Origin of the sequence: Gordonia sp. PDNC005 (assembly GCF_016919385.1) — a bacterium.
Classification (GTDB): domain Bacteria; phylum Actinomycetota; class Actinomycetes; order Mycobacteriales; family Mycobacteriaceae; genus Gordonia.
The window spans coordinates 1084602-1142272 of record NZ_CP070351.1; the positions used below are offsets into that span (position 1 = coordinate 1084602).

At 65.3% G+C, this 57671-nt stretch carries 50 protein-coding genes and 3 rRNA genes (2 of these 53 cut by a window edge); 32 read left to right on the top strand and 21 right to left on the bottom strand.

Features of this window, described 5'->3' with window-relative positions:
• From atpA to JVX90_RS05140, 5 genes are all read left to right on the top strand, one after another.
• Nucleotides 1-1457, top strand: partial view of a F0F1 ATP synthase subunit alpha gene (gene atpA / locus JVX90_RS05120; protein ID WP_205331345.1) — the 3' portion only. 178 nt of this gene lie to the left of the window's left edge; only the last 1457 of its 1635 coding nucleotides appear in the window; its start codon lies off the left edge, out of view; the stop codon is at nt 1455-1457.
• Between the two features lies 1 nt (nt 1458).
• A complete protein-coding gene (locus tag JVX90_RS05125; protein ID WP_205331346.1) occupies nt 1459-2412 on the top strand; it encodes a F0F1 ATP synthase subunit gamma in 954 nt (317 codons plus the stop codon).
• Nucleotides 2413-2446: 34 nt separating this feature from the next.
• Nucleotides 2447-3895, top strand: coding sequence for a F0F1 ATP synthase subunit beta (gene atpD, locus JVX90_RS05130; RefSeq protein WP_205331347.1), 1449 nt, complete (start codon nt 2447-2449; stop codon nt 3893-3895).
• A 9-nt stretch (nt 3896-3904) separates the two neighbouring features.
• The gene (locus JVX90_RS05135) at nt 3905-4282 is read left to right on the top strand and encodes a F0F1 ATP synthase subunit epsilon (RefSeq protein WP_205331348.1); all 378 of its coding nucleotides are present in this window, start codon (nt 3905-3907) and stop codon (nt 4280-4282) included.
• Nucleotides 4283-4389: 107 nt separating this feature from the next.
• A complete protein-coding gene (locus JVX90_RS05140; RefSeq protein WP_205331349.1) occupies nt 4390-4836 on the top strand; it encodes a DUF2550 domain-containing protein in 447 nt (148 codons plus the stop codon).
• Between the two features lie 4 nt (nt 4837-4840).
• On the opposite strand, the gene JVX90_RS05145 is transcribed toward JVX90_RS05140, so the two are convergent.
• The gene (locus tag JVX90_RS05145) at nt 4841-5431 is read right to left on the bottom strand and encodes a cob(I)yrinic acid a,c-diamide adenosyltransferase (protein WP_205331350.1); all 591 of its coding nucleotides are present in this window, start codon (nt 5429-5431) and stop codon (nt 4841-4843) included.
• Nucleotides 5432-5468: 37 nt separating this feature from the next.
• Between JVX90_RS05145 and murA the strand changes: the two genes are divergently transcribed.
• The 7 genes from murA (at nt 5469) to JVX90_RS05180 (ending at nt 13905) form a co-directional block, all read left to right on the top strand.
• Nucleotides 5469-6725 (top strand): UDP-N-acetylglucosamine 1-carboxyvinyltransferase, encoded by a 1257-nt coding sequence (murA, locus tag JVX90_RS05150; protein ID WP_205331351.1) that lies wholly within the window; start codon nt 5469-5471, stop codon nt 6723-6725.
• Between the two features lie 171 nt (nt 6726-6896).
• Nucleotides 6897-8168: an NDMA-dependent methanol dehydrogenase gene (mdo, locus tag JVX90_RS05155; protein WP_205331352.1), complete on the top strand. Its 1272-nt coding sequence runs from the start codon at nt 6897-6899 to the stop codon at nt 8166-8168.
• A gap of 4 nt (nt 8169-8172) precedes the next feature.
• Nucleotides 8173-9195 (top strand): MoxR family ATPase, encoded by a 1023-nt coding sequence (locus tag JVX90_RS05160; RefSeq protein ID WP_205331353.1) that lies wholly within the window; start codon nt 8173-8175, stop codon nt 9193-9195.
• Entirely contained in the window at nt 9192-10721 is a 1530-nt protein-coding gene (locus tag JVX90_RS05165) for a VWA domain-containing protein (RefSeq protein WP_205331354.1), read from the top strand. The genes JVX90_RS05160 and JVX90_RS05165 overlap by 4 nt, the downstream gene beginning before the upstream one ends.
• A 42-nt stretch (nt 10722-10763) precedes the next feature.
• Nucleotides 10764-11945 (top strand): iron-containing alcohol dehydrogenase, encoded by a 1182-nt coding sequence (locus tag JVX90_RS05170; protein WP_205331355.1) that lies wholly within the window; start codon nt 10764-10766, stop codon nt 11943-11945.
• Complete coding sequence (locus JVX90_RS05175) at nt 11942-13258, top strand: GAF domain-containing sensor histidine kinase (protein ID WP_205331356.1); 1317 nt, start codon at nt 11942-11944, stop codon at nt 13256-13258. Before JVX90_RS05170 ends, JVX90_RS05175 begins: the two co-directional genes overlap by 4 nt.
• Nucleotides 13255-13905 (top strand): response regulator transcription factor, encoded by a 651-nt coding sequence (locus tag JVX90_RS05180; RefSeq protein ID WP_205331357.1) that lies wholly within the window; start codon nt 13255-13257, stop codon nt 13903-13905. The genes JVX90_RS05175 and JVX90_RS05180 overlap by 4 nt, the downstream gene beginning before the upstream one ends.
• On the opposite strand, the gene mftM is transcribed toward JVX90_RS05180, so the two are convergent.
• Nucleotides 13906-14643, bottom strand: coding sequence for a mycofactocin oligosaccharide methyltransferase MftM (gene mftM, locus JVX90_RS05185; RefSeq protein ID WP_205331358.1), 738 nt, complete (start codon nt 14641-14643; stop codon nt 13906-13908).
• Nucleotides 14644-15229: 586 nt separating this feature from the next.
• Between mftM and JVX90_RS05190 the strand changes: the two genes are divergently transcribed.
• The 4 genes from JVX90_RS05190 to JVX90_RS05205 all read left to right on the top strand — a co-directional run bounded on the left by JVX90_RS05190 (nt 15230) and on the right by JVX90_RS05205 (nt 21812).
• Nucleotides 15230-16749 (top strand): 16S ribosomal RNA (locus JVX90_RS05190).
• A 456-nt stretch (nt 16750-17205) separates the two neighbouring features.
• Nucleotides 17206-20333, top strand: a 23S ribosomal RNA gene (locus JVX90_RS05195).
• Between the two features lie 114 nt (nt 20334-20447).
• Nucleotides 20448-20564 (top strand): 5S ribosomal RNA (gene rrf, locus JVX90_RS05200).
• Together the 16S, 23S and 5S rRNA genes form the textbook arrangement of a ribosomal RNA operon.
• A 93-nt stretch (nt 20565-20657) precedes the next feature.
• Entirely contained in the window at nt 20658-21812 is a 1155-nt protein-coding gene (locus JVX90_RS05205) for a low temperature requirement protein A (RefSeq protein WP_205331359.1), read from the top strand.
• On the opposite strand, the gene JVX90_RS05210 is transcribed toward JVX90_RS05205, so the two are convergent.
• From JVX90_RS05210 to JVX90_RS05245, 8 genes are read right to left on the bottom strand one after another with little or no spacing between them, the layout of a single operon-like run.
• Entirely contained in the window at nt 21797-22804 is a 1008-nt protein-coding gene (locus tag JVX90_RS05210; RefSeq protein ID WP_205332285.1) for an agmatine deiminase family protein, read from the bottom strand. The two genes, JVX90_RS05205 and JVX90_RS05210, sit on opposite strands and share 16 nt — an antisense overlap.
• A 23-nt stretch (nt 22805-22827) precedes the next feature.
• The gene (locus JVX90_RS05215; RefSeq protein ID WP_205331360.1) at nt 22828-23826 is read right to left on the bottom strand and encodes a nitrilase-related carbon-nitrogen hydrolase; all 999 of its coding nucleotides are present in this window, start codon (nt 23824-23826) and stop codon (nt 22828-22830) included.
• Nucleotides 23826-25364, bottom strand: coding sequence for an APC family permease (locus JVX90_RS05220; protein ID WP_205331361.1), 1539 nt, complete (start codon nt 25362-25364; stop codon nt 23826-23828). The genes JVX90_RS05215 and JVX90_RS05220 overlap by 1 nt, the downstream gene beginning before the upstream one ends.
• Nucleotides 25365-25395: 31 nt before the next feature.
• A complete protein-coding gene (locus JVX90_RS05225; protein ID WP_205331362.1) occupies nt 25396-26871 on the bottom strand; it encodes an NAD-dependent succinate-semialdehyde dehydrogenase in 1476 nt (491 codons plus the stop codon).
• A complete protein-coding gene (gene gabT / locus JVX90_RS05230) occupies nt 26868-28217 on the bottom strand; it encodes a 4-aminobutyrate--2-oxoglutarate transaminase (RefSeq protein WP_205331363.1) in 1350 nt (449 codons plus the stop codon). The genes JVX90_RS05225 and gabT overlap by 4 nt, the downstream gene beginning before the upstream one ends.
• A 48-nt stretch (nt 28218-28265) precedes the next feature.
• Nucleotides 28266-29120 carry a universal stress protein gene (locus JVX90_RS05235; RefSeq protein ID WP_205331364.1) on the bottom strand — a complete coding sequence of 285 codons (855 nt, stop codon included), beginning with the start codon at nt 29118-29120 and terminating at the stop codon, nt 28266-28268.
• A gap of 10 nt (nt 29121-29130) precedes the next feature.
• A complete protein-coding gene (locus JVX90_RS05240) occupies nt 29131-31137 on the bottom strand; it encodes a primary-amine oxidase (protein WP_205331365.1) in 2007 nt (668 codons plus the stop codon).
• Between the two features lie 50 nt (nt 31138-31187).
• Nucleotides 31188-32615 carry an aminobutyraldehyde dehydrogenase gene (locus tag JVX90_RS05245; RefSeq protein ID WP_205331366.1) on the bottom strand — a complete coding sequence of 476 codons (1428 nt, stop codon included), beginning with the start codon at nt 32613-32615 and terminating at the stop codon, nt 31188-31190.
• Between the two features lie 137 nt (nt 32616-32752).
• Here JVX90_RS05245 and JVX90_RS05250 point away from each other — a divergent pair, with 137 nt between their 5' ends.
• A complete protein-coding gene (locus tag JVX90_RS05250; RefSeq protein ID WP_205331367.1) occupies nt 32753-34285 on the top strand; it encodes a PucR family transcriptional regulator in 1533 nt (510 codons plus the stop codon).
• A 16-nt stretch (nt 34286-34301) separates the two neighbouring features.
• On the opposite strand, the gene JVX90_RS05255 is transcribed toward JVX90_RS05250, so the two are convergent.
• The 3 genes from JVX90_RS05255 to JVX90_RS05265 are packed head-to-tail and all read right to left on the bottom strand — an operon-like array spanning nt 34302 to nt 37763.
• Complete coding sequence (locus JVX90_RS05255; protein WP_205331368.1) at nt 34302-35798, bottom strand: AMP-binding protein; 1497 nt, start codon at nt 35796-35798, stop codon at nt 34302-34304.
• Nucleotides 35795-36922, bottom strand: a complete 1128-nt coding sequence (locus JVX90_RS05260) for a DUF5938 domain-containing protein (protein ID WP_205331369.1) — start codon at nt 36920-36922, stop codon at nt 35795-35797. The genes JVX90_RS05255 and JVX90_RS05260 overlap by 4 nt, the downstream gene beginning before the upstream one ends.
• 46 nt (nt 36923-36968) lie before the next feature.
• Nucleotides 36969-37763, bottom strand: coding sequence for an SDR family oxidoreductase (locus JVX90_RS05265; RefSeq protein WP_205331370.1), 795 nt, complete (start codon nt 37761-37763; stop codon nt 36969-36971).
• A 189-nt stretch (nt 37764-37952) separates the two neighbouring features.
• Between JVX90_RS05265 and JVX90_RS05270 the strand changes: the two genes are divergently transcribed.
• Nucleotides 37953-38609 (top strand): TetR/AcrR family transcriptional regulator, encoded by a 657-nt coding sequence (locus JVX90_RS05270; RefSeq protein ID WP_240194067.1) that lies wholly within the window; start codon nt 37953-37955, stop codon nt 38607-38609.
• A gap of 21 nt (nt 38610-38630) precedes the next feature.
• Nucleotides 38631-39314 carry an endonuclease NucS gene (nucS, locus tag JVX90_RS05275; protein WP_205331371.1) on the top strand — a complete coding sequence of 228 codons (684 nt, stop codon included), beginning with the start codon at nt 38631-38633 and terminating at the stop codon, nt 39312-39314.
• A gap of 9 nt (nt 39315-39323) precedes the next feature.
• Here nucS and JVX90_RS05280 read toward each other — a convergent pair whose 3' ends face one another.
• Nucleotides 39324-40286: a hypothetical protein gene (locus JVX90_RS05280; protein ID WP_205331372.1), complete on the bottom strand. Its 963-nt coding sequence runs from the start codon at nt 40284-40286 to the stop codon at nt 39324-39326.
• Nucleotides 40287-40368: 82 nt separating this feature from the next.
• Nucleotides 40369-40860, bottom strand: coding sequence for a methylmalonyl-CoA epimerase (gene mce, locus JVX90_RS05285; RefSeq protein ID WP_205331373.1), 492 nt, complete (start codon nt 40858-40860; stop codon nt 40369-40371).
• Nucleotides 40861-40939: 79 nt separating this feature from the next.
• On the opposite strand from mce, the gene JVX90_RS05290 reads away from it, so the two are divergent.
• Genes JVX90_RS05290 through JVX90_RS05300 form a run of 3 tightly spaced genes read left to right on the top strand, consistent with a single transcriptional unit; the run spans nt 40940 to nt 43450 of the window.
• Nucleotides 40940-42142, top strand: coding sequence for an acetyl-CoA C-acetyltransferase (locus JVX90_RS05290; protein WP_205331374.1), 1203 nt, complete (start codon nt 40940-40942; stop codon nt 42140-42142).
• Between the two features lie 7 nt (nt 42143-42149).
• Complete coding sequence (locus JVX90_RS05295) at nt 42150-42569, top strand: DUF3817 domain-containing protein (RefSeq protein ID WP_205331375.1); 420 nt, start codon at nt 42150-42152, stop codon at nt 42567-42569.
• On the top strand, nt 42566-43450 hold the full coding sequence (locus JVX90_RS05300) for a tetratricopeptide repeat protein (RefSeq protein ID WP_205331376.1): 885 nt from the start codon (nt 42566-42568) through the stop codon (nt 43448-43450). Before JVX90_RS05295 ends, JVX90_RS05300 begins: the two co-directional genes overlap by 4 nt.
• 88 nt (nt 43451-43538) lie before the next feature.
• Here the strand turns inward: JVX90_RS05300 and glgB are convergent, their stop codons facing one another.
• From glgB to JVX90_RS05320, 4 genes are read right to left on the bottom strand one after another with little or no spacing between them, the layout of a single operon-like run.
• Complete coding sequence (glgB, locus tag JVX90_RS05305; protein ID WP_205331377.1) at nt 43539-45626, bottom strand: 1,4-alpha-glucan branching protein GlgB; 2088 nt, start codon at nt 45624-45626, stop codon at nt 43539-43541.
• 3 nt (nt 45627-45629) lie between these two features.
• On the bottom strand, nt 45630-47639 hold the full coding sequence (locus JVX90_RS05310; protein WP_205331378.1) for an ATP-dependent DNA helicase: 2010 nt from the start codon (nt 47637-47639) through the stop codon (nt 45630-45632).
• Complete coding sequence (locus tag JVX90_RS05315; protein ID WP_205331379.1) at nt 47636-48241, bottom strand: isochorismatase family protein; 606 nt, start codon at nt 48239-48241, stop codon at nt 47636-47638. Before JVX90_RS05315 ends, JVX90_RS05310 begins: the two co-directional genes overlap by 4 nt.
• The gene (locus tag JVX90_RS05320; RefSeq protein ID WP_205331380.1) at nt 48241-49584 is read right to left on the bottom strand and encodes a nicotinate phosphoribosyltransferase; all 1344 of its coding nucleotides are present in this window, start codon (nt 49582-49584) and stop codon (nt 48241-48243) included. The genes JVX90_RS05315 and JVX90_RS05320 overlap by 1 nt, the downstream gene beginning before the upstream one ends.
• On the opposite strand from JVX90_RS05320, the gene clpS reads away from it, so the two are divergent.
• The 6 genes from clpS (at nt 49583) to JVX90_RS05350 (ending at nt 53941) form a co-directional block, all read left to right on the top strand.
• Complete coding sequence (gene clpS, locus JVX90_RS05325; RefSeq protein ID WP_205331381.1) at nt 49583-49885, top strand: ATP-dependent Clp protease adapter ClpS; 303 nt, start codon at nt 49583-49585, stop codon at nt 49883-49885. The genes JVX90_RS05320 and clpS overlap by 2 nt on opposite strands.
• A gap of 39 nt (nt 49886-49924) precedes the next feature.
• On the top strand, nt 49925-50536 hold the full coding sequence (locus JVX90_RS05330) for a DUF2017 domain-containing protein (protein ID WP_205331382.1): 612 nt from the start codon (nt 49925-49927) through the stop codon (nt 50534-50536).
• Nucleotides 50533-51654, top strand: coding sequence for a P1 family peptidase (locus JVX90_RS05335; protein WP_205332287.1), 1122 nt, complete (start codon nt 50533-50535; stop codon nt 51652-51654). Before JVX90_RS05330 ends, JVX90_RS05335 begins: the two co-directional genes overlap by 4 nt.
• A complete protein-coding gene (locus JVX90_RS05340) occupies nt 51651-52271 on the top strand; it encodes a rhomboid family intramembrane serine protease (RefSeq protein WP_205331383.1) in 621 nt (206 codons plus the stop codon). Before JVX90_RS05335 ends, JVX90_RS05340 begins: the two co-directional genes overlap by 4 nt.
• Nucleotides 52268-53062, top strand: a complete 795-nt coding sequence (gene murI / locus JVX90_RS05345; RefSeq protein WP_205332288.1) for a glutamate racemase — start codon at nt 52268-52270, stop codon at nt 53060-53062. Before JVX90_RS05340 ends, murI begins: the two co-directional genes overlap by 4 nt.
• Before the next feature lie 105 nt (nt 53063-53167).
• Nucleotides 53168-53941, top strand: coding sequence for a cyclic nucleotide-degrading phosphodiesterase (locus tag JVX90_RS05350; RefSeq protein ID WP_205331384.1), 774 nt, complete (start codon nt 53168-53170; stop codon nt 53939-53941).
• Between the two features lie 5 nt (nt 53942-53946).
• On the opposite strand, the gene JVX90_RS05355 is transcribed toward JVX90_RS05350, so the two are convergent.
• Nucleotides 53947-55461 carry an HNH endonuclease signature motif containing protein gene (locus JVX90_RS05355; protein ID WP_240194068.1) on the bottom strand — a complete coding sequence of 505 codons (1515 nt, stop codon included), beginning with the start codon at nt 55459-55461 and terminating at the stop codon, nt 53947-53949.
• Nucleotides 55462-55755: 294 nt separating this feature from the next.
• A complete protein-coding gene (locus JVX90_RS05360; RefSeq protein ID WP_205331385.1) occupies nt 55756-56052 on the bottom strand; it encodes a hypothetical protein in 297 nt (98 codons plus the stop codon).
• 39 nt (nt 56053-56091) lie between these two features.
• On the opposite strand from JVX90_RS05360, the gene JVX90_RS05365 reads away from it, so the two are divergent.
• The 4 genes in view from JVX90_RS05365 to rdgB are tightly spaced (at most 50 nt apart) and all read left to right on the top strand, a layout consistent with a single transcriptional unit that may run on beyond the window.
• On the top strand, nt 56092-56319 hold the full coding sequence (locus tag JVX90_RS05365; protein WP_205331386.1) for a hypothetical protein: 228 nt from the start codon (nt 56092-56094) through the stop codon (nt 56317-56319).
• A gap of 50 nt (nt 56320-56369) precedes the next feature.
• The gene (locus JVX90_RS05370) at nt 56370-56603 is read left to right on the top strand and encodes a hypothetical protein (protein ID WP_205331387.1); all 234 of its coding nucleotides are present in this window, start codon (nt 56370-56372) and stop codon (nt 56601-56603) included.
• A gap of 28 nt (nt 56604-56631) precedes the next feature.
• Complete coding sequence (gene rph / locus JVX90_RS05375) at nt 56632-57387, top strand: ribonuclease PH (RefSeq protein WP_205331388.1); 756 nt, start codon at nt 56632-56634, stop codon at nt 57385-57387.
• On the top strand, nt 57384-57671 hold the 5' end (the start) of the coding sequence (gene rdgB / locus JVX90_RS05380) for an RdgB/HAM1 family non-canonical purine NTP pyrophosphatase (protein ID WP_205331389.1). It continues 339 nt past the right edge of the window; the window shows 288 of its 627 coding nt (coding positions 1-288); its start codon is at nt 57384-57386; its stop codon lies beyond the right edge, outside the window. Before rph ends, rdgB begins: the two co-directional genes overlap by 4 nt.

Sequence of the window (57671 nt, forward strand, 5' to 3'; positions counted from 1 at the left end):
GCGGCATCCGCGGTGTGGCTCTGAACCTCGATCTCGACGAGGTCGGCGCCGTCATCCTCGGCGACTCGCAGAACATCGAAGAAGGCCAGGAAGTCAAGCGCACCGGCAACGTGCTGTCGGTTCCCGTCGGCGACAAGTTCCTCGGCCGCGTCATCGACCCGCTGGGCAGCCCGATCGACGGCCTCGGCGCCATCGAGTCCGAGGGCGACCGCGTCCTCGAGCTCCAGGCAGCCTCCGTCCTCGAGCGTCAGCCGGTCGAGGAGTCCCTGGCCACCGGTATCAAGGCCATCGACGCGATGACCGCGATCGGCCGCGGTCAGCGTCAGCTGATCATCGGCGACCGTAAGACCGGCAAGACCGCGGTCTGCATCGACGCGATCCTGAACCAGAAGGACAACTGGGCGACCGGCGACCCGGAGAAGCAGGTTCGCTGCATCTACGTCGCGATCGGCCAGAAGGGCTCGACCATCGCGGGCGTCAAGACCGCCCTCGAAGAGGCCGGCGCGATGGAGTACACCACCATCGTCGCAGCTCCCGCCTCCGACTCCGCCGGCTTCAAGTGGCTCGCACCGTACACCGGTTCGGCACTCGGCCAGCACTGGATGTACCAGGGCAAGCATGTCCTCATCGTGTTCGACGACCTGTCGAAGCAGGCTGAGGCCTACCGCGCCATCTCGCTGCTGCTGCGTCGCCCGCCGGGCCGCGAGGCGTACCCGGGTGACGTCTTCTACTTGCACTCGCGTCTGCTGGAGCGCTCGGCCAAGCTGTCCGACGCACTCGGCGGCGGTTCGATGACCGCGCTGCCGATCATCGAGACCAAGGCCAACGACGTCTCGGCGTTCATCCCGACCAACGTCATCTCGATCACCGACGGACAGGTCTTCCTGGAGTCGGACCTGTTCAACAAGGGTGTTCGACCCGCCATCAACGTCGGCATCTCGGTGTCTCGTGTCGGTGGCGCCGCCCAGACCAAGGGTCTCAAGGACGTCTCGGGTTCGCTGCGTCTGGAGCTCGCACAGTTCCGTGAGCTGGAAGCCTTCTCGGCCTTCGCCTCGGACCTGGACGCCGCTTCGAAGGCACAGCTCGAGCGTGGCGCCCGCTGGGTGGAGCTGCTGAAGCAGGACCAGTACAGCCCGGTGTCCGTGGAAGACCAGATCGTGTCGCTCTACCTCTGTGGTGAGGGCTTCATGGACTCGGTGCCCGTCGCCGACATCCGCCGCTTCGAGTCGGAGCTCCTGGCCGACTTGCACCACACGGCCGCAGGGGTCTACTCGAACATCGAGGGCGGCAAGAAGCTCTCGGGCGACGACAAGGCTGCTCTCGCGACCGCGACGGACAACTTCAAGGCAGGCTTCATCGCCACCGACGGCAGCCGTGTCGTCGAGGTCGAGGCCGATGCTCTGGCTGCCGAGGACGTCGAGTCCGAGACGATCCGAGTGACGAAGAAGCAGAAGTAAGATGGCCACTATTCGGGAGCTGCGCTCGCGGATCAGGTCGATTCAGTCGACCAAGAAGATCACGAAGGCGCAGGAGCTGATCGCGACCTCGCGTATCACCAAGGCACAGGCTCGCGTGGCTGCCGCGCGTCCCTACTCCGAGGAGATCACGCGGGTCGTCACGACGCTGGCCAGCGCGAGTTCGTCGCTGGACAGCCCGCTGTTGACTGCTCGCGAGACGCCCAAGCGGGCAGCTGTGCTGGTCGTGACCAGTGACAGCGGCCAGTGCGGCGGCTACAACTCGAACGTGCTCAAGGAGACCGAAGAGCTTCTGTCGCTGCTCCGCAGTGAGGGCAAGACGCCGGTCGTGTATGTGATGGGCCGCAAGGGCATCGGGTACTACACGTTCCGCGATCGTCCGATCGCAGCGAGCTGGTCGGGCTTCTCACAGCAGCCCGCATTCGCCGACAGCGCGGCAGCGGTTCACCACCTGGTGGACGCGTTCCTCGCCGGGTCGGACGAGTCGGTCGCGCTGCCACAGGGCGGCGAGATCGAGGGCTTCGACGAGCTGCACGTGGTCTACACGCGCTTCGTGTCGATGCTGACGCAGAAGCCGATCGTCCGCCGCATGGCGCCGATCGACATCGAGTTCGAGACCGAGCAGCTGCAGATGGGCGACGACCTGCTCGTCGACAACGGCAACGCACACGTCTCGGCCGAGGTCGAGTTCGAGCCGGAGGCCAAGGAACTGCTCGACGCGCTGCTTCCCAAGTACGTCGCGTCGCGCATCTTCGCGGCCCTGCTCGATGCCGCTGCATCGGAGAACGCCGCACGTCGTACTGCTATGAAGGCGGCCACCGACAACGCGAACGAGCTCGAGAAGAGCCTGTCCAGGCAGGCCAACGCGGCACGTCAGGCACAGATCACCCAGGAAATCAGCGAAATCGTCGGCGGCGTCGAGGCGCTGGCGAACTGATCGCGACAAGACAACCGAGGAAAGTGAAACAACAATGACTGCAGCAGTCACCGACTCGAACGCGGGTGCCGCTACGGCCACCGCGGGTCGTGTCGCCCGGGTGATCGGCCCCGTCGTCGACGTCGAGTTCCCGCGCGGCGCCATCCCCAAACTGTTCAACGCCCTGCACGCCGAGGTCACCCTCGCCGCTGTCGCCAAGACGCTGACCCTCGAGGTCGCACAGCATCTCGGTGACAACATGGTGCGCACCGTCTCGATGCAGCCGACCGACGGCCTGGTTCGCGGCGCTTCCGTCGTCGACACCGGCAAGCCGATCTCGGTTCCCGTCGGCGACGTCGTCAAGGGTCACGTCTTCAACGCACTGGGCGACTGCCTGGACGCGCCGGGCACCGGTCGCGACGGCGAGCAGTGGGGCATCCACCGCAAGCCCCCGGCCTTCGACCAGCTCGAGGGAAAGACGGAGATCCTCGAGACCGGCATCAAGGTCATCGACCTCCTGACCCCGTACGTCAAGGGCGGCAAGATCGGCCTGTTCGGTGGCGCCGGTGTCGGCAAGACCGTTCTGATCCAGGAGATGATCACCCGTATCGCTCGCGAGTTCTCCGGCACCTCGGTGTTCGCGGGCGTCGGCGAGCGTACCCGTGAGGGCACCGACCTCCACCTGGAAATGGAAGAGATGGGCGTCCTTCAGGACACCGCCCTCGTCTTCGGCCAGATGGATGAGCCCCCAGGGACGCGTATGCGCGTCGCTCTCTCGGCTCTGACCATGGCCGAGTACTTCCGCGACGTGCAGCAGCAGGACGTTCTGCTGTTCATCGACAACATCTTCCGTTTCACCCAGGCCGGTTCCGAGGTCTCGACCCTTCTCGGTCGTATGCCTTCGGCCGTCGGTTACCAGCCGACGCTGGCCGACGAGATGGGTGAGCTGCAGGAGCGCATCACGTCGACCAAGGGTCGCTCGATCACCTCGCTGCAGGCGATCTACGTTCCCGCCGACGATTACACCGACCCGGCTCCGGCGACCACGTTCGCGCACCTCGATGCGACGACCGAGCTCTCGCGCCCGATCTCACAGCTGGGCATCTACCCGGCCGTGGATCCGCTGACCTCGACCTCGCGCATCCTCGAGGCTTCGATCGTCGGTGACGAGCACTTCCGCGTCGCCAACGAGGTCAAGCGCATCCTGCAGAAGTACAAGGAACTGCAGGACATCATCGCGATCCTCGGTATGGACGAGCTCTCGGAAGAGGACAAGGTCACGGTCGCCCGCGCGCGTCGTATCCAGAAGTTCCTCGGCCAGAACTTCCTGGTCGCCGAGAAGTTCACCGGCCAGGTCGGCTCGGTCGTCCCGCTCGCCGAGACCATCGATGCGTTCGACCGCCTGTGCAAGGGCGAGTTCGATCACCTGCCGGAGCAGGCGTTCAACAGCTGTGGCGGACTCGACGACGTCCTCGCTGCCGCTGAGAAGATCGCCGGAAAGTAGTCGACCGCGATGTCTGACAAGACTTTCCGTCTCGACGTGGTCGCACCGGACGCCGCTCTCTACTCCGGAGAGGCGACGTTCGTCAGCGCACAGACCACCGTCGGTCAGATCGGCATCCTGGCCAACCACGAGCCGATGCTCGGCGAGCTCGCCGCAGGCGGCGCCGTGGTCCTCACGGAGGCGGACGGTGCTCGCAAGGCACTGGCCGTTCAGGGTGGGTTCCTGTCGGTCTCGGCCACCACGGTGACCGTGCTCGCAGAGTCCGCGCAGTTCTCCACTGACATCGATGTGGCCGCAGAGCGTGCCGTATTGGAGTCGGCGACCGAGGGCAGCGAAGCCTTCCTCACCGCGAAGTCTCGTATTCGCGCCGTGGAAGCCGTGAGCTGACACCGGTCAGAAAAGATGATGTGATCCACTGACGAAGAGCCGTCCTGCACTGCAGGGCGGCTCTTCGCGTACCTTCGATGACGACGAGGCGAGAGAAGGAGGCGTACATGCCACCGTGGTTGTGGATTCTCTGTCTGGTCGTGCTCGGCGGAGTCGCCGGCATGAGTCTGGTCGTGTACCGGCTCCGCCTGATGCGGTCGGCGGGAACGCCGATGCTGCTGCGCGAACTGCCGGCAGCCGCCGATTCAGGATGGCGTCACGGCGCCATCCACTACACAGACGATGCGCTCGTGTACTACCGGCTGTCTTCGTTGAGGCCCGGACCGACGCTGAGTCTGTCTCGTCGACGCATCGACGTCGTTGGGCGTCGCAGCCCGTCCGGCACCGAACTCGAGATCATGGACGACGACGTGGTGGTCGTCGAACTCGCAGTGGGACGCCGCGGCCAGGGCGGTCGCTACGAGATCGCGATGGCGCCAGAATTGGTGATGGCGTTCCAATCCTGGATCGAAGCGCGATCTCCCAAGCGAGCTCGCCGTCGCCCCGCCGCCTGATCGACTACCGCAGGCGATCTCCTCCGGGAACCCACTTGACGTCGCCGACTCCGGCGCGGACGTTGGCGACCCGTCCGAGAATGAACAGAAGGTCCGACAGCCGGTTGAGGTACTTGGCGGGGAGAACCGACGTGTCGTCCGGGTGGCCGTCAATGGCGGACCACGCCGAGCGCTCCGCTCGCCGCACAGTCACCCGAGCCTGATGAAGGTGCGCCGACAGGGGCGTGCCGCCGGGAAGGATGAACGAGTCGAGCGGCTCGAGCTCCTCGCCGAAGGCATCGCACCACGTCTCCAGCGCGTCGACATACGACGCCTCAATGCGCAGGGGCGGATACTTCGGCTCTGCGACGACCGGAGTCGAGAGATCGGCACCGGCGTCGAAGAGATCGTTCTGGACCGTTCTGAGGACGGATTTGATGTCATCGGGTACGTCGCCTGCGACGGTGAGCGCCAGGCCGATGGCTGCGTTGGCCTCGTCGCAGTCGGCGTAGGCGATCACTCGCAGGTCGGTCTTGGCGACCCGGGAGAAGTCCGACAGGCCGGTGGTTCCGTCGTCGCCGGTGCGTGTGTAGATGCGTGTGAGATGAACTGCCATGACAGGGAACTTACGCGGCTGCCGATAGACTGTGCCGGTGAGTGATCGCTATCTAGTGACCGGTGGGGCACGTCTCGTAGGTGAAGTAGTCGTCGGCGGCGCTAAGAACAGCGTGTTGAAGCTGATGGCGGCTGCCCTTCTGGCGGAGGGGCGCACGGTGCTGACAAACGCTCCCGAGATCGCCGACGTGCCGTTGATGGCCGACGTGCTCCGCGGGCTCGGCGCCACCGTGGAGATCACCGGCGACACCGTAGTCATCGATTCACCGGCGGAGCCCGAGTACCACGCCGACTTCGACGCGGTGAAGCAGTTCCGTGCGTCGGTGTGTGTCCTCGGTCCGCTGATGGCGCGTTGCAAGAGGGCTGTCGTCGCTCTGCCCGGTGGTGATGCCATCGGCTCGCGGCCACTCGACATGCATCAGGCAGGCCTTCGAGCGCTCGGCGCACGGAGCTCCATCGAGCACGGTTGTGTTGTCGCCGAAGCCGACAGTCTCCACGGAGCCGAGGTCGCGCTCGGCTTCCCGTCGGTCGGTGCGACGGAGAACATCCTCATGGCGGCGGTCCTCGCCGACGGCGTGACGACCATCGAGAACGCGGCCCGCGAGCCGGAGATCGTCGACCTGTGCGAGATGCTCCAGCAGATGGGCGCCGTGATCGATGGTGCGGGCACCCCGACTCTCACGGTCACCGGAGTGCAGGCTCTGCACCCGACGACGCACCATGTGGTGGGCGACCGCATCGTCGCGGGCACGTGGGGGACGGCGGCGGCCATGACGCGCGGCGACATCACCGTTCGTGGGATCGATCCCGAACACCTTCGACTCGTACTCAAGAAGTTCGAGGACGCGGGCGCGCGGGTGGATCGTTTCGACGACGGCTTCCGTGTCGTCCAGGAGAAGCGCCCGGTTGCAGTGAACACCGCGACACTGCCGTTCCCCGGTTATCCGACCGACCTCCAGCCGATGGCGATCGGACTCGCGACGATCTCCGACGGACTGTCCGTGGTGACTGAGAACGTCTTCGAAGCGCGCTTCCGCTTCGTCGAGGAACTCGTCCGTCTCGGCGCCGACGCCCGTACCGACGGCCACCACGCGGTGATTCGCGGTGTGGACGCACTGTCCAGCGCGCCGGTGTGGTCATCCGACATCCGTGCAGGAGTCGGCCTGGTGCTCGCTGGTCTCGTCGCCGACGGCGTCACCGAGGTGCACGACATCGAGCACATCGATCGCGGCTACCCCGACTTCGAGAATCAGCTGAGGACACTCGGAGGGACCATCGAGCGCGTCAGAGGCTGACTCAGCGCATCCGGTACGAAGGGGTCTCGGGCACCTGTCCGATCGGACAGGACCGGTCCTGATCGCTTGGACCGAGTCGCCGCGCTGCAGGTCAGGAGCGCTGGACGGCCCAGTGACCTGGGGCACACGCTGTGAGGGACAAACAGTCCACAGTCACAGGAGTTGAGCCGCATGGCAATCGAACTGAATCAGATCTGGGATTTCCCGATCAAGGAGTTCCACCCCTTCCCCAAGGCGAAGTTGGGGGTCGGCGCCCACGACATGCTCGGCGTCGAGGCGAAGGAACTCGGTATGACCCGTGTACTCCTGATGACCACGGGACTGCGCGGCTCGGGAATCATCGAAGAGCTGACCGGCAAGATCGAGTACCAGGGCGTCGACGTCGTCCTGTTCGACGAAGTGCAGTCGAACCCCAAGGACACCAACGCGATGGACGCGGCAGCGCGGTACCAGTCGGAGAAGTGCGACGGCATCATCTCCGTCGGAGGTGGATCCAGCCACGATGCGGCGAAAGGCGCGCGCATGGTGATCGCTCACGACGGGCGAAACATCAACGAGTTCGAGGGCTTCTCCAAGGCCACGAACAAGGAGAATCCGAAGCACATCGCCGTCTCGACGACGGCCGGCACCGGTTCGGAGACGTCCTGGGCGTACGTCATCACGGACACGTCGGATATGGAGAAGCCGCACAAGTGGGTGGCCTTCGACGACACCTGCCTCGTCGACCTGGCGATGGACGACCCGCTGCTCTACTACTCGTGCCCGCAGGAGTTCACCGCCTACTGCGGCTTCGACGTGCTTGCACATGCGAGCGAGCCGTGGGTGTCGCGCCTGGACTTCGCTCCCTCTCTCGGCAACGCCAAGTACTCGATCGAACTGATCGCGAAGCACCTCCCGACCGCTGTCTACGATCCGCACAATCTCGAGGCGCGAACCGGGATGATGCACGCCCAGTACATTGCCGCGCAGGCGTTCAACTCCGGTGGTCTCGGTCAGATCCACTCGATGTCCCACGCCGTCAGTGCATACTTCGACCTGCATCACGGCCTGAACAACGCGATCGCGCTGCCTCGCGTGTGGGAGTACAACCTGCCGGCTCGATACGAGCGCTTCGCCGAGATGGCACCCCTCCTGGGTGTCGACACCAGGAACATGACCACGGTCCAGGCGGCCGACTCGGCTGTCGACGCCGCGATCCGGCTGTCGAAAGACCTCGGCATCCCCGACAACTTCGGGTCGGTCCGACCGGAGAGCTACCAGAAGAACCGTATGAACACCGGTCTGTACGAAGGCCGCGGAACCGAGATCGACACGTCGGACGAGATGGTCCGCACGATCTCGGAGCACATGATGGGCGACTGGTGCACGCCGGCAAACCCGCGCGAGTGCACGGTCGAGTCGCAGCTGCCGATGATCCGTCACGCCATGACCGGAAGCTACTGACCCGATGATCAACGTGGACGCCGGTCCCGTCGACGGTTTCGAGACCGCCGACGACCTTACCGATGCGCTTGCCGGGCAGGGATACCTGATCCAACCCGACCTCGCGGTGGTGTTGCACTTGGCGACCCTCCTCGGTCGGCCCCTCCTCCTGGAGGGGCCCGCCGGGGTGGGCAAGACCGAACTCGCCAAGGCCCTCGCCGCAGCATCCGGTCGGGAGCTGATTCGGCTGCAGTGTTACGAGGGGCTCGACGACTCTCGATCCCTGTACGAGTGGGACTACGCCCGCCAACTCCTGCACGTGCAGATGCTCCGCGACCGCATCAGCGCCGAACTGTCGACGCACAAGACGCTGGCGGCTGCGTCCGCCGCGCTGGCCCGGACCGACGTCGGTGTCTACACCGAGGAGTTCCTGGTGCCGCGGCCGCTGTTGGCTGCGATCCTGTCACCGTCGCCGACTGTCCTGCTCGTCGACGAGATCGACAGGACGGACGAGGCGGTCGAAGCGGTGATGCTGGAGGTGCTCGCCGAACGTCAGGTGACGGTGCCCGAACTCGGAACGTTCACCTCGCGATCGGAACCGTGGGTGATCCTGACGTCCAACGACACCCGCGAGTTGTCGCCTGCCCTCAAACGGCGGTGTCTGCACTTCCAAGTGGAGTACCCGACGGCGGAACGCGAACAGCAGATCGTCGCGGTGCGAGCGCCGGAGGTACCTGCTGAGATCGTCAGCGACGTCGTCGACCTCGCGCGACGTCTCCGTGAACTGCCGCTGCGCAAGAGCCCCTCGATCGCGGAAGTGATCGACGCGGCACGGGCGTCGGCCCTGTTGGCCGGTGCCGACGGTGAGGCCGACACGAGCGCTGACGGCGCGCTGATGTCCTTGCTTGTCAAGTTCGGCACCGACCTGGACCAGGTCCGACGCAGCCTGTCGGCGACCGCGCGCACGTCGAGCCGGGCGGTGGGCACGTCGACAGAGGCGGCTTTCGGCGCGAGTCGGTCCCGCGTGGGGGTCGGAGCCCGGGGATGACCGCAGCGCTGACACCGGGTGTCCTCGACGAGTTGGCGGTCGCCTTCGGAAGGGTGCTGCGCCATGTCGGGATCCCCGCGTCGCCCGCGGAGGTGATCGAGGTCCGGCGAGTGATGGCATTCGTCGGCGCCTCGGATCTCGAGCGCCTCCGCTGTGCGTTGCGCTCGGTGAGCGTGAAGTATGCGCACGAGCGGCCGTTGTTCGAGATCGCCTTCGACGTCTACTTCGATCTCGGCGAGCCCCTGGGGTCGGACACGAACCGGGCGGTGATGAGGAGCGTCGCGAACGATCTCCCCGATGACGTTGACTGGGACGAGGACTTCGTCGGCGCCGGGCGCATGATCGGCGCCGACGAGCACACCGAGGAGATCGGTGCGCTGATGATCGACGATCCGGACGCCCGGGAGCGGACCGGCGAGAGCTCACATCGCGAGGACGACGACTTCTCCGTGTCGTCCGGCACCGAGGAGCTTCAAGTAGCCACCGAGTCGTCGACGGTGGGCAGCGGCGCGACGTACACGATCGACGTGGATCACGCCTCCGCCGCCGACGCCGGTGAGCTCGTCGGGACCGGCGCCAGAGTGGAGAGCGGATCACTGTCGCTGGCAGATGCGGCCGGTCTGCTCCGTGCGCTCGGTGCAAGCGACGGCAGAGCGGCGTACCAGGCCGAGGGCGTCGACGACGCGGTGCTCAATCAGCGACAACGCGAGTCGCTGCAGGAGGCCTTGTCGAGATTCGTCGCCGCTTTGTCCGACCGCCTGGAAGCGACGAGTGATGCACGCGTCGGAGCGGCGGCAGATCAGACGGCGCGGGTCCATCGGGACCAGGCCGACATCGACCGCGCCTGTCATCGGCTGGTACAGCGCATGCGTGGTGCGCCGCGACGTGTTCCACGCCTCACGGACCGCGGTCGGCTCGACATGCGTGCAACCATGCGGTCCGCGGTCACCACCGACGGAGTGCCAGTGGAACTCTGGCGTCGACGTGTGGTGGCGGGCCCGGTCCGCCTGTTGGTGATGGTCGACGTGTCGCTGTCTGTGCGTCCCGTCGCGGGCTTCATTCTGCGGTTGGCGCAGACCTTGCACAGATTCGGTGACAGGTGCGAGGTGATCGCCTTCGTCGATCGACCGGTCCTGGTGACGTCGGCCCTCCGGTCGGCGTCGGCCGACGACGCACTCGCCGAGGTGCTCGCCGCCGACGGACTCGACCTGGCAGCGACCAGCGACTACGGGAGAGTCTGGACGGAGACGCTCGACGTGTTCGGCGACCTGGTGTCGCGGCGCACCAGCGTCCTGGTGGTGGGAGACGCCCGAAGCAATGCCTTCGATCCCCGCGTCGACCTGTTCGCCGAACTGGCGAGACGATCACACCGGGTGGCGTGGCTGACTCCCGAGCCGTCCCGCTACTGGGGCCAGACCGGTTGTGCCCTGAACGACTACGAGGAGTGCTGCGCGGGCGTTGTCAGCGCTCGTGACGGCGCCGAGATCCTGACTCGGTGTAACGAACTCGGCGCCGCCCTCGGATGAGGACGGTAGCGTCGTGAGTCAGCAGAAGGAGGTGGGCGGCCGGTGACCAGCGTCGGCGAATTCGGGCGTCGGCGTGCCGCCACGGTGGCCAAGTTCCACACGCCCGAGATCGTGCTCGGTCGGGGAGCGTTTCCCGAGGCGGCCATAGCGGCCGCTGGGCTCGGGATCCGGCGGCCGCTGATCGTGTCCGACCGGAAGATCGAGCAGACCCCATGGTACGAGCGGCTCCTCGTTGATCTTCGCCGACAGGGACTCGAACCAGGGTCGTACCTCGGGGTGTCGCCGAACCCCAGGGCCCAGGAGATCGCCGAGGGGTTCACCGCGTACCAGGGACACGCCGCGGACGGCATAGTCGCGCTCGGCGGCGGATCGGTGATCGACGCCGCGAAAGGAGTCGCCGTCCTCGCGTCGAACGGTGGACTGATCCTCGAGTACGAGGGCATCGACAAGGCGCGACGACCGCTGCCGCCTCTCGTGGTGGCGCCGACGACCGCAGGGAGCGGTGCCGACGTCTCGCAGTTCTGCATCGTCAACAACCCCGAGCGGCGCACCAAGGTGACCATCATCGGGCGGACTCTGGTGCCGAACGTGACGGTGATCGATCCCACGATGCTCACCACTGCGCCGCCCGAGGTGACCGCGCAGGCCGGAATGGACACTCTCACTCACTGCATCGAGGCGTACGTGTCACTCGCACACGGCAGTCTCACCGACGCCTTGGCCCTCGAATCGCTGACCGGAGTGTGGGCCAATCTCGAACGGCTCGTCGACGACCGAAGCGATCCGGTGGCGGGCGAGGAGATGGCGCTGGCGTCGCTGCGTGCGGGGATGGCGTTCACCAACGCGATTCTCGGTGCCACTCACGCCATGAGTCACCCGGTCGGTGGACACTGCGACGCACCGCACGGAACGATCAACGCCGTCCTGCTCCCTCACGTCATCCGTTACAACGCGCTCGTCTGCGCCGACGACTTCGTCCGCCTCTCCGATGCCGTCGGCCTCTCCACCAGTGGCGATCCTCGAGTGGTCGCCGACCGTCTCGCCGACGCCGTGGCTCGACTCGGTGCGCGCGTCGGGATGCCCGACACCCTCGCGCCGCTTGGAGTGGAGGCCGTCGACGTTAGCCTCCTCACGAGGAACGCGCTCGCCGATTCGTGCATGATCACCAACCCCCGCCGCCCGGAAGAGGCGGAGATCGCCGACCTGTACCGGCAGGCGCTGTGAGCTCGCCCATCGACCCCGATCTGGCCTCGCTCGTCGGGCTGCGCACCGTCAAGGGCGGTCACTACGCGCAGTATCGTGGCAGCGAGGCGAGTCTCAACCGCGTCATGATGGCGCTCGAAGGCATCTCGAAGGCACTCGTTCAGACCGCGGCAGGACCGGAGACACTGCTGGTCGCCGTTGTGGAGACCGTGCGAACTCATCTCGACGCGGCGTGGGTGCTGTTCGCGCTCGCCGACGGACAGTTGTCGGGGACGGCGCCGCGGCACCTGATCGCAAACGGAGACGGCGAGATCCTCGCCTTCGAGGGAGTCACGATAGCCACCCCGCCGACCGGACTTCCCGACCCCGTGCTGAATCGGCTCAACGATGTGCTCCGAGGAGAGGTCACCGTGCTGCACGGCCCGATCGTCGACGATCACCACGTGCACGTGCCGATCGAACTCGACGGCGCTGTGGTCGGCGGGCTGTCAGCCTGGACGAGCGACGCCCGCCGCAGCGACCCCTCGGACCTCACCGTTCTGCGGATCCTCGCCGGTCAGGCGACCGTCGCGCTCGTCAATTCGTCCTTGTTCCTGCAGGCACAGCAACGTGCCGAAGAACTCGCCGAGCGAAATGACGAACTGGTGCAGACGCAACGCGAACTGTCAGCGGTGCAGCGGTACGCGCTGCTCAGCGCAGAACGCGCCCGGATCGCCCGCGAGCTTCACGACTCTGTCGGGCAGACAGTTCTCTCGGCGGGACTTCAGATGGAGTTGTGCCGCGACGAGGTGAGCCCCGCCGGCGCCGATCATCTGGAGAAGGCCGTCCGTCTGAGCCGGGATGCGATGGAGCACCTCCGTGGCGCGATATTCACCCTCACCCAACCGAGCGAACCGTCGTCGAGCATCGCGGACACCCTCGATGAACTGTGCAGTCTGCACATGCCGCCCGGGGTCGAGACGAGTGTGACGGTGCGCGGCCGAGTACGGGAGCTGCCCGGCGACGTTCAGCATTCGGTCCTGCGGATCGTGGGGGAGTCGCTGGTCAACGCGGCGCTGCACGCCGATCCGTCCCGCGTGGCCGTGACTCTCGACTACAACTCCGCCGGGGTCCGCGTGCGAGTCGACGACGACGGGGCCGGGGACCCTGCGGATCTACGCGCCGTCCTCCGGTCAGCCGAGCGCGGCGATATCGCGCAGGGGCGCAGTCGGGGGCTGGTCAACATGGCTTCCCGCGCCGCCGAACACCACGGGTCGTTCTCAATCAGGCGATCCAGACTCGGGGGCGTTCGCATCGCCGCGATGGTGCCCACACCTGCAGAGGAGCGTCAGTGACCACGCATCAAGAAGTGATCCGCACGGTTCTCGTCGACGACCACGCGCTCCTGCGGGAGGGACTCCGAGCGCTGCTCGACCGGTCTGACGACGTCACCGTCGTCGGGGAGGCCGACTCATACGATTCGGCGCTCGCCGAGGTCGCGATAAGCCGACCGGACGTGGTGGTGGTCGACCTGAAACTCACGGCGGGCGCAGACTACGACGGTCTTCGGCTGGTCGGTGAGGTCACGCGACGACATCCGAACGTCGCGACGCTGGTGCTCACCACGTTCCTCGACGACGACCTTGTGGTCCGGGCCGTCCGCGCCGGTGCGCGCGGTTACGTGGTGAAGGACGTCGACACGACTGAACTCGTCCGGGCAGTGCGTGCGGTCGCCTCCGGCGGCAGCGCGTTCGACCCCCGCAGCGCGACAAGTGTGCTTCGCACGATGGCAGGTGGGCACGACCCGTCGGCGGAACTCACCGACCGCGAACGCGAGGTGCTCCGTCACCTGGCGCAGGGAGAGTCGAACGGACAGATCGGTGCGGCGCTCTACATCTCTGAATCGACCGTCAAGTTCCACATCCGCAATGTCATCCGGAAGCTCGGAGTGAGCCGGCGGACCGATGCTGTTTATGTCGCCAGTAAACGGGGCCTGATCTGATCAGGCATCGCAACCGGGCGCGACGTCGAGAACAAGCCAGCCGCCGCAGTCGGTGAACGCCGAGGCACGCCCACCGGATCGGACCCACGGGACCGCCCACGTCAGAAGGTCTTCCTCGGTGAGGCGCGCCAGATGACCGAAGTGCGCGGACGGTTCGTCCTCGAAGGGGACCGCGATAACCACTCGTCTGCGGGCGACGCGAACAGCTTCAGCAATCGCTGACGCGACATCGCCGGGCGCGAGATGCTCCAGGAGATGAATCAGCGTCACAGTGTCGACGGACCTGTCGGGGTAGGGGAGGGCGCGTGCGTCGCCGATGCGCGGAGTCAGCGGAAGGCTGAGACGGGCAGACGCGTGTGCGAGGCGTTCAACGGCACCCGGACAGATATCGCACGCGTCGACGGCGTATCCGTCCTGGGCGCACTGCAGGGCGAACAGTCCGAAGCACGATCCGACTTCGAGCACGCTGGAACCCGAGAGCAACGACAGCGCCCGTCGATGGATCCGGGCGAAGTCGACTGCGCCGGCGCGCAACTCCGCCAGCGAGTTGACGTAGAAGGCGTGCCATCCGTCCGCGGCACTGTCCCCACAGGTTTCGATGACGCGGACCATCGCCTCCTCGAACCCGCTCTGTCCGTCGAGATCTCCGGCTGCAGCCATAGCGCTGAGCACGGGTACGAGTGCACCGTCGCTGACCGAATCGAGGGTGAACGTGTGGTGCAGATCGGCGATCGTCATGCACTCGACGCTAGGACCGCGCCAGACGCTCGAGAACTGCCTGAACGGGTCGTTCAATCACCCGAAAGGTCAGGTCCCGTCCTGGATGCCAAACGCGAGCGCCTGACCAGGCGATTTGTCATCCGGCGCGGTTGTGCGTAACTTATGTCGAGTCCGAGCGGCCAGGCCGCGGAAGACAAATTCCCTTCAACTTCTTCGCCGGGTCGTGAGATTCCGGTGGTGTTGGTGGTGGGGCCGGTCACGGCCGGCACGCTGATTTGCACTGCGGAGCGGCGTGTGGCTAGACTGGAAGAGTTGGCCCGAAACGGTCGGCGGATAATTGAGTTCACTGGAGTTCGGCCTGTGTTTGTGCGGGTTGGTGCTGGTGGGTGTGTGTTCTTTGAGAACTCGATAGTGTGTAGATAGATGTTCTTGTGCCACATTATTTTTGTTTTGTGGCATTGAGGATGTTGTGACGGACAAGAATTTGTTTTTGTTTTGTTTATGATTGAATCTTTGTCAGTTTTTTGGATTTGGTCAGGTTTTGCTTTCTGGCTTGTGCTGAAATCTCGCACTCTTTTTTGGGGGTGTGTTTGTTTCACATTTTTTGTTGGAGAGTTTGATCCTGGCTCAGGACGAACGCTGGCGGCGTGCTTAACACATGCAAGTCGAACGGAAAGGCCCCTTCGGGGGTACTCGAGTGGCGAACGGGTGAGTAACACGTGGGTGATCTGCCCCAAACTCTGGGATAAGCCTGGGAAACTGGGTCTAATACTGGATATGACCTTCCTCTTCATGGTGGTTGGTGGAAAGCTTTTGCGGTTTGGGATGGGCCCGCGGCCTATCAGCTTGTTGGTGGGGTAATGGCCTACCAAGGCGACGACGGGTAGCCGACCTGAGAGGGTGATCGGCCACACTGGGACTGAGACACGGCCCAGACTCCTACGGGAGGCAGCAGTGGGGAATATTGCACAATGGGCGCAAGCCTGATGCAGCGACGCCGCGTGAGGGATGACGGCCTTCGGGTTGTAAACCTCTTTCGCTAGGGACGAAGCGCAAGTGACGGTACCTAGAGAAGAAGCACCGGCCAACTACGTGCCAGCAGCCGCGGTAATACGTAGGGTGCGAGCGTTGTCCGGAATTACTGGGCGTAAAGAGCTCGTAGGCGGTTTGTCGCGTCGTCTGTGAAATTCTGCAACTCAATTGCAGGCGTGCAGGCGATACGGGCAGACTTGAGTACTACAGGGGAGACTGGAATTCCTGGTGTAGCGGTGAAATGCGCAGATATCAGGAGGAACACCGGTGGCGAAGGCGGGTCTCTGGGTAGTAACTGACGCTGAGGAGCGAAAGCGTGGGGAGCGAACAGGATTAGATACCCTGGTAGTCCACGCCGTAAACGGTGGGTACTAGGTGTGGGGCTCATTTCACGAGTTCCGTGCCGTAGCTAACGCATTAAGTACCCCGCCTGGGGAGTACGGCCGCAAGGCTAAAACTCAAAGGAATTGACGGGGGCCCGCACAAGCGGCGGAGCATGTGGATTAATTCGATGCAACGCGAAGAACCTTACCTGGGTTTGACATACACTAGAAAGCTATAGAGATATAGCCCCCCTTGTGGTTGGTGTACAGGTGGTGCATGGCTGTCGTCAGCTCGTGTCGTGAGATGTTGGGTTAAGTCCCGCAACGAGCGCAACCCTTGTCCTGTATTGCCAGCACGTAATGGTGGGGACTTGCAGGAGACTGCCGGGGTCAACTCGGAGGAAGGTGGGGATGACGTCAAGTCATCATGCCCCTTATGTCCAGGGCTTCACACATGCTACAATGGCGCGTACAGAGGGCTGCGAGACCGTGAGGTGGAGCGAATCCCTTAAAGCGCGTCTCAGTTCGGATTGGGGTCTGCAACTCGACCCCATGAAGTCGGAGTCGCTAGTAATCGCAGATCAGCAACGCTGCGGTGAATACGTTCCCGGGCCTTGTACACACCGCCCGTCACGTCATGAAAGTCGGTAACACCCGAAGCCGGTGGCCTAACCCCTCGGGGAGGGAGCCGTCGAAGGTGGGATCGGCGATTGGGACGAAGTCGTAACAAGGTAGCCGTACCGGAAGGTGCGGCTGGATCACCTCCTTTCTAAGGAGCAGACAACACCCAACGCATCATCCGAATGCGATGATGGTTGGTGTTTGTTCATGGGTGAAACACAAGACGCCACCGTATATATGGCTGGGTCGATCCGTAGAGTGGTCGGCGTGGTTGGTGGTTATCAGATGGGTGACTGTCTGGTTGCTAGATGCACACTATCGGGGTTCTGAGAGAACACACCGGCCGGCGGATTTTTTCTGTCGGTTGTTGTTGTTTTTTCTGCTGCTCGCTGACTTTCCGCCTCTGTGTTGGGGTGTGGGGGTGGGTGGGTGTGTGTTGTTTGAGAAGTGGATAGTGGATGCGAGCATCTTGACACGTTCAAGGTGTATTGTATTGCAATTTCAAAAAGTATGTTGAATCTATTGTGATGTCCACATTCGTGTCACAGTGGTGGCTGTCCTGTTTTGTGGGGTGGTTGTTGTTGTGGTGTGTTTGTGGGTGTTGTTGTAAGTGTTTTAGGGCGTTCGGTGGATGCCTTGGTACCAGGAGCCGATGAAGGACGTGGTAGGCCGCGATAGTCCTCGGGGAGTTGTCAAACGAGCTGTGATCCGAGGGTGTCCGAATGGGGAAACCCAGCACGAGTTATGTCGTGTTACCCACTTCTGAATGTATAGGGAGTGTGGAGGGAACGTGGGGAAGTGAAACATCTCAGTACCCACAGGAAGAGAAAACAATAGTGATTCCGTGAGTAGTGGCGAGCGAAAGCGGATGGGGCTAAACCGCGCGTATGTGATACCCGGCAGGGGTTGTGCGTGTGGGGTTGTGGGAGCATCATGTCATCGTCTGCCGGCGGTGAGGTCAGTAAGAAAATCATGGGTTAGGTGAAGTGGCCTGGAATGGTCTGCCGTAGGGGGTGAGAGTCCCGTAACCGAAAACTTGTGGTCTGGCTTTGGTGTTTCCCAAGTAGCAGCGGGCTCGTGGAATCTGCTGTGAATCTGCCGGGACCACCCGGTAAGCCTAAATACTCTCTGGTGACCGATAGCGGACTAGTACCGTGAGGGAAAGGTGAAAAGTACCCCGGGAGGGGAGTGAAATAGTACCTGAAACCGAGCGCTTACAATCCGTCAGAGCCTTCCACTTTGTGGTGGGGTGATGGCGTGCCTTTTGAAGAATGAGCCTGCGAGTTAGTGCTCAGTGGCAAGGTTAACCCGTGTGGGGTAGCCGTAGCGAAAGCGAGTCTGAATAGGGCGAATGAGTCGCTGGGTCTAGACCCGAAGCGGAGTGATCTACCCATGGCCAGGGTGAAGCAGAGGTAAGACTTTGTGGAGGCCCGAACCCACTTCAGTTGAAAATGGAGGGGATGAGTTGTGGGTAGGGGTGAAAGGCCAATCAAACTCCGTGATAGCTGGTTCTCCCCGAAATGCATTTAGGTGCAGCGTCACGTGTTTCTTATTGGAGGTAGAGCTACTGGATGGCCGATGGGCCCTACAAGGTTACTGACGTCAGCCAAACTCCGAATGCCGGTAAGTGAGAGCGTGGCAGTGAGACTGCGGGGGATAAGCTTCGTAGTCGAGAGGGAAACAGCCCAGATCGCCGGCTAAGGCCCCTAAGCGTGTACTAAGTGGAAAAGGATGTGGGGTCGCGAAGACAACCAGGAGGTTGGCTTAGAAGCAGCCACCCTTGAAAGAGTGCGTAATAGCTCACTGGTCAAGTGATCCTGCGCCGACAATGTAGCGGGGCTCAAGTACACCGCCGAAGCCGCGGCACTCACACATGTACATCGGCAACCTTGTGTTGTCTAGTGGTGTGGGTGGGTAGGGGAGCGTCCTGCATCCGTGGAAGCCACAGAGTGATCTAGTGGTGGAGGGTGTGGGAGTGAGAATGCAGGCATGAGTAGCGAAAGACAAGTGAGAAACTTGTCCGCCGAATGACCAAGGGTTCCTGGGCCAGGTTAATCCGCCCAGGGTGAGTCGGGACCTAAGGCGAGGCCGACAGGCGTAGTCGATGGACAACGGGTTGATATTCCCGTACCCGTGTATCCGCGCCCAGTGGCGAATCATCTGTACTAACCATCCAAAAGCATTGCTTCAGCCTTTCGGGGTTGTCTTAGTGTGGCTGCGTGGGACCTTGGGTGTAGTAGTCAAGCGATGGGGTGACGCAGGAAGGTAGCTGGGCCAGTCAGTGGTTGTACTGGTGTAAGCCTGTAGGGAGTGACATAGGCAAATCCGTGTCACATTGATCCTGAGAGGTGATGCGTAGCCGTTATGGTGAATTCAGTGATCCTATGCTGCCGAGAAAAGCCTCTAGTGAGTTGGTGCACGGCCCGTACCCCAAACCGACACAGGTGGTCAGGTAGAGAATACTAAGGCGATCGAGATAACTGTGGTTAAGGAACTCGGCAAATTACCCCCGTAACTTCGGGAGAAGGGGGGCCATGGCTGGTGATCATCTTTGCGGTGTGAGCTGGTTGTGGTCGCAGAGACCAGAGAGAAGCGACTGTTTACTAAAAACACAGGTCCGTGCGAAGTCGTAAGACGATGTATACGGACTGACGCCTGCCCGGTGCTGGAAGGTTAAGAGGACCGGTTAGTGGAGTAATCCGCGAAGCTGAGAATTTAAGCCCCAGTAAACGGCGGTGGTAACTATAACCATCCTAAGGTAGCGAAATTCCTTGTCGGGTAAGTTCCGACCTGCACGAATGGCGTAACGACTTCTCTGCTGTCTCAACCACAGACTCGGCGAAATTGCAGTACGAGTAAAGATGCTCGTTTCGCGCGGCAGGACGAAAAGACCCCGGGACCTTCACTATAGCTTGGTATTGGTGTTCGGTACGGTTTGTGTAGGATAGGTGGGAGACTGTGAAGCTGGCACGCTAGTGTTGGTGGAGTCGTTGTTGAAATACCACTCTGATCGTATTGGGCTTCTAACCTCGGACCCTGATCGGGTTCAGGGACAGTGCCTGGTGGGTAGTTTAACTGGGGCGGTTGCCTCCTAAAATGTAACGGAGGCGCCCAAAGGTTCCCTCAGCCTGGATGGCAATCAGGTGTTGAGTGTAAGTGCACAAGGGAGCTTGACTGTGAGACGTACATGTCGAGCAGGGACGAAAGTCGGGACTAGTGATCCGGCACCGGCAAGTGGAAGCGGTGTCGCTCAACGGATAAAAGGTACCCCGGGGATAACAGGCTGATCTTCCCCAAGAGTCCATATCGACGGGATGGTTTGGCACCTCGATGTCGGCTCGTCGCATCCTGGGGCTGGAGTAGGTCCCAAGGGTTGGGCTGTTCGCCCATTAAAGCGGCACGCGAGCTGGGTTTAGAACGTCGTGAGACAGTTCGGTCTCTATCCGCCGCGCGCGATTAGAAACTTGAGGAAACCTGTCCCTAGTACGAGAGGACCGGGACGGACGAACCTCTGGTGTGCCAGTTGTTCCGCCAGGAGCACTGCTGGTTAGCTACGTTCGGAAGGGATAACCGCTGAAAGCATCTAAGCGGGAAGCCTGTTCCAAGATGAGGTTTCTCACCACCTTTCGGGGTGGGTAAGGCCCCCTACAGACTATGGGGTTGATAGGCCAGAACTGTAAGCATAGTAATGTGTTCAGGTGACTGGTACTAATAGGCCGAGGACTTACTAACAACACTCACACACATTTTGTTTGATGTCTGTGATGGTCGCATCCACTATCTACTTCTGAAACAACACACGATCACGACCGTTTAGGTTTGTGGTTGGTGATAGTTTCATATTGTTTCGGTGGCTATAGCGGAGGGGAAACGCCCGGCCCCATTCCGAACCCGGAAGCTAAGCCCTCCAGCGCCGATGGTACTGCACTTTAGTCAGTGTGGGAGAGTAGGACACCGCCGAACTCAACTCTATTCGAGCCCCTCAACCCTTGTGGTTGAGGGGCTCGAATACTTTGTGCACCCGTATGAGCGGGTGCATCCACTATCGTTCTCAAGATGAGCGATCAGGCGACGACTACGCAGACTGACGACGGACAGCGGGGCGCGTCGACGCTTGAGCTGTTCTTCGATCTGGTCTTCGTTTTCACTATCACCCAGTTCACGCATGCGTTCGGCCATGATCCGACGTGGAAGTCGGCCGGGACGATCGCCCTGCTGTTCGCGATCATCTGGTGGATGTACTCGGGTTACGTGTGGCTGACCAACGAAGTCGCTCCATCGACGCCGGCGCGACGCACAGTGCTCGTCGCCGGCATGTTCGGCTTCTTCACGCTTGCCCTCGCGGTGCCCGATGCCGTGCATGGCCACGGTGTTGTGTTCGGGTGGGCATTTCTCGGGGTCACCCTCATCCACGCTCTCCTGTTCCGAGTGAGCGGAGGCGAGGACGCGTCGGCGGCGATCATGCGGATACTGCCGACCAATCTCACGGCAGCGATCTGCGTCGTCGTGGGCGGGTATGTCCACGGAAACGCAACGTACTTCTGGTGGGCGGGAGCCCTCCTGGTGATCGGGGCCTCGCCCTTGCTCAGCGGGGCGGGTGGATTCGTCTTGCGGACGAAGCACTTCTGCGAGCGCCACGGTCTTGTCTTGATCATCGCCATCGGTGAATCCGTCATCGGTGTCGGCTCAGGTCTCGCAGAAGAGACGATGAACCTGCAGTTCTTCGTTCAGGTACTGCTCGGCCTGACGGTGATCTACGTGATGTGGTGGTCGTTCTTCGGAACCGACAACGAACACGGTGAAGCAGCACTTGACGCACTACCGATGACCGATCGGACGCGCGCAGCGCTAGTCGCATACGGATACTGCTTCGTACCGATGCTGCTGGGCATCGTCTTCGCCGCGGCAGGTCTCGGCATGGCGATCGGGCAGGGCGAGCGACAAGCCACCTGGTCGGCGGCCGCGGCGCTGTCAGGAGGCGTCGCCCTCTACCTCGTAGGCCAGGCGGCATTCCGGGTCACGCTCGGCCTGCCCCGACCGTGGATGCGGCTGCTGGCGGCGGTCCTTGCGCTCCTCACAACTGCACTCGGCGTGTACGTCACCGAATGGGCGCAGCTGGCTGCGATCGCAGTCGTCGTGTACGCGGCGATCATCGCCGACGATGTGATCGGACTACGAGGGGGCGAGAGCAGCAGTTACCTCGCAGGCTGATTCTGCGTGATGCAGTGGATGCCGCCGCCACGCGCAAAGATGGGACGGGCGTCGATGGGGACCACGGCGCGGCCGGGATACACCGAACTCAACAGCTCAACCGCTTCGTCGTCGGACGGGTCGTCGAATGAGCACGCCACCACGAGCCCATTCGCCACGTAGTGGTTGATGTAGCTGTAGTCGACGAAACCCTCATCGTCGGTCAGCACGCGCGGGGCCGGCACATCCACGATCGTCAACGGGGACCCGTCCGACGTGACGGCGCCGCTCAACACGTCGCGGACCCGACGGGACACCTGGTGGTCCGGATGTCCCGAATCCCGTTGGTCGTGGACGATGACGGTGCCCGGCGTCGGCATTGCGGCGACGATGTCGACGTGCCCGCGAGTGCCGTACTGCTCGGAGTCTCGAGTGAGTCCACAGGGAAGCCAGATGACAGTGTCGACGCCGAGCGTCCGAGCGAGTTCGTGTTCGACGTCGGCTTTGGCCAACTGAGCGTTGCGCCCAGGGTCGAGCTGGACGGTCTCTGTGACGAGAACTGCGCCTGCACCGTCTACTTGGACGCCTCCGCCCTCGTTGACGAGCGTTGACCCGATACGCTCGACGCCGGCGTTCTCGATCACCGTCCGGGCGATGTGCTGGTCGTGGCCCCACGTGGCCCAATCCTGTGCACCCCACCCGTTGAACACCCAGTCGACGCCGCCGACGGCTCCGTCTTCAGAGACGACGAACGTCGGCCCGATGTCGCGCATCCACGCGTCGTCGAGAGGCGCCTCGACGATGTCGACGGCCGCGGACAAGTACTGCTTCGCGAACGCCGTCTGAGTCGGGTCGACGACGACGGTGACCGGTTCGTGGTCGACGATCGTGTTGGCAACCGCTGACCAGGCGGTCCTCGCCTCATGGTGTTCGACCTCGGTGTCGCCGAGCGAGTACCCGGGTGCAGGGAACGCCATCCACGTGCGTTCGTGCCGTTCGTGTTCGGCGGGCATCCGCCAGGGTCCGGGGTTCAGAGTCACTGTGCTGATCCCGTCGCCGCGGAACCGATGGGTGCCGAACGATCGACCGGAGCTGTCAAACGACCGTAGGTGTCGGGACGACGTGTGGCCAGGAACGGAAACAGAGTCAGCCAGTCGCGTCGCTGATCGAGATCGAGATCGGCGACGAGTACGGCGGACGCATCGCGCGGCGCCTGAACCAGAATGCGGCCGTACGGATCGGAGATGAACGACGAGCCGTAGAACGTGATGGCGCCCTCGTCGCCATAGCGGTTCGGAGCGATCATGAACGTGCCGTTCGAAATTCCGTTGCCGACGATGACCTGCTGCCAGAGTGGTTGGGTGTCGAAGTCGGGGTGCCCGGGCTCCGACCCGATGGCGGTCGGGTAGACGATCATCTCGGCGCCGCCCAGCGAGTACATGCGTGCGACTTCCGGGAACCACTCATCCCAGCAGGTCGGCATCGCGATGCGGGCGTCGCTGAGACCGTCGGGCGTGTGAACGGTGTAGGCCTCATCGTCTGCGGGGCCGCCGCGGAAGTACGTGTCCTCGTAGTAGCCCTCGGTCACGGGGATGTGCAGCTTGCGGGTGCGAGCCACGAGGCCGTTCGCGTCAGCGAGGATTGCGGTGTTGAACCCGAGACCGTCGTGGTAGGTGATGTCGCCCGAGGAGGAGTTCTTCTCGTACAGCGACGCGTGGACGTAGATCCCGTTGCGTTCTGCCGCCGCCGTGGCGAACGCCAGAGTCGGGCCGGTGGTGAGGTCCTCGGCGGTCTCGCCGGGGTTGTCTCCACCGCGGACGAACGCAGGGTAGCGACTCAGTGTCAACTCGGGCAGGAAGACGACACGTGCGCCCTGTGCGGCGGCGGCGTCGATTCCTTCGTTGAGTTCGGCGCGCATCTCCTCGTCCGACTCGTGCCAACGGTGCTGGACCACACCGACCCGCAGAGGAGCGCGTGTCGGCTCGTCGACGCGGGCGAGTGAGGTCGGGGGAGTGAGGGATGTGATGACCTGCATCAGAGGAGTTCCTTCGAAGGTTCGGGTGTGCCGCGTTTGAGTGTCTCGCCGACGAAGAACGCAGGCGAGGTGATGCGCATGACGACCATGAGGATCGCGCCGAGGACGAGTAGGCCGAAGCCGATGTAGAAGACGAGGCCGATACCGAATATCTGGGCGCCGCTGCCGTTCTCGGGGTCGAGGCTCTCGCGGACCGATACGACGAACACCAGAAGCAGCGAGACGCCGCCGAGCAGTGGGAAGAGGAACCGGAAGATCAGGTTGTGGACATTGTCGAACAACGAGCTGCGGAAGTACCAGACGCATGCGAACGCGGTGATGCCGTAGTACCAGCAGATCATGATGCCGAGTGCGGCGATCGTGTCGCCGAGAGTCTTCTCCGACAGCAGAGTGACGGCCGTGTAGAAGACCGCGGTCACGACTCCGGCGACGATCGCGGCGAACGCCGGGGAGAGGAATCGGGGGCTGATCTCGGCGAATTTCGCGGGAAACGCTCGGTAGCTGCCCATCGCGAGCATCGTGCGGGCGACGGGGAGGAACGTCGTCTGCAGACTCGCGACAGCGGACGCGAGGATCGCGAGGAACAGGAACATGCCGCCCCAGCGGCCCATAACCGGTTCGGCGAGTGCACCGAACACGTTGTCGCTGATGTCCTCGTTGCCCAGTCCCAGTCCAGTGTCGCCGACGCCTGCGTACATCATGGTCGCGAGCGCGACCATGAGGTAGGTGCCGAGAATCGTCAACACGCAGAGCAGTCCGGCGCGACCGGGAGTTCGTTTGGAGTCCTTCGACTCCTCGCCGAGGGTCAGACAGGTGTCCCAGCCCCAGAATGCGAAGATCGAGCCCGTGAGTCCGAGTGCAAACGACGCGATCGACAGACTTCCCAGCCCACCGAACGGGTTGAACCATGACCAGCTGAAGTCCAGGTGTCCCACATGGCCGCCCGCCTTCGCGAACGCGATCACCGAGAACACGACGAGCACGATCATCTGGAAGCCGACCAGCCAATACTGAAGGCGCTCACTCGTGGTGATGCCGCGCATCGACACGTAGGTGGCCGCCGCCAAGAGAACAAGCGTGGTCAGGATGTTGACCGGCTTGTTCGACGTCCCCAGCTGCTCCCAGCTCGGGTGATCGAAGAGCCTCGCGAGCATCAGGTAGAAGAACTGGACACCGACGGCCGCGAGGTTCGACAGGACGATGATCGTCGCGAGCACCATTCCCCAACCGCACATCCACCCCACGTACGGGCCGAATGCCTTCGTCGACCACGTGAACGACGCGCCGGCGTCAGTCGTGTCCGAGTTGAGCTCGCGATACGCGTACGCGGTGAGGAACATCGGGATGAAACCGGCGATGAAGATCGCGGGCATCTTGAGGCCGACCGCCGCGACGATCAGTCCGATGCTCGCGGTGAGCGTGTATCCGGGCGCCACGGTGGACACGCCGAGCACAGCTCCGGAGAGGACGCCGACCTTGTTCGCGGCGAGGCCCTTGTTCGATATCTGCGGTGCGGCCGACTCTGCTGGTGTAGCCATCGGTGACTCCTCGGGACTGGGATGGGAGGTGTTACGGGGTGAGCGCGATGTACTTGGTGTTCAGGTACTCGTTGATGCCTTCGCTGCCGCCCTCGCTGCCGAGGCCCGACTGTTTGACACCGCCGAACGGAGCGGCGGGATCGGAGATGACGCCGCGGTTGACACCGACCATTCCCGCTTCGAGTGCTGACGACACCCGCAGCATCCGGTCGAGGCTCTGTGTGTAGAAGTAGGCGGCGAGGCCGTACTCGGTGTTGTTGGCCGACGCGATCGCCTCGTCCTCGCTGTCGAAGCCGGTGATGACCGCGACGGGGCCGAAGATCTCCTCGCTGAGGATCCGTTGACCGGCGGGGACCTCATCGATGACTGTCGGTTCGAAGAAATACCCGGGTCCTTCGACCGCCGCACCGCCGGTGCGGACTCGGGCGCCGGACTCGACGGCCTCCCCGACGAGGTCCGCCACGGAATCGCGCTGGCGGGCGTTGATGAGAGGACCGAGAGCTGTTCCCTCGACGTAGCCTGCTCCCACAGTGGTGGCCGCTATCCGCTCGGTGAGCGCCGCAGTGAACTGCTCGCGGACGCTGTTGTGCACCAGTAGTCGGTTGGCAGCTGTGCACGCCTCGCCGCCGTTGCGCATCTTCGCCGCCATCGCGCCGTCGACGGCCGCACTGATGTCGGCGTCGTCGAACACGATGAACGGTGCGTTGCCGCCGAGTTCCATGGATGTGCGCAGGACCTGGTCGGCCGACTGTGCGATCAGCTTCTTGCCGACTCCGGTGGAACCGGTGAACGACACCTTCCGCAGGCGCGGATCACTCATCAGCGCCGCGACGACGTTGGGGGCGTCCATGGTGGGCAGTACCGACAGCACACCCGAGGGAAGGCCTGCGTCGGCGAATACCTGTGCCAGCAGCATCGTGGTGAGCGGTGTGTCCTCGGCCGGCTTCACGATGACCGTGCATCCTGCGGCCAGTGCGGGACCGATCTTTCGGGTGCCCATAGCGAGTGGGAAGTTCCACGGGGTGATCGCCAGACACGGCCCGACGGGCTCCTTGGTGATCAGGATCCGTCCGTTACCGGATGGGGCGGTAGCGGTGCGCCCGCCGACGCGAACTGCCTCTTCGGAGAACCAGCGCAGGAACTCGGCGCCGTATGCGACCTCGCCACGGCTCTCGGCCAGAGTCTTGCCCATCTCGATGGTCATCAGGAGCGCAAAATCCTCGGTGCGCTCGATGACCAGTTCCCACGCGCGCCGCAGGATCATCGACCGTTCGCGCGGAGCTGTCGCGGCCCACGCCTTCGCGGCGGCGGTGGCCGAGGTGAGTGCGGCGTCGGCGTCCGCGACGGTTGCGTCCGCGATCGTCGTGAGCACGTCGCCGGTCGCGGGATTCCGGACCTCGAACTCCGCCGATCCCGATGCGGGCCGGGCCGCTCCGTCGATCCAGATTCCGGTGGGAACCGAATCGATCAGAGCCGACGCGTTCGCGGGGAGATCGGTGCGGATCACGACGCGGCTCCTGCGGCCGCGGTGCGGACGGCGTGCTCGAGGACGGTCAGGCCGTCGTCGAGCAGTTCGTCGGAGATCGAGAGCGGCGGCAGCAGCCGGAACACATTGCCGTACGTGCCGCAGGTCAGAGTGACGACTCCCTCTGCGAGTGCGGCGGCGGCCACCGTCTTCGTGAGGTCGGGATCGGGGGTGTCAGTGCCCTTCTTGACCAGTTCGACGGCCAGCATCGCCCCACGTCCGCGGACGTCGCCGATGACGCCGGTCTCCTCGGCCAGTGCCTTCAATCGGGGGATCACCTGGTCGGCGATAGCGCGGGCGCGGGCCGAGAGGTCCTCCTTCTCCATGACGTCGATCGCCGCGAGTGCCGCCGCACACGCGACGGGGTTGCCGCCGTATGTGCCGCCCAGTCCACCCGGGTGGACCTTGTCGAGAAGGTCCGCGCGACCGGTGACGGCGGAGAGCGGCATGCCGCCGGCGATGCCCTTGGCCATAGTGATCATGTCGGGGACAACACCCTCGTCATCGCACGCGAACCACGAACCGGTGCGAGCGAATCCGGTCTGGACTTCGTCGGCGATGAACACGATGCCCTTCTCACGCGCCCACTGGGCGAGCGCAGGGAGGAAGCCGGGCGCCGGGACGATGAAACCGCCCTCGCCCTGAATCGGCTCGATGATGATCGCGGCGACCGAGTCCGCCCCGATCTGCTTGTCGATCTGGGTTATCGCCCGCTCGGCGGCCTCCGCGCCGGTCATGCCCTGCGGGTCCCGGTACGGGTACGACATCGGCATCCGGTACACCTCGGGAGCGAACGGACCGAAGTTCGTCTTGTACGGCATCGACTTCGCGGTCAGGGCCATCGTCAGATTGGTACGCCCGTGGTAGGCGTGGTCGAACGCGACGACGGCCTGCCTGCCGGTGGCCAGACGAGCAGCCTTGACCGCGTTCTCCACGGCCTCTGCGCCCGAATTGAACAACACCGACTTCTTCTCGTGGTCGCCAGGGGTGAGCTCGGCGAGCCTTTCGGCGACGGCGACGTATCCCTCGTACGGGGTGACCATGAAGCACGTGTGGGTGAAGTGCTCGGCCTGTGCGGCCACGGCGGCCGCGACGGCGGGCTCCGAGGCGCCGACGCTGGTCACGGCGATGCCCGACCCGAAATCGATCAACGAGTTGCCGTCGACGTCGACGATCACGCCGCCGTCGGCGTCAGCCGCGTAGACGGGGACCGACGAGCCGACGCCTGCGGCCACGGCACGGGCGCGTCGAGCGGCGAGCTCGGCCGAGCGGGGGCCGGGCATCGCCGTGACGAGCGAGCGGACCTGGGGAAGGCGGTAGTGCGACATGGTGTTCTTCTGACTCCAGAGATTGTGGGGGAGGTGAAACGGCCGAGATCAGTCGGCGGGGGTGACGACCATCGGAACCTGCAGGACGCGCAGCATCTTGGCCGCCGTCGATCCGAGGAACAACCGACGCGGTGCGGCGAGACGGCTGGAACCGACCATGATGAGGTCACCGTCGTTCCACTCGAGTTTGTTGACTGCCTCTTCGACGGTCGGCCCGTCGACGACGTCCCAGGTGACGGTCGCATCGGCAGGCAGGTGACTGCGAGCTTCATCAAGCCGTTCGTGGGCGTGACGGGTGGCGTCGGCCAGCGCTCCCTCGGGCGAACCGCGATAACTCGCGGCCCGATCGAGGGCGACGAGCGAGACCACTCGAAGGGGAACCTGCGCCCGCTGACTCGCGGCGACCGCGGTGTCGAACAGTGCGTCGGCTCCGACCCTGGTACCCAGAGCGCAGGTGATCTCTCGAACGCGGGTGACCTTCGATCGGCGCAACCCACGCGGCGCGAGGACAACGGGTAGCGGGGCGGAGTGGACCAACTCGGTGACGACCGAACCGAGAGTGTGGCCGCCGACGATGCCGCCGCCGCTGCCGCCGACGACGATCGCCTCCGCATCGAGCCGCTGCGCTTCGGCGATGATGCCCTCGGCGGCCGAATCGTGGAACGCGATGTGTGTGCTGATCTCGACGTCGTCTGGGAGCTCCGCCGTTGCTTCGGTGAGCCAATCGGTGGCCTGCGAGGTCAGGACGTCCTCGAAGTCACCGGAGTGGAGTGCCGCGGATCGGTCGGGCGGCAGGACCATCCCGATGTCGAGCCGGGCGGACAACGTGCGAGCGAGCCGGACGCCGAGGGCGACGGCGTCGGCGCCGCCGTCCGTGGCGAGGTACGCGACGTACAGTCTCATGGCGCCTGCCTCACTCATGCCCGCACTGGCAGCCGTCGCCGCACCCGCAGCCGCCCGAACTGCAGCACGACGACTTCGACGGTGACGGTTCGACGTCCAGCGAGGGGTTCCGATCGAAGAATCCGAACGGCTTGAGCCAAAAGCTGACCGTGTCGGCGGGCATGATCGGCCAGTCCTCCGGCCGGGTGATGTGATGGATGCCGAACGTGTACCACATGACGACGTCGGTGTTCTCGATCGGACGGTCGGCCTTGGTCCACTCGGGCAGCCCCATCCCGCCGCCACCCTGGTTGACGAACTCGCCTGCAGGCCAGCGCTCGTCCGCGTTGTTCGGTGTCACCCACAGGGTGTTGCGGATCGCTTCGCAGCGAGCCGCGATCGGGGAGTCGTCCGGGAACATCGCCGGGAACGCGCCGCTCGGCGACAGCTTGTACGCGGGATTGCGACCGATGCCGGTGGTCTTGTTGTCGTTGGAGATCTTCCACGAACGCTGCGTAGCGTAGTTCGGATTCTGCTTTCCCTCGGACTCGGTGCGCAGCGGGGTGTTCACCTGACGGAGAGACAGTCCGTACGGGTTGTCCGGGCCGACGGGCTCCATGACGGTGTCGCTGGCGTAGACGGTGTTGTCTGTGCCGTCGATGTCCATGTCGAGGCGCGCGGTGAGGAAGTGCTGGTGGTACGGCGCGAACGTCTGATTGTCGACGAGCGTTCCGTGATCACTGACTTCGCCGGGGTTCAGGTGGCTGACGACCATGATGCCGGTGGCGCGGACCTCGCACTCGATGTTGCCGTCCTGGTAGAAGCGCCAATACGTCAGGTACTCGTAGTTCGCGACCGTGACGTGGAATGACACGGTCAGGCGACGCATGCGTCGCACCTGGGTGTCGCCGTTGTGGTCGGCATGCTTCCACAGGACGGCGTTGTCCTCTTCGTGGATGCAGATCGCGTTCTTGATGTCGTACGGCTCGCCCTTGCTGTTGTGCAGCGTCGCGTCCAGGTAGCGAATCTCGCCGAGGCAGTCACAACCGAGCTCGAGCGACGTGGTCATGAAGCCGAGGCCCCATTCGCCGATGTCGAATGCGGTGCGACGGTAGTGGTCGTCGCAATGGTCGCGGTAGGGGACCATCATCTCGGCGAACGACATGCGGTGAGCGATCTTCCGCTCCGAGCCGTTGTCGTTGTAGGAGATGTTGTGGAGGGTCATGCCCTCGCGGTAGTTGAAGCCGACCCGCAGCGACCAGTTCTGCCAGGTCAGCTTGTTGCCTTCGAGAGTGAACGACGGCCCTTCGGACTGGGTGATGTCGAGCGGCTTCAGGGGTTCGCGGGTGCTGGCATTGCGAATGCGTTCCGGGACGTGCGACGGAACGTACTCGCCCATGATCTCCGGGCGTTCGACGCTGAACGTGTCCTCGATGCGGAGCAGTTCCATCGTGTTGAGGTCGATCACGCAGTGGAAGCCGTTGACCGGGCCCGCATACGGATTGGCGCCTTCGCTGGCGCGCACCCAGGTGTCCGACCATCCGATGCGGCGTCCGGCGAACTCCTCGGGGATGAGGACGCCGCCGTAGGTCCACGTGTCCATGAACACCAGGTCGAGATCGGTGATGCCGCGGGCGGCGAGGGCTGCGATCACCTCGGGGTGTGCACGGAGAGCCTCGTCGGCCTCCTCCCACTCGTCTACCGTGACGTTCGGCTGGACACCGGGGATGTGCTCCCACGACAGGACCTCCCCGTCGGTGAGCGAGATGAGCGTCGCATACGTGCTGTTGGTGGCGCGTTCGAGTACAACGGCGCGTGCTCGACGGTCACACGCGGCGCCGTCGGCGTCGAAGGCTGCGATCTCGGCTTTGGACGGCTCGATCATCTCGATCGAGGTGTAGCGCCATCCGTCGCCGACCGAATGGGTCTCGGCGAGTATGCGGGTGACGGCGGTGAACTCGTCTGCCGACAACGGATCGAGAGGATGGGGGTCGAGTGGGTGGAAGTTCGAGGTTGCGTTCAGCTGAATGTCAGTCATCGCGAAAAGGTCCTTCGGTTGGTCCGAGAGTGCGGGAGTCGGGGCTGACCTCAGTCGTGCGCGCTCATCACGTGCTTCACGCGGGTGTAGTCCTCGAGTCCGTAGATCGAGAGATCCTTGCCGTAGCCGGAGTGCTTGAAACCGCCGTGCGGCATCTCGGCGACCAGCGGGATGTGACAGTTCACCCACACACATCCGGAGTCGATGCGTGCCGTCGCACGTGTCGCGGTGCCGTGGCCGGTGGTCCAGACACTGGCGGCGAGGGCGTAGTCGACGTCGTTGGCGAGGTCGATCGCCTCGTCTTCGGTGCTGAAGGTCTGGACGGTGATGATCGGACCGAACGTCTCCTCCTGCACGATCGGGTCGTCTTGGCGTACCCCGGTGATGACGGTCGGCTCCACGTAGAAGCCCTTGTCGCCGATGCGCTTGCCGCCGGTCGCGATGGTGGTGTGCGCGCCGAGGGCCTCGATCTTGCCGAGCACCGCGGTGAAGTGGTTGACGTTGTTGAGGGCGCCGTAGAACGCGTCCTCGTCGTCGGGCGCTCCGGGGCGGAGCTGTTCGGCCTGGCCGACGATGGCATCGACGAACGCGTCGTACACCGACTCGTGCACGATCGCGCGTGTCGCGGCGGTGCAGTCCTGGCCTGCGTTGAAGAACGCGGCCTGAGCGATGCCCTCCGCGGCTTTGGCGACGTCCGCGTCTCCGAACACGACGGCAGGCGCCTTGCCGCCGAGCTCAAGGTGGGCGCGCCGGACGTCTTTGGCTGCTGCGGTCGCGACCGCGATGCCGGCTCGCACCGAACCGGTGATCGCGACGAGGCCGAGTGCCGGGTTCGAGACGAGTTCGGCTCCGGTACCGCCGTTGCCGAGGACCACGTTGAACACGCCGTCGGGAAGAATGTCCTTGGTGAGCCGAGCGAGGACCAGAGTGCTCTCGGGTGTGGTGTCGCTCGGTTTGAGGACGATGGTGTTGCCTGCGGCGAGCGCGGGCGCGATCTTCCAGACGGCCATCATGAACGGGTAGTTCCACGGGGTGACCTGGCCGACGACGCCGATGGGTTCGCGGCGCACGTACGAAGTGAAGCCCTCCATGTACTCACCCGCGGCACGGCCTTCCAGCAGACGAGCCGCACCGGCGAAGAAGCGGATCTGATCGGCGCCGACCAATACTTCTTCGGACTTCACGAGAGCTGCGATCTGTCCCGTGTTGCGGACCTGCGCCGCGACGATCTCGTCGGCGTGCTCCTCGACCGCGTCGGCGAGTTTGAGGAGAGCGGCCTGCCGAACACTCGGTGTGGTGCGTCCCCAGGTGACGGCGGCGCGCTCGGCGACTCGAACGGCGGCGGCTACCTCGTCTGCGGTCGACACCGGCGACTGCGCCACAACGGTCTCGTCGGCCGGGTTGACGACGTTCAGAGTCTCGGTTGATGTCGAGTCGACGAACGAGCCGTCAACGTAGTTCTGGAGCCGGATCGTCATGTCTGGCAGCCTCTCTGTCCGCTTTTGGTGGTCAGAATCACAGTGCACCCTCGAACTGCGGACGGCTACCTGACGAAACGGCTAGTCTGGGCGATGTTGACTGGACAACTTGGAGTGTCGAATGGGTGTGATCGCTGATGCCGGTGACTGTCCGGTGGCTCCTGCGGCACCCTGAGCTGCACCTGGCCGCCGCGGGCGGCTCTGACGATCTGTCCCGCGAGATCGACTTCGTCGTCACAACTGAGCTCGCCGATCCGGCGCAATGGCTGTCCGGCGGAGAACTCGTGCTCACCACCGGGATCGGTCTGCTCGACCGCACCGGAGCGGTCGCTGACCGGGCCGGATGCGACCGCTACGTTCAACGTCTGGTGGAGCGGGGCATAGTCGCGCTCGGCTTCGGGGTGGGGCTCACCTTCGACGACATTCCCCAGGACTTGGTCGATGCCGCGGCGGCCGCGCGGCTTCCGCTCATCGTGGTCCCGCGACCGACTCCGTTCGTGGCGATAGCGCGGGCCGTCGCCGACCGTTCTGCCGAACTGCAATACCGGGCGCAAGAACTCGCGGCCCGGGCGCAGCCGAGGATGACGCGCGCCGCGGTGTCCGGTGGCGCTGTGGCGTTGCTCAAGGAACTCGCGACTGCCTGCGACGGCGCGGCTCTACTCCTCGACGATGACGGGCGCGTGACGCAAAGCGCCCCCGCAGGCGTTTCGCCCGCCGTGATGCGCGCAGTCGGCGAACAGGTCCGCGGCCATCGGACGTCGTCCGCCGTCACCATCGGCGCCGAGACGGCCATCGTCACCCAGCCGATCCGGGTCGCCGGCCGCACCTACGGGCATCTCGCCGTCGCGTCGCGTCATGAACCGCGACCCACAGACCACGTCTTGATAGGTCACGCCAACTCACTCCTCGCGCTCGACTTCGACAAGCCGCACCGTCTCGATGCACTCGCCGTTCGAGTCAACATCGCGGTTTTCACACTCCTCCTCGGTGACGAACCGGACGGCGCTCACATCCAGACTCTGGCCGTAGACGCCGCGGACGGTCACGGGCGAGTGCGTGTACTGGTGTGCCGGGATCTGGGCGCGAACGCAGGACGAGTCGCCGGGCTGCTGGGCGCTCGCCTCACCGAGCTTCGACGTCCGGCGTTCGCCGTCGCCCGGCCCGACGGTGAAGTCGCCGTCCTGCTCCGCGGCACAGACGGCGAGGAGGCGATCGCCGGGCTGCTGGGCGCGTTGCCGCGATCTGCGCGGCGGCACGTGCGGGCGGGCGTCAGCTCGAGCGTTCCGCTCACCGCAGTCGCCGACGGGTACCGCGACGCGATCACCATCGCAGGCACCGCACTCCGGGGTGGGCCGGTCGCGGACCGGACCTCGGCGGCCGGTGTGTCTCTGGTGGCGACGACGGACGGACGAGCCGCGCTCGACGTCCTGTCACGCCTGCTGATCGATCCGCTCGTCGCCTATGACGACGCACACGGCACAGCGTTGACGGAGTCGCTGCGGTCCTACCTCGAAAATCACGGGCAGTGGGAGACCGCGGCGACCGACCTCGGTGTGCATCGCCACACGCTGCGCGCGCGGATCGCGAAGGTCGAGACCGAACTCGGCGTCGACCTGGGATCCGCGCGCGTCCGTGCCGAACTGCTGCTCGCGTTGCTGATCCGGACGTGACGCCCCGCGAACACGATCAACCCTGGATCGGGCGCTCGCGGTCCATCCGACGCAATGTCGGCTTGTCGATCTTGCCCACCGGGTTCTTCGGGAGGTCGTCCAACTCGATGATCTCGACGGGATTCTTGATCAGCGCGATGCGGCTTCGGAGCTCGTCCGCGATGGTTTGGACAGTTGACGTCGCCTCGGCCCGGAACGACACGTAGGCCACGGGCACCTCGCCCAGGATCTCGTGCGGCCGTCCGATAACCGCGACCTCGAACACCCCGGGATCGTGATAGATCTGCGCCTCGATCTCCTTCGGATAGATGTTCTCGCCGCCGCGGATGATCATGTCCTTCACCCGGTCCACGAGTTGCAGGTAGCCGTCCTCGTCGATCCGGCCGACGTCTCCGGTCCGCAACCATCCGTCGACGATCGTCTCCGCCGTGGCCTCCGGTCGATTCAGGTAACCGGCCATCACCACGTCTCCCGCGATCACGACCTCACCCGACTCACCCGGTGGCACGTCGCGGAGCTCAGCGTCCACGATCCGGATCCGTTGGCCGGGGAGCGGTGGACCGACAGTTCCGGGCTTGCGGACGCCGTCGAGCGGGTTGATCGCCGACGCCGTCGTCGTCTCCGACAACCCGTATCCCTCGACGATCGGAATCCCGAAGCGCCGCTCGAATCGTCCGATCAGGTCGGCGGGCATCGGCGCGGCGCCGCAGATCCCGAAACGCACCGAGTCCGTCGCCGGTCGCACGTCGTCGGGGAGTGCCGTCAGCATCGCGTAGATGGCCGGTACGGCCGAGAAGTATGTCGGACGATGACGTTCCACAGCGGGGAAGAACTCGTCGGGCCGGAATCTGCCCACGATCGTCGCTCGTCCGCCGGCACGCAGGGGAGTGAGGGTACCGAGCACAACGCCGTTCGCGTGGAACAGCGGCAGAACCAGCAGGCTGTGATCGTCGGCGGTGAATCGGAAATGCTCGATGAACGACGCGGTCATCGCATCGATGTTGTGGTGCGTGATCATCACGCCCTTGGGCTTTCCCGTGGTGCCTGCCGTGTAGATGAGCAGTGCGACGTCGGCCCCGTCTACGTCCTCCTCCAGTGTGGCGGGTCCGGATGCGCGCTCCAGCAGCGCCGTGCATTCGACGGCTGTCATCGAGGAGGGCGCCTGTGCGCCAGGTTCGACGACGAGGACCCGTACGCCCGCGTCGGCGGTCTGGAACTCGACCTCGGGGACGGCGAGCGCGGGGTTCACCGGTGTCACCGCAGCGCCCAGTCGCCAGGCCGCGAACAATGCGACGACAAGCTCGACCCGATTGGTCAGGAGGAGTCCGACTACGTCACCCCGTCGGACTCCGGCTGCGGCGAGGTGAGTGGCGGCAGTGGCCACTGCGTCCGAGAAACCCTCGTTCGTCAGCACGATCCGGTCGTCGGCGAGAGCGGGCGCCGCGGGCGCCTGCGCCGCCCGCGTCTGGGGAAGACGCGGGACGGCGAGACCTCCGGTGGCGGCCTTGGTCACTGCTGCACCGTGACGACCGGCGGCGAGATGAAACCGAAGGAGCGCAGCACTCCCTCGAGTTCACGGTGGCCGAAGGCTTGGCATCCCGACGCCAGTCCCACTCGGCGCGGCGGCTGCTGCAGCAGACTGTATGCGGCGTACGCCTGGAGGAGGCCCGTCTGCTGGTAGTTGCTGTTGCCGTGGATCACCACGTGCGCGCGGCCGAGTGGACCGGACGCGTGAACGGAGTCGAGGGACTTGTTGAGCCGTGGGTTCTCGCGCGGCGGCATCGAGTTCATCACCTGGGCGGCGACGGCGTCGAGGGCGGCGTCACGTTCGTCCGGTGTCATGTCCTTGGTGGCTTCGAGCGCATCCGCGACGATCACGGGCACGCCGTGCATGAGTGCGGCGTTGAACACTCCGCCCTGAGCCTTGCACGTCGAGACGCGGGGATCGCGCTTGAACCAGACGGGATGCGAGGTTCCACCCCATGGAAGTGACTGGGCGAGTTCGTGCTGACCCGGAACCACCAGCGGGACCAGGCCCTGGGCGGGATCGAAGGGGACGTACTGGTTCTCTTCGAGGTGATACGCCGCGCCGCCTGCAGCATTGACCAGGATGGTGCGCGTGGAGGCGATTGTCGGGCTGCCTCCCCAGAACACGGCGATGTCGAGGGTGTCGAGGCCGGGCGTCTCGAGTGCGATCTGCGCCGCGATCTCGCCGGTCGTGTACATCTGCGCGATGCCCGGGGCCAGTAGCAGTCCGGCTGCCGCGTAGCGCTCCCCGAACGCCTCGTCGAGGTGGATGATCCAGTCCTGCTCGCCGGTGGTGTCGGTGTAGTGCGCGCCGACGGCCAACGCCGCTTCGACCACCGGGTCGCCGAGCTTCATGAAGGGACCGACGGTGTTGAGGACGACCGAGCTCCCGCGGAACAGGTCGGTGAGGGCGTCGACGGTGTGCTCGACTGCGACCACCTCGTAGTCGGCGGTCTCGATGCCCGGCACATGTGAGTTCATCGATTCGGTGAGGGTGTCGGCGTTGCGTCCCGCAGCGGTGAACGGGACGTTGTACTGCCGAAGGAACTCGCACACGAGTCTGCCCGTGTAACCGGACGCTCCGTAGACGACTACTGGCTTGCTGGTCATGACTTCTCCTGAGTGAATGGGGTCGAACGAGTGGTCGGTGGTCGGGTCACATGCCCATACCGCCGTCGACGGGGAGCCCGATCCCGTTGACGAAGCGAGAAGCATCGGACGCGAGGAAGACGACGGCGTCGGCCATGTCGCGGACTTCGCCGAGTCGGCCGCTCGGGGTGAGGCCGACGACTGCCTCGACGGCCTCGTCGGCAGAGCCGAACAGGCCGAGCTCGGCCATGTCGTTGGCCAGTCCTGCGCCCATCGCGGTGGGGACCAGCCCCGGGTAGATGCAGTTGACGCGGACGCCGTAGCCGAGCTTTCCCGATTCCATCGCGGCCACCCTGGTCAGCCGGTCGATGGCCGACTTGGTCGCGGAGTAGATGGAGATGCCGGGGAAGGCGATGGTGGCGGCGACCGATGCGACGTTGATGATCGTGCCGCCCTGTCCTGCCTGACCGCCGGGCCGCATCGCCCGCAGTCCGTGCTTCACGCCGAGTGCGGTCCCGAGGACGTTGACGTCGAGTTGGCGGCGGATCTCGTCCGGGGTGATCTCGGTGATCAGATTGCTGATCTCGATTCCGGCGTTGTTGACGAGAACGTCAAGACCGCCGAGAGTCTCCGTCGCGGACGTCACCGCGGAGATCCAGCTGTCCTCGTCGGTCACGTCGAGGTGGACCGATCCGTGGCTTTCGCCGAGTGCGGTTGCGACGCCTGCGGCGGCGTCGTCCTGCAGGTCGGCGATGACGACGTGAGCACCGGCTGCGGCGAGCGCCTGGGCCATTCCTTCGCCGAGTCCTTGGGCGCCGCCGGTGACGAGTACGCGGCGGCCGGTGAGGTCGAGTGCGGTCATTGAGGTCTCCTTGGTCGATGTCGAGCCGAGATCAATTCGTGGTGTGAGTCACACTAGCGAAATCTGGACGTTCGTCAAGGAAAAGTTGTGACAATCGTCAAGTCTCTTGCACCGGGTGCATCGAATGAGCTTGCTCGTGCAGGTATCCTTGGTGAACTGTTCGATCCGAGCGCCCGGAGAGGAGTGCTGATGACCGCAGAGACGATCGATCGTTCCGAGTCGTCCGCGCCGGCGGAGCGCGGTGTGGCACGGAGGTCGTCCAAGGTTGCGGCCAAGCGAGACGAGTTGGCGAGAGCGGCTTTCCGGACGCTCTCCGAACTCGGGTACGCGGGCACGAGCCTGCGGGAGATCGCTGCCAACTCCGAATACAGCCATGGCGTGCTGCATTACTACTTCGCGGACAAGCTTGAACTGATCGCGCACTGTGTCGCCCTCTACAAACGCGAGTGCGTCGCCGCCTACGACGACATCCTCGACGACGTCGCGGACGCCGAGATGCTCCGTCGTCGGTTCTCGGATCGACTGGTCGCAACGATGACCGAGGATCTGCCAACCCATAAACTCTGGTACGACCTGCGAATTCAAGCGATGTTCGAACCGTCGTTGCGGGACGGAGTGCGCGAGATCGACGCAGAACTCGAATCCATGATCTGGCGGGTCGTGGACAGGTGCGCAGCGCTCGAGGGCACGACTCCGATTCTCGACTCCGCGGGTGTCTACGCGGCGCTCGACGGGCCCTTCGAGCGGGCGGTCCGAAGGCTCGCGACGGGGGAGTCCGCGGCGGCCGCAGACCTGTCCGCACAGCTCGACACGCTGCTCGCCGCGGTAGTTCCGGCGCCGTCGTAAGAGGTCACTACACTGGCCGATGTGCGCCTAGTGATTGCCGAATGCAAGGTCGAATACGTCGGACGCCTCACCGCGTTCCTGCCGATGGCGAAGCGGTTGATCCTCTTCAAATCGGACGGTTCGGTCAGCATCCACGCCGACGATCGCGCCTACAAGCCGCTGAACTGGATGACTCCGCCGTGCTGGACCACCGAAGAGCCTGCACCGGAGGAGTCCGACGCTCAGGCGGTGTGGGTGGTCACGAACAAGGCGGGCGAGCAGCTTCGGATCACGGTCGCGTCGATCGATCACGACTCGTTGCACGAGCTGGGACTGGACCCGGGTCTGGTGAAGGACGGCGTCGAGGCACACCTCCAGGAACTCCTCGCCGAACATGTGACGACTCTCGGCGACGGCTACACCCTGATCCGACGCGAATACATGACGCCGATCGGTCCTGTTGATCTGCTCTGCCGCGACGCAGACGGACAGACGGTGGCGGTTGAGATCAAACGGCGCGGCGAGATCGACGGGGTGGAGCAGCTGACTCGTTACCTCGAGTTGCTCAACCGTGACACCACGATCGCACCGGTCGCCGGAGTCTTTGCGGCGCAGGTGATCAAACCGCAGGCGAAGACTCTCGCCAACGACCGCGGGATCCGTTGTGTGACACTCGATTACGACCGTCTCCGCGGCACGGAGAGCACAGAGTTCCGTCTGTTCTGACGAACTCCGTCAGGCGGTCTCGGAGTCGACGTCTGCGTCGTCCTTCGCGGACGGGCCGTATCGCTTGGCGTCGTAGTCGTCGTCGTTGTACTCGTCGTCGATCGCATCCAGGACGTCGGTCGCCTCAGCCGCGCGTGTATCGGTGCGCGACGGATCTGCTGACACGAAGCGGTCACGGCCGTTGAGCGTTCGATTGAGCAACGTCAGATCATCCGAAGCGTCGGCGTTGACGAGGTCGAGCTCGTCTCCGGAGAGAGCGAGCGCGTCCGGCAGGTCGCCGAGATGCTGACGGAGAGCGTCCAGGTGATCGAGGATCTGTCGGTGCGCGTCGTGCGCGGCGCCGGCGATCTCACGTGAACGACCCAGGCGGTTCATCGCGATGTTGTGAGCAGCCCCGCGGAGTCGCGCGGCCTCGTCCTCTGCGTCAGCGATGATCTGGGCGGCGCGATCCCGCGCCTGCGCCTCCGCCTTCTCTGCGGCGATCCGGACGGCCTCGGCCTCGGCGTCGATGGCCGCGGCGCGCTCCTCGGCGTCGGTGATCAACGCGTCGGCGTGGTCCTGCGCCAGCTCGCGGGTGCGGGCCGCGTCGGTCGCCGCGCCGTCGCGCTCGGACTTCGCCTCCTGCCGGGCGACGCTGACGGTCTCCGCGGCCTCTTCGCGCGCGTTGGCGCGCAGTTCAGCGGCCTCGTCGGTGGCGAGCTGGAGCATCCGTGACACACGCTCACTCATGCCGGCGACGGTGGTCGGCGGCACCGACAGCGTGTCGACATCGCGTTGCAGACTGTGCACCTGGGCGCGGGCCTGTTCGAGGCGCTCGTGCAGTTGATCGGCGCTGGCGTGCGCCGAATCGCGGTCGGCGGCCATCATCTGCAGTTCGGCGTCGAGTCGACGGATGTGGTCGGTGACCTGGTCGCGGTCATAGCCGCGCATGACGATGGGGAACGGGCTCTGGCGCTGACCGGGTGCTGACATGCCAACAGTGTAGGTCCGCCGAACGCCGAAACGCCGGACCCCACGCGCTGTGTCGGATCCGGCGTCTGCTACAGAGAGGTGCTCAGTGGGCGGTGGCGGCGGGTTCGACCAGCTCGAGCAGCACGCCGCCCGCGTCCTTCGGGTGCACGAAGTTGATGCGCGAATCGGCTGTTCCGCGCTTGGGCTGCGGGTAGAGGAGGCGAACGCCCGCGGCGGTCAGACGCTCGGAGACGGCGTCGAGGTCGGTGACGCGGACAGCCATCTGCTGAAGGCCGGGTCCGTTGCGGTCGATGAACTTCGCGATCGTCGACTGCTCGTTCAGGGGTGCGAGCAGTTGGATGAGCGCCCCGGTTCCGCCGCGCGGGCCGACCATCGCCTCGCGGACGCCCTGCTCCTCGTTGATCTCCTCGTGGAGATTCTCGAAGCCGAAGTTGTCGAGGTACCACTTCGCCGATGCGTCGAGATCCGCGACGGCGATGCCGACGTGATCGATGCCGACGACGAGGTCGGAGACGGATGCCAGGGTGCTGCCCGAGGTGGCGTTGTTCACAGGATCGGATGCGGAGTTGCTCATGTCCTAACGGTAGCGTGGAGGCCGACTACCGCTGCTGCGCGCTGGGCACAAACGCGCCCGCGCGACCTTCAACAAGGAGTTGGCTCCAATGTCCGACAACACCACCGTCATCGTCTCCGGCGCTCGCACGCCGCTCGGTCGCCTGCAGGGATCCCTCAAGGACTTCTCCGGCGTCGACCTCGGCGCAGTCGCAGTGAAGGCTGCACTCGAGCGCGGAAACGTCGACCCCGCAGTCGTCGACTACGTGATCATGGGCCAGGTTCTCACCGCGGGCGCCGGCCAGATGCCTGCACGTCAGACGTCGGTCAAGGCGGGCATCGGATGGGACGTCCCGGCTCTGTCGATCAACAAGATGTGCCTGTCGGGCATCGACTCGATCGCTCTCGCTGATCAGTTGATCCGCGCAGGCGAGTTCGACGTCGTCGTCGCAGGCGGCCAGGAGTCGATGACTCAGGCCCCGCACGTTCTGCCGGGCAGCCGCGGCGGCTTCAAGTACGGCAACACCGAACTCGTCGACCACATGGCGTTCGACGGCCTGCACGACGCCTTCACCGATCAGCCGATGGGTCTCTTGACCGAGCAGGGCAATGACACCGACGGCTACACCCGTGAGCAGCAGGACGAGTTCGCTGCACGCAGCCACCGCCTCGCCGCGCAGGCCATCGCGAACGGCGTCTTCGACAACGAGATCGTTCCCGTCGAGATTCCGCAGCGCAAGGGCGACCCGGTGCAGTTCAGCACCGACGAGGGGGTCCGCGCCGACACCACCGTCGAGTCACTCGGCCGCCTGCGCCCGGCCTTCCGCAAGGACGGCACCATCACCGCCGGTTCGGCATCGCAGATCTCCGACGGTGCGTGCGCAGTGGTCGTGATGAGCAAGAGCAAGGCGGAGGAGCTCGGTCTCACCTGGCTCGCCGAGATCGGCGCCCACGGTGTTGTCGCAGGCCCGGATTCGTCGCTGCAGCTGCAGCCGGCCAACGCAATCAAGAAGGCGTGCGAGAGGGAGGGCATCAGCCCGGCCGATTTGGATCTCATCGAGATCAACGAGGCGTTCGCCGCGGTCGGTCTCGCCTCCACCGACGCACTCGGTGTCGACCCGGAGATCGTCAACGTGAACGGCGGCGCGATCGCGCTCGGTCACCCGATCGGAACCTCCGGCGCCCGCATCACGCTTCACCTCGTGCTCGAACTGGCCCGCCGCGGTGGCGGTGTCGGCGCAGCGGCACTCTGTGGTGCAGGCGGCCAGGGCGACGCCCTGATCGTGCGCGTCCCGAAGGCGTGATCCGGTGATGAAAGACTTCTTCACACTCACCACTCCCGCTAGGGTGTTCCGGTTCGTCGCCGTCATCGAGGCGATCACCTGGGCCGCGCTACTCATCGGGATGGGCTTCAAGTACATCGGCGGGATCGACTCGGCGGTTCGGATCCCGGGAATGGCGCACGGCGGTGTGTTCGTCGTCTACTTGATCGTCACGGTGGTCGCGGCGTCGTCCCTGAAGTGGTGGACCGAGCGTCCGACTCTGAGCCTGCGGATCAAGGGCATCGGCGCGGATGTCAGAGTGCCGGTGATCCTGCTGGCCCTCATCGCTTCGATCCCGCCGTTCTTCACGGTGTGGTTCGAGGTGTGGGCGCGCCGAAACGGTCACCTCGGTGAGCTGTCCGCGTCTGCGGACACACCGGATGACGAGCGCGACAGGGTCTCGGCATGACCGGTCCGATGGGCGCACGTCGTGGCATCGGGGGAGCCGTCGACCTGTCGGCGCTCGCCGCACCCAAGCCTGATCCGACACCGCCGCCCGCCGACGGTGGACCGTCGATCATCGAGGTCACTGAGCCGACATTCGAAGCGGACGTGATCGTCCGGTCCGAACGGGAACTGGTGCTGCTCCTGCTGTGGGCGCGATGGAGTGAGCCGAGCGTCCACCTGGGGCAGACGATGGAACAACTCGCCGTCGCCGCCGGCGGTGCGTGGACGTTGGCACTCGTCGACGTCGACGCCGCACCGCGCATTCCGCAGGCGTTCGGTGCGCAGAATGTGCCGATGGTGATCGCGATGTCGAATCAGCAGCCGGTGTCGGCGTTCGACGGCGCGAAGGAGCCCGCGGAGATCGCGGCGTGGATCCAGGACGTCGCGGCACAGGCGGGTGTCCCGATCGCGGGTGCCGCCGCCGAGCCGGAACCCGAGGACGACCCGCGCATGGTCGCGGCGGAGGAACTCCTCAACGCAGGAGACACCGATGCCGCGCTCGCCGCCTACGAGGCGATCGCCGCGACCGACGGACCGACGTCGGAAGCCGCATCGGCGGTCCGCAACATCACGTTCATGCTGCGGGCTCAGCAGCACGATCCGTCGATCATCTCGACCGCGGCGCCAGACGATGTGGACGGCCAACTCGCGGCCGCCGACGTCCTTCTCCTCGGGCAACGGCCCGAACAGGCCTTCGACGCGCTGATCAACCTGGTACGTCTGACAGACGGCGACGACCGCACGCGCGCTCGCACCCGGCTTCTCGAGCTGTTCGAGCTGTTCGACTCCGCGGAGCCGTTTGTCGTCGCGGCTCGCCGCAAGCTGGCCACCGCCCTGTACTGACGCGGCCCCTCCCGCTGTCCAGGCGGTGAGGGGACCGCGAGTCGAAGCGCGGTGACGTGCACGCTTCGCTTGCCCAACGAGCAGGAGGTCAGGCGGGGACGAGCCAGATCGAGGAGCGGGCAGGGAGAGTGACCGAGGCGCTGAAGGGACGGCCGTGGCTCGGTCGGGGCTCGGCGTCGACGGCCCCGAAGTTGCCGAGCCCGCGGCCCTGATAGTCGAGCGCCGCGGTGTTGAGGACCTCCACCCAGCGTCCTCCTGACGGCAGACCGAGTCGGTAGTCGAGCAGGTCGGCGTCGGAGAAGTTGAACAAGCAGGCGATGAGACCGTCGCCTGCTGGGTCTCGTCGCAAGAAGCCGATGACCTTGTTGCCCGTGTCGTTGGCGGTCAACATGTCGAGCCCGGTGGCGTCGCAGTCGCCCGCATAGAGCGCGGGAGTCGCGTGCAGCAACCTGCCGAGGTCGCGGACGAGCGCGGCGACCCCTCGGTGCACCGGGCCGTCGTCTCCGTGCAGCAGGTCCCAGTCGAGCCCGCGATGGTCGGACCACTCGTCCACCTGCGCGAACTCCTGGCCCATGAACAGGAGCTTCTTACCCGGGTGCGCCCACTGGTACGCGAGCAGCGTGCGGACATTGTCGGCACGCGTCCTGCGATCATCCCCGGGCATACGGCTGATGAGCGTGCCTTTGCCGTGCACCATCTCGTCGTGGCTGAGCGGAAGGACGTAGCGTTCCCTGCTCGCTCCGGACAACGACGCCGCGAGTGAGAGGACACCGTCGCCGCTCGGCGCGGAGAAGTGGCCGAGGGTCGTGTGCATCCAGCCGAGGTCCCACTTGAAATCGAACCCGAGCCCCCCGTCTTCGGTGCGCGTGGTGACGCCGGGCCACGCCGTGGACTCCTCGGCGATCATCACCACGCCCGGGTGCCGATCGTGGACGAGGTCGGTGAGGTCGGACAGGAAGTCGACGGCCTCCTCGTTCCGATGACTGCCGTCGGCCGCGGGCCGCCAGTGACCTTCGCCGCGCGAATAGTCGCGGTAGAGCATCGCGGCGACGGCGTCCACCCGCAGACCGTCGACGTGGAACTCGCGACACCAGTAGTCCGCGCTCGCGAGCAGGAATGCGCGGACTTCGTCGCGCCCGAGGTTGAACGCGTACGTGCCCCAGTCGGGCTGGTCGCGGCGAAGGGGATCGGCGTGCTCGTACAGCGGGGTGCCGTCGAACTCGCCGAGGGCAAAGGTGTCCTTCGGAAAATGGGCGGGCACCCAGTCGAGGATCACGCCGATCCCGCGGGAGTGCAGATGGTCAACGAGGAACCGCAGGTCGTCCGGTTCGCCGAATCGAGCGGTCGGAGCGAAGAACGAGCCGACCTGGTAGCCCCAGGACGGACCGTAGGGATGCTCGGTTACCGGCAGGAGCTGGACGTGGGTGACGTTCAGATCCGTGAGGTGATCGGCGAGCAGCCGGGCCGCGAGCCGGTAGTCGAGACCGGGACGCCACGATCCGAGGTGCACCTCGTACACACTGAGCGGAATCCGGCCGTGATCGTCCACCACCCGGTCGAGGAGCCACGCCGCATCACTCCACTCGAACTCGCTAGCCGCGGCGACGATCGATGCGGTCTCCGGCGGACGCTGGGCGCGGTGAGCGAGTGGATCGGCCTTGTCTCGGGTGAGACCATCGGCTCCGACGATTCGGTACTTGTACCGGTGGCCGATGCGGGCGCCCGGCACGAAGACCTCCCAGACGCCGTCGCACAACACCATCGGGAAGCTGCTCGCACCCCACGAGTCGAAGTCGCCGAACACCGTCACACCGCGCGCGTTCGGCGCCCACACCGCAAAATGCACACCGTCCTCGACGGGGAACGATCCGAGCAGGTCGACGAGGTTCCCCGCCCCCAGCCGGATGTCGCGGCGGTCGTCGTCGGTCAGACGTGGTGGGACGCGGTACGGGTCGTGAACGGTCTGCACGTGGTCGCCGTAGCGCACCTGCATCAACGAGTCGTCTGTGCAGGTCCCCTCCAGCAGCGGGCCGCGAATCCGACTCATCTCCTCACCGTCGATCCACGCCTGGTCCGCGCCGGGCAAGAGTGCGCGCAGCACTCCGCCGTGCCGTCCGAGGAGGGTGTCGGGGCGCGGATGAGTTCCCGCGAGCAGTCGGTCGATCGGGTCACGCATCGGTCAGCTCGACGCTAGGCGTCGTAGAGCCGCGAGAACGGGCTTGGAATCGCGGGTGCGCCAGAACGGCGGCAAGCCGGCCATCAGGTAGCCGCCGTATCGGGCGGTCGCCAGCCGTGAGTCGAGGACGGCGACGACGCCTTTGTCCGACGTCGACCGCAGCAGTCGGCCCGCGCCCTGGGCGAGCAGGAGCGCAGCGTGATTGGCGGAGACTGTCAGGAATCCGTTGCCTCCGCGTGCGTCGACGTCGCGCTGACGTGCCGACAGCAGCGGATCGTCGGGGCGGGGGAACGGAATCCGATCGATCATCACCAGTCGCAGCGACGAACCCGGTACGTCGACTCCCTGCCAGAGCGAGAGCGTTCCGAACAGACAGGTCTGTTCGTCGTCGGCGAACTTCTTGATGAGCGTCGACGTCGCATCGTCCCCCTGACACAGGATCGGGAAGTCCACCCGATCGCGGAGCTTCTCGGCGGCCTCCTTGGCCGCTCGCATCGAGGAGAACAGACCGAGTGTTCGTCCACCTGCGGCTTCCATCAGGCCGACCATCTCGTCGAGCGTCTTCGGGGACAGACCGTCGCGTCCGGGCGGGGGGAGATGCCCGGCGACGTACAGGATGGCCGCCTTGGGATAGTCGAACGGCGATCCCGCGTCCATTCCACGCCAACCCGCGCCCTCCGCAGTGGTGCTGTCCGGGGAGCTCCCCTGCGGGGGCAGCCCCCACGTGCGGGCGAGCGCGTCGAAGTTGCCGCCGATCGTCAGCGTGGCTGACGTCAGGATCACCGTCGAATCGGTGAACAGCGACGTCCGCAGAAGCCCGGCGACTGACAGCGGCGCGATCCTCAACACGTGACGGGTGTTGTTCCGGAAGTCGTCGACCGACTTCCACACCACGTCGTACCGCTTCGTGATGTCCTTCTCGCCGAACATCGCGAGGACGCGGACCACGGCGTCGTGCATGGCGTCGGCGGACGACATCGCCATCTGGCGAGCGGCGGCGGCCTCCGGGTCGGCCGCACCGGCCGATCCCTGCCTGGCGGGACCGATGCTGCTGCGGGCGTTCCAAAGGCGGTCGCGCAGAGACGCGAGGACCTCGCCCGCACCGTTCGGAAGCCGCACCCATTCGCCTGACGGGGAGTCCTCGAGCAGTATGCCGAGTTGTTCACCCGCACCGACGAGCGCGTCGGCGGTCTCGTCGTCGATGAGCTTTCCGCAGCGACGAGCCACCAGCGCGACTCCTGTCGCCGAGATCTCCTCGGTGGTGACGGACGTGATGCGGTCGACGAGCTCGTGCGCCTCGTCGATCACCACAACCTTGTGCTCGGGGAGGATCGTCGCCGGGCTCATGGCGTCGATCGCGAGCATCGCGTGGTTGGTCACGATGACGTCCGAGGCACCCGCTTTGCGGCGGGCGATCTCGGCGAAGCAGTCCTCGCTGTAGGGACAATTGTTGGCACCGAGGCACTCGCGCGATGAGACGCTGACCTGCCGCCACGACTGATCCCTCACACCCTGCGGGAGATCGTCGCGGTCACCTGTCTCGGTGTCGGAGACCCATTCGCGCAGGCGGGTCACCTCGCGCCCGGTCCGCGACAGCTCGAACGCGTCGAACAGCTCCGTGTCGGGTTCGTCGGCGACACCCGAGTGGATCTTGTTCAGACACAGGTAATTGGCTCGGCCCTTGAGGATCGCAAACGTCGGCTCGCGGCCGATCGGCTTCGCCAACGCCTTCGACAACCGGGGGAGGTCCCGTTCGGTGAGCTGACGTTGCAGGGCGATCGTCGCGGTCGACACCACAACGGTGTCATTGCTCTCCACCGCGTGCCGGATCGACGGCACAAGGTAGGCGAGCGACTTTCCGGTACCGGTGCCCGCCTGGACGGCGAGGTGCACGTCGTCGTCGATGGCGGCGGCGACGGCGGTGGCCATCGCCAGCTGCCCCTCGCGCCGACTGCCGCCGAGTTCAGTGACTGCGTGGTCGAGGAGTTTGGGAACGGCTGGGATGTCGGTCACTGGGCGTCGGACGTCGAACTGTCGGCCGACGCTCCGGTGTACAGGAGGTCGCCGGACAGATCGATTCCCAGCTCACGCATCTGTGCGAATGCAGACGCAGTCGTGGCTTCGGCGACGGCGGCCGTGTACGGGAGCAGCACCCGCGTGCGCAGGCCTGCTTCCACCGCGTCGACGGCGGTCGCCCGGACGCAGTGATCAGTCGCGATGCCGACGACGTCGACCTCGGTGATGCCGTGGTCGGCGAGCCATTCCGCGAGCGGTGTGCCGTCGGCGTCGAAGCCTTCGAATCCGGAATAGGCCGCGCTGTACGCACCCTTGTCGAAGACGGCCGCAAACGGCTCGGTGTCGAGCGTCGGGTGGAATCCGACACCGTCGGTGTGAGCTCGGCAGTGTGGAGGCCAGGAGTCGACGTAGTCGGGGTCGTCGGAGAAGTGGTCACCCGGATCGATGTGGTAGTCGCGGGTGGCCACGACCGTCTTGTAGTCCTCGGTGATCGTGTTGATCGACCCTGCGACTGCGGCTCCTCCGCGAACCGCGAGTGCGCCGCCCTCGCAGAAGTCGTTCTGCACGTCGACGACGATCAATGCGCGGTTGTCGGTCATCACTTCTCCGGTCGGGTCACGTAACGGGTGGGGACCGCGGGGTCGCCGTGACTCAGGCCGAGGCCCTCCCACGGAAGCGACACGAGGCAACGAGCGAGGTGATCCCGCGCGTCGACCAACGTAGGCAGACCCTTGACGACACGGCCTTCGCGCACCAACGGGATCTGCAGGTCCCGAACGTCCAGATTACCCGCCTCGACGAGGTCGGCGGCGGCCACGTCCGCGCCGCCGGTCACGATGATCTCCTCGACGATGGTCCCGGTGTCGCGGGCTGCCCGGACTGCGCGCTTCGCGCCGCCGTGACTCTCCTTGTGACTCGCTCGCTTGGCGACCGGGACGCCGTCGACCTCGACGAGTTTGTAGACCATTCCCGCTGTCGGCGCGCCGCTGCCGGTGACCAGCGAGGTACCGACGCCGTACGTGTCGACGGGTTCCGCGCGCAAGGACGCGATCGCGTACTCGTCAAGATCACCTGACACGACGATCTTGGTGTTGGGCGCGCCGAGCCCGTCCAACTGAGCCCGGACCTGGCGTGCCAGGACTCCGAGATCACCGGAGTCGATGCGAACGCCTCCGAGTTCAGGGCCCGCGACGGCGACGGCGTTCGCGACACCGGTCGTGATGTCGTAGGTGTCGACGAGCAGGGTGGTCCCGACGCCGAGTGCGTCGATCTGCGCGGCGAAGGCGGCCTTCTCGTCGGTTCCGGCATGGGTGGAGAACAACAGGGTGAAAGCGTGCGCGGCCGTCCCTGCACTCGGGACGCCGTAGGTGCGCGCGGCCTCGAGGTTCGACGTCGCGGTGACGCCCGCGATGTACGCGGCACGCGCCGACGAGACCGCGGAGCGTTCGTGGGTGCGTCGGCCGCCCATCTCGATGATCGGTCTGCCCGCAGCGGCACTCACCATGCGGGCGGCGGCCGAGGCGATGGCGCTGTCGTGGTTGAGGATCGACAGGATCATCGTCTCCAGGATCACGGCGTCTGCGAAGCCGCCGCGCACCGTCATGATCGGCGATCCGGGGAAGTAGAGCTCACCTTCCCGGTAACCGTCGATCTCGCCGGTGAACCGGTAGTCGGCGAGCCACGCGAGAGTCTGGTCGTCGACGATGCCGTCGAGCGCGGCGATCTCGTCATCACCGAACCGGAAGTCGGCGAGCGCGTCGAGCACCCGGCCGGTGCCCGCGACGACACCGTATCGGCGTCCGTCGGGCAGTCGGCGCGCGAATACCTCGAACACGCAGGGACGATCCGCTGTCCCGGCGCGCAGAGCGGCCGAGATCATGGTCAGTTCGTACTGGTCGGTGAGAAGCGCTGTAGCGGTCACGTTCGCTACCCTATTACTCATGGTGCGCGATGAGGTGACGCCGGGCACGAGCACCGGTACGGCGGTAGCCGAACCCGAGGTCGTGACCGACAGGCCGTGGGTCACGGTGGTCTGGGACGATCCAGTCAACCTGATGAACTATGTCGCTTACGTCTTCCAGAAGCTGTTCGGATACTCCGAGGTCAAGGCGCGTGAGCTGATGATGCAGGTGCACAACGAGGGCAAAGCCGTCGTGTCGTCGGGGGACCGTGCCAAGGTCGAGGCCGATGTACAGAAACTCCAGGCCGCAGGCCTGTGGGCGACCATGCAGCATGACAAATGACGATTTGCGGCATGAGGAACTGGGTATGAGGACTGTGGCATGAGGACTTGGCGACGCACCGGATCCGGTGCCGACGTACGGATCTGCTCGAACCTCGAGAGCTACGAGTGCCAACTCCTCGCATCAATGGTCGAGTCGATCGCGGAGATCCTCACCGAACGAGGCGACTCGGCGCCACAGGACGAACTGTCGGCCCTCACCGGCATCACAACCGGACACATCACCGCTCCGCAGGACGTGACTCTCGGGCGCCTCCTTCCCGATTTTCACCGGCCCGACCAGGAGCCGGAGCTGACGGCCGCGTCGCTGGCATCCGACCTCAACGGTGGTCTCCGCAGCGTCAACGAACCGAAGATCATCGACGCGAAGCTCGAGGCGGCGGCCACCGTCCTCGACACACTTCCGTCCGGCGGCGGCGATATCCGGCTCACCGAGAGCGAAGCCGATCGGTGGCTGGCCGCACTCACCGACGTGCGGCTGGCACTCGGTGCGATGCTGGGGATCGACGAGCAGCCGATGCGCCTGGCGCCCGACCATCCGCAGGCAGCGCACCGAGACGTGTACGACTGGCTGTCCGTCGTCCAAGGTCTGCTCGTCGAGGCGCTGATGGCCGACGAGTGGACGGAATCGGACTGGGAGTCTGGGGAATGATCGCTGCGACCGGAGACACGATCTCAGATGTGGCGGGCGTGACGGTGGGTCATGCTCACCGGATCGACGAGGACGTGGTCGTCGCCACCCTGACCGAACCCGGAGTCGGGTGGGCGACGGGGACAACCGTCGTCCGTGTCCCCGACGGTTCGACTACTGCTGTCGACGTGCGCGGCGGTGGCCCGGGGACCAGGGAGACGGACTTGCTCGAACCGGGGAACAGCGTGCGCGGCGCACACGCCATCGTTCTCACCGGCGGCAGCGCCTACGGGCTCGCGGCGGCCGACGGCGTGATGCTCGGACTGGAAGCGGACGGCGTCGGCCTTCCGATGGACTTGCAGGGGCACGTGGTGCCGATCGTTCCGGGCGCGGTGATCTTCGATCTGCCGGTCGGACAGTGGGAGAACAGACCCGACGCCGACTTCGGCCGCAGAGCCCTTGAGTCCGCGACAGTCGACGTGGAGGTCGGTTCGGTCGGCGCGGGTGCGGGAGCACGTGCAGGCGCGCTCAAAGGCGGAGTGGGGACCGCGTCGTTGACGCTTGTTGACGGACCCGCCCGCGGGCTGACCGTCGGCGCTCTTGTGGTCGCCAACCCCGTCGGCCAGGTGATCGATCCGGCGACCGGACTTCCGTGGGGCGCCGACGACATCGCCTGGCACGGGCTTGCGACACCCGCAGCCGGGGAGATCACCGGACTTCGAGAGTTGTCCGCGAAAGGAACGGTTCTGAACACCACGATCGGTGTGGTCGCCACCGACGCCGCGCTGCCGGTCTCGGCGCTGCGACGTCTCGCGATGTCCGGACACGACGGTCTGGCTCGGGCCGTCCGGCCTGCCCACTCTCCGCTTGACGGGGACACCCTCTTCGCGGTCGCCACCGGCGGTACCCAGGTGGACGCCGGCGCCGCGGTGCCGATTCCGCCCGGCTTGGAACCGGACACCGCCGTTGTCGCCGCACTGTGCGAGGCGTCGGCGATCGTCGTTCAACGGGCCATCGTCTCGGCGGTCGTCAACGCGACGTCGGTCGCGGGCATCCCCGCATATCGTGACGCCGTGCCATCCGCTTTCGTGGCACCGGGCGGTCCCTCCGACTCGTCCGGCGGAGGCGAAACGGAATGATCCCGGACACGACGAGTCCAGCGAAGCCCGACGCCCCGTGGGGCAGGTGGCTGTCGGCGGTGATCGCCGTCGCCGTGATGGCCGCGGTCCTGTTCGCCGTTGAACTGATCGACACGGTGATGAACGGCCGGCTCGATGCCCACGGCATCGTCCCACGGAGTTGGTCGGGTCTGTTGGGCATTCTCTGGGCGCCGTTCCTGCATGCCGACTTCGCTCATCTCGTCGGAAATCTACTACCCGGCGTGGTGCTCGGATTCTTCGTCGTGCTGTCCGGACACGCGATCGCCGTCACCGCCGTCATCTGGGTGACGTCGGGGCTGGGCGTGTGGCTCATCTCGCCGTCCGACTCGGTCACCATCGGCGCGTCGGGAATCGTCTTCGGCTGGTTGACGTTCTTGATCGTGCGCGGTGCGTTCAACCGCGACGTGTGGCAGGTGCTCGGCGGCGTAATCGTGGTCTTCATCTACGGCGGAATCCTGTGGGGAGCATTGCCCGGAACGGCGGGCGTCTCCTGGCAGGGCCATCTGTTCGGGGCCGTCGGTGGCGTACTCGCCGCGGCGGTCACCGCACGTGACAAGCCGGCGAAGCCGGCACTCGACCAGGGAGGCTTCCGCTGAATCACGGACCGATCGGCATCTTCGACTCCGGCGTCGGCGGTCTGACGGTGGCGCGCGCCGTCATCGACCTGCTGCCCGATGAGGACATCGTCTACATCGGCGACACCGGCAACGGTCCCTACGGCCCGCTGACGATTCCCGAGATCCGCGGACATGCTCTCGCGATCGGCGACGAGTTGGTCCGCCGGGGAGTGAAGGCGATCGTCATCGCATGCAACACGGCGTCGGCTGCGATGCTGCGTGACGCGCGTGAGCGGTATTCGCCCATCCCCGTCATCGAAGTGATTCTGCCTGCCGTCCGGCGCGCCGTGGCGACCACTCGCAACGGCAGAATCGGCGTGCTGGGGACGGAGGCGACGATCGCCTCCCGCGCGTATCAGGACTCGTTCGCAGCGGCACGCGACATGGAGATCACCGCAGTCGCCTGCCCTCGCTTCGTCGACTTCGTTGAGCGCGGGGTGACCAGCGGCCGACAGATCCTGCAGTTGGCGCAGGGATACCTCGAACCGCTGCAAGAGGCGGGTGTAGACACGGTGGTCTTGGGGTGCACGCACTACCCGCTGTTGTCGGGAGTCATCCAGTTGGTGATGGGCGACGAGGTGACCCTCGTGTCGAGTGCGGAGGAGACGGCCAAAGACACGTTCCGGGTACTGACCGAATCCGACCAGCTGCACCCCCACGATGGCCGCGAAGCTCACCGATTGTTTTCTGCCACAGGCGATCCCGAGAGTTTTGCGAAACTCTCCAAGAGGTTCCTCGGACCGCAGATCGGGCACGTCGCCCACTTCTAGGGCGATTTGTGTGACCCGTCCCATAAATGGACGGAGGTCAATTCGTCAGTCACGCGGCGGCCGTTCGACTCTTGATTCGCGACGGTGCATGGCAGAGTGGTGCCCATGCGATTGACGGTGCTCGGGTGCTCGGGGAGTGTGAACGGCCCAGGTGCTGCCTGTTCGGGGTACCTCGTACAGGCCGACGGTCACCCGCCCGTGTTGATCGATTGTGGGCACGGAGTTTTCGGCGAACTCCTCCAGCACGCGAACCCCAACCATGTCGCGGTTCTGCTGAGTCATCTGCACGCCGACCATTGCATGGATCTCCCGGCGATGCTCGTGTGGCGGCGGTGGGCGCCCGAGAGTGCGACCGAGCGCTCCTTCCTGTTCGGCCCGGAGGGCACTGCACTGCGGATCGGCGCCGGGTCAAGTGAGTACCCCGGCGAGATCGACGACATCTCCGACACGTATGACGTCCGGGAATGGAAGGACCGCGTGGCGGTCGACGTCCACGGTCTCCACATCGAGCCCTTCAAGGTCAATCACCCGCCGGCCACGTTCGGTCTGCGCATCACCGGACCCGACGGCGAGGTACTCGCGTACAGCGGCGACACCGGCGTCTGCGACGAGGTGGTCGACCTGGCTCGTGACGCCGATCTCTTCCTCTGCGAAGCGTCGTGGACGCATGACCCCGGCATCCGACCGGAGGGTCTGCACCTGTCGGGAGTGGAAGCCGGGCAGGTCGCGGCCGACGCTGCCGTCCGTTCCCTCGCGCTCACCCACGTGGTCCCGTGGACCGACTCGGACGCCATCCTCGACGAGGCATCCGGCGCGTACGCCGGCCCTCTCCAACTCGTTCACCAAGGCCAGATCATCGAGGTCCGCAAGCCCGTCTGAAGCGTCTAGAACGGCGGCTCGCCGTAGGCGGCCTCTTCAGCGAGGCGGGCGCGGCGGTTGGCCGCGCGTTGGGCGGCGCGGGCGCGGTGCTTGGACTGCGCCCGGGTAAGGGTGCGGCGCGGTTCGTCGGCCGGATCGACCAGGCCGGGTGAGTTCTGCGGACCATGGCGGCAGGGCAGGAGTCCCAACTCGGGGATGAGCCAGTTGTTCAACGCCTGCTGTCGGACGGTGAAACCGTCCGGGGTGGTCACTTCAGTCCAGATGACGCCGTCGGCATCGACGAACTGTGCGTCGACCCACCCGTCGCCGAAGGTCTTGAGCAAGTGGTGGAACCGGCACTTCGGATTGAGGTTGCACGGGCACGTGGCGCCGCCCTCGGTAGGAGAGTCGTGGTTGAACTCGCAGACGTGATCCACATCCGACTTCCACGCCGCGCGATCGCAGCCTGGCCACGAGCAGGTCCCGAACACGCCACGAACCACGGCTTCGCACGCAGCTGTGGGTCGGTATTCGTCGCCCGACTGATGTGGCGCGGCGACAGCCGCTTCGACGTCCACATCGCGGCGGACGGCGTCGTCGCGTGCCGCGATCTCGCGGGCGTGCTCGGCCGAGATCGGGCCGAACCCGTCGAGGTATGCCGGAGTGTCGTCCGAACCGTCGAGCGTCTCCTTCCGTGCGACGACGTGCACAACGATCGTCGCGCATCGCCCTGCGACCGCGGTGTCCGAGAGTTCGGCATCGCAGTCGTCCCGACCGCACTGGCACGTGAACGCGGTGCCGTTGACGCGGGCGAGCGCGGCGTCGGACCGCTGCTCGTCCTTGGTTCGCGGATCGCTCGCGCACACGCCGGCGATCACCGCGTTGATGGTCTCCATCGACAGGGTCGCGTCTTCCGCCGATGCAGTGATGACGAGACGAGACAGCTCGACGTCAAGCGGGACGAGCGCAGCGTTCTTGCCCGCCTTCGCGGCCTCGCGCGCCTGGTGGGCGGCATCGGGATCATGAGACAGGACAACCGCCCGCACGGTCTTCGCCACTCGCGGGACGGACAGTCCGCCGAGTCGGCGAAGACGGGTCGCGGCCTCGGCGTCGATGGCGGCGAGGACCTCCGTGTCGACGACGTCGGCGGTCTCGAGTGCTGCCTGTCCGAAGGCATACGCAGACATCAGGCCGTCACGAAGCAGCCTGCCGATGGCCGGAATGCGGTCGAAGCATGCCAGAGCGTGGTCGAGGAAACGCTCGGAAGCGTTCCGGCCGAGGTTCGCGACCACCCCGTACGCTGCTGCGACCTGAGTGAACGGGTCGCACACGCGCCCGAACTCCGCGCCGTCCGCCGTCGTGGCCTCACGTTCGTGGAATGTCGCATGCAGTTCACGAAAGCCGTGCCAGGTGGTCGAACTGGCGGCGGCTGCTGCACGCCCGGCGAAAGCGATCCGGTCGGAAGACGTGACCGGGAGGGGCAGCACAACGGTCACTGCCGTGCCGTCGACTTGGTAGTCCGCGGTGAGTGCGGTGCTCATGATTACCTCCATCACTACTAGTTCGTCTATGTGTTCTATTGTAAGGATGGGGTACGACAATTCGGGTGCTTGAAGTTGATGAGGCGATCGAGGCACGACCCACCTCGCCGCCATCTCGCTCTTCGCTGGTCGAGCTCAGACGGCTGAGACGGTGAACATTTTGGACTCGGGACCGGACACGTACTTTCTTCGTCGGGCAGCGTGTCGCACGCGGCCTTGGACTAATCCCGCTGCAGAAGTCGGTTCCCGCTCACAGTCAGACCCTGAGCCGGAGGCGACGGACCATGCGGGTGATCATTCGTCGGCGGTCCGGCACTCGTCCGCGACTCTCCACGTGGGATCACGAGATTCACGACCTGGCAGGGGAAGGTCATTCGATCGGAGGTGCGCTGCGAACGATCGCAGGCCGTAGGCGAGGAACACGGCAGGCAGGTCGCCGATCCACGGCGGTGTTTCGAGGTGAAACGTCGCGTCGAAGGCGGTGCCTGCGAATGCCGTCGGTAGCGCGCTCGGTTCCGCAGTCAACGTGAGACGAGAGCCGTGACGGGCGATGTCCAGAATCGTGATGCTCCCGGCGGCCAGTGATCCCATGCGGTCCACGTACCCGCGACGAGCGATAACCTGCACTTCATGGACCAGCTACTACTGCCCGGAGTCGGTGTCGCCGTGCGCGATCCGCGCACGGGGGAGTTCGTGACGCCGGATCTGTGGATTCCGATCGCGCGGCGCGACGTCAGTCTTGTCCTCGACGGCGCGACGGAACGCATCGGTCACCTCCGGGCTCTCGACGAATCTGCGCTCGTGCCGGCGATGCCTGCGGTGGTCGAGTTCTACGCCGACACCCGGAAAGATTGGTGACGACGTGATCTATAGGTCCGGTCCGGTCGACCGGTGAGAGCGAGGGATCGATGAGCACCGTAGGCCCCTTCGGCATGACCCGAAACGAGCTGATCGAGTTGGTCCGTGAGGCGATGGATCCTGAAGCAGGCGCGGATGACCACGCCGCGGACGCGATCATGCAACGTATCTGTGACGCGGTGTCCGACCCGCAGATCAGCGACTACATGTGGTGGAGTCCAACATCGTTGACCCCCGAGCAGATCGTCGACAAAGCACTGTCGTACCAGCCGCTCGCCTTCTGAGGCGGCGTCGGACGATAGACTCGCCTCCGTGAGCACACGAGCAGACGGCAGGGCCGACAACGAGCTTCGACCCATCAAGTTCACCCGCGGATTCACCTCGCACCCGGCGGGTTCGGTCCTGGTGGAATTCGGAAACACACGAGTGATGTGCACGGCGTCCGTGAACGAGGGGGTGCCGTCGTGGCGCCGCGGTTCGGGGCTGGGCTGGTTGACGGCGGAGTACTCGATGCTCCCGGCGGCCACGCACGAGCGCAACAAGCGTGAATCGGTTCGCGGAAAGATCGGCGGCCGGACCCATGAGATCAGCCGTCTCGTCGGACGGTCTCTGCGGGCGTGCATCGACCTCGCGGCCCTCGGCGAGAACACCATCGCCATCGACTGCGACGTCCTGCAGGCAGACGGTGGTACCCGCACCGCAGCCATCACCGGCGCATACGTCGCACTCGCTGACGCCGTCACCTGGCTCGGTGCGGCCGGCAAGCTGAACGACCCGCAGCCGCTGTCGTGCGTCATCGCGGCGATCAGTGTCGGTGTGGTCGACGGCCGAGTGCGTCTGGACCTGCCGTACGAAGAGGACTCACGCGCGGAGATCGACATGAACGTGGTCGCCACCGACGCCGGAACGCTCGTGGAGGTCCAGGGCACCGGTGAAGGCGCGACGTTCCCGCGACGCACCCTCGATGCGATGCTCGACGTCGCCGAGGCGGGCATCGCGCAGATCGTCGACGCGCAGCGCGCCGTCCTCGCCGAGCCGTACCCCGGTGACCTGCCGGCCGCCAAGTGACCGGTCGAATCCTTCTCGCCTCCGGCAATGCGAAGAAGCTCAAGGAGCTTCGCCGTGTTGTCGAGGCGGCAGGCATCAGCGGGCTCACGGTGCTGGGGCTCGGCGACGTCGAGACGTACCCGGAACCCGTTGAGAACGGTGCATCGTTCGAGGAGAACGCGCTGATCAAGGCACGTGAGGCCGTCGCACGAACGGGACTGCCGTCGCTCGCCGACGACTCGGGAATCTGCGTTGACGCGTTGAACGGAATGCCCGGGATTCTGTCGGCACGATGGTCCGGCGGT

Bases quoted from the DNA above. Each gene is read 5' to 3' on its own strand.
- JVX90_RS05125 (WP_205331346.1), top strand. From the start codon at position 1,459: ATGGCCACTATTCGGGAGCTGCGCTCGCGGATCAGGTCGATTCAGTCG.
- atpD (WP_205331347.1), top strand. From the start codon at position 2,447: ATGACTGCAGCAGTCACCGACTCGAACGCGGGTGCCGCTACGGCCACC.
- JVX90_RS05135 (WP_205331348.1), top strand. From the start codon at position 3,905: ATGTCTGACAAGACTTTCCGTCTCGACGTGGTCGCACCGGACGCCGCT.
- JVX90_RS05140 (WP_205331349.1), top strand. From the start codon at position 4,390: ATGCCACCGTGGTTGTGGATTCTCTGTCTGGTCGTGCTCGGCGGAGTC.
- JVX90_RS05145 (WP_205331350.1), bottom strand. From the start codon at position 5,431: ATGGCAGTTCATCTCACACGCATCTACACACGCACCGGCGACGACGGA.
- mdo (WP_205331352.1), top strand. From the start codon at position 6,897: ATGGCAATCGAACTGAATCAGATCTGGGATTTCCCGATCAAGGAGTTC.
- JVX90_RS05160 (WP_205331353.1), top strand. From the start codon at position 8,173: ATGATCAACGTGGACGCCGGTCCCGTCGACGGTTTCGAGACCGCCGAC.
- JVX90_RS05165 (WP_205331354.1), top strand. From the start codon at position 9,192: ATGACCGCAGCGCTGACACCGGGTGTCCTCGACGAGTTGGCGGTCGCC.
- mftM (WP_205331358.1), bottom strand. From the start codon at position 14,643: ATGACGATCGCCGATCTGCACCACACGTTCACCCTCGATTCGGTCAGC.
- JVX90_RS05205 (WP_205331359.1), top strand. From the start codon at position 20,658: ATGAGCGATCAGGCGACGACTACGCAGACTGACGACGGACAGCGGGGC.
- JVX90_RS05210 (WP_205332285.1), bottom strand. From the start codon at position 22,804: ATGCCCGCCGAACACGAACGGCACGAACGCACGTGGATGGCGTTCCCT.
- JVX90_RS05215 (WP_205331360.1), bottom strand. From the start codon at position 23,826: ATGCAGGTCATCACATCCCTCACTCCCCCGACCTCACTCGCCCGCGTC.
- JVX90_RS05220 (WP_205331361.1), bottom strand. From the start codon at position 25,364: ATGGCTACACCAGCAGAGTCGGCCGCACCGCAGATATCGAACAAGGGC.
- gabT (WP_205331363.1), bottom strand. From the start codon at position 28,217: ATGTCGCACTACCGCCTTCCCCAGGTCCGCTCGCTCGTCACGGCGATG.
- JVX90_RS05235 (WP_205331364.1), bottom strand. From the start codon at position 29,120: ATGAGACTGTACGTCGCGTACCTCGCCACGGACGGCGGCGCCGACGCC.
- JVX90_RS05240 (WP_205331365.1), bottom strand. From the start codon at position 31,137: ATGACTGACATTCAGCTGAACGCAACCTCGAACTTCCACCCACTCGAC.
- JVX90_RS05245 (WP_205331366.1), bottom strand. From the start codon at position 32,615: ATGACGATCCGGCTCCAGAACTACGTTGACGGCTCGTTCGTCGACTCG.
- JVX90_RS05250 (WP_205331367.1), top strand. From the start codon at position 32,753: ATGCCGGTGACTGTCCGGTGGCTCCTGCGGCACCCTGAGCTGCACCTG.
- JVX90_RS05260 (WP_205331369.1), bottom strand. From the start codon at position 36,922: ATGACCAGCAAGCCAGTAGTCGTCTACGGAGCGTCCGGTTACACGGGC.
- JVX90_RS05265 (WP_205331370.1), bottom strand. From the start codon at position 37,763: ATGACCGCACTCGACCTCACCGGCCGCCGCGTACTCGTCACCGGCGGC.
- JVX90_RS05270 (WP_240194067.1), top strand. From the start codon at position 37,953: ATGACCGCAGAGACGATCGATCGTTCCGAGTCGTCCGCGCCGGCGGAG.
- JVX90_RS05280 (WP_205331372.1), bottom strand. From the start codon at position 40,286: ATGTCAGCACCCGGTCAGCGCCAGAGCCCGTTCCCCATCGTCATGCGC.
- mce (WP_205331373.1), bottom strand. From the start codon at position 40,860: ATGAGCAACTCCGCATCCGATCCTGTGAACAACGCCACCTCGGGCAGC.
- JVX90_RS05295 (WP_205331375.1), top strand. From the start codon at position 42,150: ATGAAAGACTTCTTCACACTCACCACTCCCGCTAGGGTGTTCCGGTTC.
- JVX90_RS05300 (WP_205331376.1), top strand. From the start codon at position 42,566: ATGACCGGTCCGATGGGCGCACGTCGTGGCATCGGGGGAGCCGTCGAC.
- glgB (WP_205331377.1), bottom strand. From the start codon at position 45,626: ATGCGTGACCCGATCGACCGACTGCTCGCGGGAACTCATCCGCGCCCC.
- JVX90_RS05315 (WP_205331379.1), bottom strand. From the start codon at position 48,241: ATGACCGACAACCGCGCATTGATCGTCGTCGACGTGCAGAACGACTTC.
- clpS (WP_205331381.1), top strand. From the start codon at position 49,583: ATGGTGCGCGATGAGGTGACGCCGGGCACGAGCACCGGTACGGCGGTA.
- JVX90_RS05320 (WP_205331380.1), bottom strand. From the start codon at position 49,584: ATGAGTAATAGGGTAGCGAACGTGACCGCTACAGCGCTTCTCACCGAC.
- JVX90_RS05330 (WP_205331382.1), top strand. From the start codon at position 49,925: ATGAGGACTTGGCGACGCACCGGATCCGGTGCCGACGTACGGATCTGC.
- JVX90_RS05335 (WP_205332287.1), top strand. From the start codon at position 50,533: ATGATCGCTGCGACCGGAGACACGATCTCAGATGTGGCGGGCGTGACG.
- JVX90_RS05340 (WP_205331383.1), top strand. From the start codon at position 51,651: ATGATCCCGGACACGACGAGTCCAGCGAAGCCCGACGCCCCGTGGGGC.
- JVX90_RS05350 (WP_205331384.1), top strand. From the start codon at position 53,168: ATGCGATTGACGGTGCTCGGGTGCTCGGGGAGTGTGAACGGCCCAGGT.
- JVX90_RS05355 (WP_240194068.1), bottom strand. From the start codon at position 55,461: ATGAGCACCGCACTCACCGCGGACTACCAAGTCGACGGCACGGCAGTG.
- JVX90_RS05360 (WP_205331385.1), bottom strand. From the start codon at position 56,052: ATGGGATCACTGGCCGCCGGGAGCATCACGATTCTGGACATCGCCCGT.
- JVX90_RS05365 (WP_205331386.1), top strand. From the start codon at position 56,092: ATGGACCAGCTACTACTGCCCGGAGTCGGTGTCGCCGTGCGCGATCCG.
- JVX90_RS05370 (WP_205331387.1), top strand. From the start codon at position 56,370: ATGAGCACCGTAGGCCCCTTCGGCATGACCCGAAACGAGCTGATCGAG.